This window comes from Limnoglobus sp. (assembly GCF_059499385.1).
In genome coordinates this window covers 56,767-114,277 of the sequence record NZ_JCABYM010000009.1, presented here as the reverse complement: position 1 = coordinate 114,277, position 57,511 = coordinate 56,767, and the positions used below count along the sequence as shown (strand labels likewise).

Sequence of the window (57,511 nt, the reverse complement as noted above, 5' to 3'; positions counted from 1 at the left end):
CGGCTCGAATCGCTTCTCGACCTGGTACTGCCGTGCGAGTTCGTCCGTCGTCTTCCAGTAGCCGGTGGCGAGGCCCGCGAGGTAGGCCGCGCCGAGGGCGGTCGTTTCCGTCACCGTCGGCCGCGCGACCGGGACGCCGAGGAGGTCGGCCTGGAACTGCATGAGCAGGTCGCTCCGCGACGCGCCGCCGTCCACCCGCAACTCGGCCGGCGGCTGGTGCGAGTCGGCCCGCATCGCTTCGAGCAACTCCGCCGACTGGAACGCGATGCTCTCGACGGCCGCCCGCGCGATGTGGCCGCCGGTCGTGCCGCGGGTCAGGCCGACGATGGAGCCGCGGGCATACGGGTCCCAGTGCGGCGCGCCGAGGCCGGTGAACGCGGGCACGAGGTAGACGCCGCCGTTGTCCGGCACGGTCGCGGCGAGCTGGTTCACCTCCTCGGCCGTGCGGATCAGCTTCAGCCCGTCGCGGAGCCACTGCACCACCGCCCCGGCGACGAACACCGCCCCTTCGAGCGCGTAGGAGGTTTTCCCATTGAGTTTCCAGGCGACGGTCGTGAGCAGCCGGTTCCGTGACGTGACCGCCTGTTCACCGGTGTTCTGAAGCATGAAGCAGCCGGTCCCGTAGGTGTTCTTCGTCAACCCCGGCGAGAAGCACATCTGCCCGAACAGCGCGGCCTGCTGGTCGCCCGCGATCCCCGCCAGCGGCACGCCCGCCAGCCCCGGCACGGACGCCTCGCCGTAGACCTCGCTCGACGCGCGTACCTCCGGTAACATCGACCGCGGCACGCGGAACAGCTTCAGCAACTCGTCGTCCCACGCGCCGGCGTGGATGTCGAACAGCATCGTCCGTGAGGCGTTCGTCACGTCCGTGGCGTGCAGCTGGCCGCCGGTCAACTTCCACATGAGCCAACTGTCGATCGTGCCGAACGCGAGCTGCCCGGCTTCTGCCTTCGCCCGCGCGCCGGGGACGTTGTCCAGAATCCAGGCGACCTTGCTGCCGGAGAAGTACGCATCGATCAAGAGGCCGGTCCGCTCTTGGATCCGCTTCTCGTGGCCGCCGTTGCGGAGGTGGTCGCAGAACCCGGCCGTGCGGCGGTCCTGCCAGACGATCGCCGGGCCGACGGGCGTGCCGGTCTGCCGGTCCCAAACGACGGTCGTTTCCCGCTGGTTCGTGATGCCGACGGCAGCGAGGTCGCCCGGCCCGACCCGCGCCCGGCTCATCGCCTCGACGGCGACGCCGACTTGCGCGGACCAGATTTCCTCCGCGTCGTGTTCGACCCAGCCGGACTGCGGGAAGTGCTGGGCGAACTCCTTCTGCGCGACGGCTCGGACGTTGCCGTCGTGGTCGAAGACGATGGCGCGGGCGCTCGTCGTGCCTTCGTCGAGCGCGAGGACGTACTTCATGGCGGACTCCGGGAGAGGGGTAACCCATTTTTATGGAACCCGGAGCGGTAGCGACGGGGTGAGTGACCTCACCCCGTCGCTACCGCTCCGGGTTCTACAACCCGTAGGGCGGGTCAAGGCTTTGCGCCGACCCGCCGCCGCGCCCCCGCCGGCTCGGCGTCTCTTAAATCTGGTCGTGATCCCCCGGCGGGTCGGCGCAAAGCCTTGACCCGCCCTACGAGAAAACAGGTCGAGTCGTATTGACAACGCTTCGGTGCATTGTATTATTGAATTAATACAACAGGTCAACCGGCCCGAGGCGTTCGACCCGATGGAGATTCGGATATCCGCGAACGACGGCGTGCCGATCTACCTCCAGATCGTCAACCAGGTGAAGTACCTCGTGGCGGCCGGGCGGCTGCCGCCGGGGGCGGAGCTGCCGCCGATCCGCACGCTCGCGGAGCGGCTGCTCATCAACCCGAACACCGTCGCGCGGGCGTACCGCGAGCTGGAAGTCGCCGGCGTCGTGGTGAAGCGCGGGACGACCGGGACGTTCGTGTCGGACGCCGGGTCGCCGCTCGCGCGGCGGGAGAAGGTCCGCATCCTGACCGAGCGGATCGACGCGCTGTTGGCCGAGGCGAGCCAGCTCGGGTTCGATTCCGAAGCCCTGTTCGACCTCATTCGCGCGCGGGCCGACCGGCTCGACCCGCCGCAGAAGGAGCCGTGATGACAACTTCGTCGGACGATTCCGAAACGGTCGTCGCCGTGGACCGGCTGAGCCGCCGATTCGGGCAGAAGCAAGCCCTCGACACCGTGTCGTTGGCCGTGCCCCGCGGCTCGGTGTTCGGCCTCGTCGGCGCGAACGGCGCGGGCAAGACGACACTCATCAAGCATTTACTCGGCCTCCTTCGGGCGGAAAGCGGGACCGTCCGCGTGTTCGGCCGCGACCCGGTGGCCGACCCGGTCGGCGTGCTGTCGCGAGTCGGTTACCTGTCCGAGGACACGGACCTGCCGGGGTGGATGACCGTCGGCGAACTGATGAGGTACACGGCGTCGTTCTTCCCCGGCTGGGACGCCGAGTACGCCGAGCGGCTGCGAAAGGACTTCGAGCTGGACCTTCGCGCGAAGGTGAAGCACCTGTCGCGCGGCCAGCGGTCGCGGGCCGGGCTGCTCGCGGCCGTGTCGTACCGGCCGCCGCTGCTCGTCCTCGACGAGCCGTCGAGCGGCCTCGACCCGATCGTGCGGCGGGACATCCTCGGAGCGGTCATCCGCACCGTCGCGGACGACGGGCGGACGGTCCTGTTCTCGTCACACCTGCTGGACGAAGTCGAGCGAGTTTCGGACTCGGTGGCGCTGCTCATCCGCGGCCGGCTGGCGTACAGCGGCCCGCTCGACGACTTGAAGACGAGCCACCAGCGGCTAACGGTGCGGTTCGACGCGGGCGTGGCCCGGCCGCCGGCGCTGGCCGGGGCGCTCGCGTGGGAGGGCGGCGGGCAGGAGTGGACGGCCATCTGCCAGGGCCGGTTCGACGAGCTGCGGACGGCCGCGGAAGCGGTCGGCGGGAAGGTCGTGAACCGCGGCACGCCATCGCTGGATGAAATCTTCGTGGCCCGCGCCGGGGGGGCCGAGCGATGACCGTGCCCGCCCTTGCCATCGGCGAGATGTTGGTCCGCCGTCACCGCCGCGGCCTCGGAATCGTGGCCGCCGGGATGGTGACGTTCGTGCTGGCCACGGCCGCGTCCCCAGAGCTGAGCGCGACCGTCATGGGGTTCGCGTTCGTCCTGTTCGCGCTCGTGGTGTGCTACGTCGTCGCCGTGTTCGGCTTCGGGTTCGACACGGACGTGGCGGCGGCCGGGTCGTGTTACCCGGCGCGGATGCTCAGTCTACCTGTTCGCACGGTCGAACTGGCTGCGTGGCCGGCGGTCTTCGGCGCGGCCGCGCTCGTCGCCTTGTGGCTCACGGCCGCGGGCCTCGTGTTCCGGCCGTGGGGGTTGAAGGCCCCGCTCGGGTGGCCGGCGGCGGTGGCCGCGACGCAGTTCGTATGGCTGCTCGCTCTGCTCTGGTGGCCGTTCTCACTGCCGTGGGCGCGGCTCGGCGTCGCGCTGTTGATCGGCCACTTGCCGGTGAGCGTTACACTCTACGCATTCAACGTCGGGATGCCGCTCGCGGAATTGCTCCTCGCGTTGGGTCTGATCGCCCCCGCCGGGTGCGGGATGATCTACTGCGGCGTCCTGCGAACGCGGCTCGGGCGGTTCCGGCGGTGGGAACCGCTCGCCGCCGGGGGCGGGGAACCGGCGTCGGTCGCCCTCATCGACGCCCGCCCGTTTCGCACGGCGGACGCCGCCCAACGGTGGTTCGAATGGCGGCGGCACGGGTTCGCGTTGCCGCTGTGGATGGCCCTCATGCTGCCGTTGTTCCTGACCCCGTTCTTCCTGGACGACCACTCGCCGCCGAAGCTGCTCCGTAACGTCGCCCTCGTACTCGCCGCGCCGGTGTTCTTCGCGGGAATGGGCGGCACGGCCCCCGGCCGGCACAACCACTGGGTCAAGAACGCCCACGCCCTGTCCTCGTTCGTGGCGACGCGGCCGCTGACGACGGCGGCCCTGGTCGGCGCGATCCTGCGGACGGCGGCCCGCACGACGCTGCTCGCGTGGGCGATCACGGCGGGGTTGCTTTCGGCCGCCGTCTTGCTGTCCGGGGCGGCCGGTCCGCTGGCGGGCGTGGTCGAGCGATGGTTCGCCGCCCGGCCCGCGGTGGATGCCGTCGCGAGCGTTCTCCTCGGCGGGTTCCTGCTGTTGCTGCTGACGTGGAAGCGGCTCGTCGAGAACCTGCTCGTCGGGCTGACCGGCCGCGAGTGGTTGATCGGCGGGGCGATCTTGGTCGGGTTGTTCGTGGCGTTTAGCGGCGTGATGGTCGGCCTGTGGCTGCTCGTCCACCCGGAGTATCACCAGCGGATCGGGGAGTGGTTGCCGTGCGGCATGGCCGTAGTGGTCGGCTTGAAGTTGCTCGCGACGGGCTTCGTCGTCCGCGAGGTCCGGCGGCGGCGACTCGTGACGTACGGAACGGCGAAGAGGTTGGCCGGGCTGTGGTTTCTCGTCGTTGCAACCTTGAGCGCGACGTTGATCTGGCTCGTGCCGGATAGCGTACTGGTCTTCCCGTCGTTAATGATGGCCGCCGTGTTGCTCACGCCGTCGGCCCGCCTCTCGGCGACGCCGTTGGCCCTGGACTGGAACCGCCACCGGTGACGAGAGGTAGGGAGGGTCAAGGCTCTGCGCCGACCCGCCGCGCCCAGCCACCTCTTCACTTCTCCCGTGTGGTTGCGGTCCCCCGGCGGGTCGGCGCAAAGCCTTGACCCGCCCTACAAGAGTAGCCCGGAGATGGCCTCGCCCTGGCTGTACGGCACGGTCCGGCCGATCGGCGTCTGGTTGATCTTCCCGGCGTCGATGCCGAGGGCCGTCAGGATCGTCGCGTGAACGTCGGCCACCTTCACCGGGGTCGTCGGCGGCTTCTTCCCGTCGGGATCGGTCGCGCCGATGACCTGCCCTCCGCGGATACCGCCGCCGGCGAGCGCGACGCTGAACCCGGTCGGCCAGTGGTCGCGGCCGCCGCCGGGGTTCATGACCGGCGTGCGGCCGAACTCCCCGGCCCACAGCACGAGCGTCCGGTCCAACAGCTTCCGCTCCCGGAGGTCACGGATCAAGGCGGCGAATGGCGGGTCCAGGATCGTGAGCTGGCTCTTGACGCCGGCGTGGTTGTTGACGTGCGTGTCCCATCCGGACAGCGTGACCTCGACGCAGCGGACGCCGACCTCGATCAGCCGGCGGGCGGCGAGGCAGCCGCGGCCGAACGGCGTGTCGCCGTACTGCTTTCGCACCGCGGCCGGCTCCTTCGACACGTCGAACGCCTGGAGTTGCTCCGAACTCATCATCTTGCGGGCCGCCGTGATCGTGTCGCGGTGGAGCGTCCCCTCGACCCGCAACTTCCGCCCCTTCGCGAACGCGGACTCGACCACGTCGAGGTTTTGCAGCCGCTTCTCGTCCCGCTCCTTCGGCCGGAACGACGACGTGTCCGGTACGGGGCCGGCCGGATCGTCCATGCGGAAGGCGTCGTACTTCTCGCCGAGGAACCCGCCGCGGGTCGGCCACTCGCCGGGCAGGATGCTGACGTGCCGCGGGATGTCCGTGCCGGCCGCCGGCAGCTCGTGGCAGCAGATCGCCCCGAGCGACGGGTGGACGACCGTCGGGTCCGGGCCGAACCCGGTCTTCAGGTTGTACGTGCCACGCTCGTGGTCCCCCTCCTTGCTGACCATCGACCGGATGACGCTGATCGACTGCATCTCCTCGGCCACGCGCTCGAGGCCGGGGGCGAGTTGCACGCCCTTCACGGCCGTCTCGATCGCGCCGGTCCCGGCGGCGATCGCCGTGTCCGGGTGCGGGTCGAACGTTTCGAGCTGGCTCGGCCCGCCCTGCATCCACAGGACGATGACCGAGTGCGCGGGGCCGTTCTTCGCCTTCTCGGCGCTGCGGGCGAGGGCGTGGCCGACGGGCGCGAGCCACGTCGCCCCGGCCAGCCCGGCGAGGCGGAGGAAGGAGCGGCGGTCGTGGTGGTACGTTAGTGGTTCCATGAGAACTCCGTCGAATTCAAGAGTGCCCAATACAGGTCTTCGAGCCGCTCGGCCCGCGACAGCGATTCGTCCTTCAGCGTCCGTTCAAAGTGCGCCGCCTCGTCTGCCGTCGGCCGGCGGGACAGGACGGCGAGGTACGCGACCTCGACCGCCTTCGGATCGTCGGGGGCCATCCACGCAATCCGTGTCGTGGCGTTCAGCGGACTCGCCTCGATCCGCTCGCGGACGAGCCGCCCGTTCATCATGAGCAGCCGCTGCGGGATCGTGCCGCCGTGGGTGTCGAACTCGTCGGCCCCGCCGTCGCCGTACCGCTGGAGGAACTCGTTCTGCTGGCCGTACCGCATCAGCCGGACGAGGATGTGCGACTCGGCGTCAACGGTCGTGATCGACGCGGCCTGCAGCGCGCTGCCCGAAACTTGCTCGGGCCGCAGCCGGGTCAATGGGAACACGGCCCACGCCTTCTCCTCCGTCTCGCCGACGGCGTGGGCCGCGACGCTGTCGAGCCGGAACGCCTCCGTGTTGGCGATGACGCGGATCAGTCGCCGGAGGTCGTGTCCGTTCTTGGTGAAGTCCTCGGCGAGCAGTTCCATCGCGGGCGGGAAAGTCGGGACACTTTCGAGGTTGTCGATCGGCTCGACGAGCGGGCGGCCGAACAGGAGCGCCCAGGTTCGGTTGACGATCGCCCGCGCGAAGTACGGGTTCTTCGGGTGCGTGACCCAGTGGGCCAACTGCTCCCGTCGTGTGCCACCGTTGCCGACCAGCTCCGGCCCGTACGGAACGCGCGGGGCGACGACTTTCTTCTCCTGCGTCTTGCGGTCCTCGACCTCGTACTCGCCGGGGCCGTCGGACACGCCGGTGAACCCGATGTGCGTCTGGCCGAAGAACGCGGAGAACCCCTCGAAGTCGGCCTGCTTCCACTCGGCGAACGGGTGGTTGTGGCACTGGGCGCAGTCGAGCCGGAAGCCGAGGAACGCCCGCGTCACCCGACCGGCCAGCCGCACCGGGTCGGGCTGGTTGGCCTGGTCGTTCTGTGCCGTCACGCTGACGAAGTTCGTCGCCGGGCGGTCGGTCCAGAGGCCGCGGTCGGAAATCAAGTCGCGGGCGAGGTCGTCGTAAGGGCGGTTGGCCGCGACTTGGTCCGAGAGCCACGCGACGAGCCGGCGGCGGCGGAACAGCACGAACGGGCCGTCCTCGGTGCCCACGTAGGCCCGCGCCAACCGCTCCGCGACGAAGTCGGCGGACCGGCGGTCGGCGAGGACGTGATCGAGCCACCAGTCGAGGCGGGCGTTCGGAGGCAGCGCTTCAAACTGGCGAATCTCTTCGACCGACGGCACGGTCCCCATCAACCCGAGGGCGATGCGGCGGGCGACGATCAGGTCGTCGGCCGGGTTCGCCGGCGTGAGGTTGTCCGCTTTCCAAGATTGTCGGAACGTGGCGTCAACGCGGGCGACGGTGGCGCGGAAGTCGACGTCGTGGTAGGTCGGGTTGTCGTACCGGGTGAGCAGCTTCGGCTTCCGCGGCGGCATCAGATTCGTGACGAGGACGAACACCCCGCCGCCGACGAGGCCGAGGAAGAGGAGGTTGCGAAGGAGCATCGCGGAACCCTGACGCGGTGAATGCGAGTTTCTACCACACGCCCGCCGTTCGGGTTTCGCCGGCCGGTGAAACTCATTTCGACCGGCCGGGTATTTCAGGTATGAATCCGCCGCCGACTCCTGTTGCCGAGCTGCCCGTCGCCCGCCGCGCGATTCCGGTCGCGCGACCGGTGCGGAAGCCACTGCCGCTCCGCGTCGTGTGGGGTACGCTCTCCGCAATTGAGTGGCTGTTCGGCTGCGGGTGCGTCCTGGTCGGCCTCGCGGTCCTGTCGGCCGTGCCGGTCGCGCAGTTCCTGTGCCTCGGCTACCTGTTGGAAGCGGGGGCACGGGTCGCGAAGAGTGGCCGCCTCAGCGACGGCTTCATCGACGTGCGGACCGCCGCGCGGCTGGGCGGGATGGTCTTCGCGTGCTGGCTGTTCCTGATCCCGGTACGGTTCGTCTCCGACCTGGCCTACACGGCCACGCTCGTGGACCCGACGGGTCAGAGCTCCCGCGGTTGGCGGGCGGGGTTGTTCGTGCTGATGGCTATCACGCTGGTTCACCTGATCGCGGCGTGTGCCCGCGGCGGGAAGCTGCGGTACTTCCTCTGGCCGTTCAACTTTGTCTGGCTGATCCGTCGCGTGTGGCGCGGCGGGTACTACGCCGAGGCCCGCGACGCCGTGTGGGACCGCGTCGTGTCCCTGCGGCTGCCGCACTACTTCTGGCTCGGCGTCCGCGGGTTCGTCGCCGCGTTCGCCTGGCTCGCGCTGCCGGTGACGTTGATCGCGATCAGCCGGGCCGGGACGCCCGCGGCCGGGCTGGTCGGCTTCCTCGGTGCGTTCCTCCTGGCAATCGTGCTGCTGTACCTGCCCTTCCTGCAGTTACGGGTCGCGACCGAGAACCGGCTGTCGGCCGCGTGGGAAGTGCGGGCGGTGCGGCGGGCGTATCAGCGAGCGCCGTGGGCGTTCGTCGTCGCGCTGTTCGTCACGCTCTTGTTCGCGCTGCCGCTGTACCTGTTGAAGATCGAGGCCGCGCCGCGGGAGGCCGCGTGGCTGCCGGGGCTGGTGTTCATGCTGTTCATCTTCCCGGCCCGCCTTCTGACCGGGTGGGCGATGGCCCGCGCCGCCCGTCGGGCGACGCCGCGGCACTTCGTCTTCCGCTGGACCGGCCGGCTGCCGATGTTGCCGGTCGCGGCGATGTACGTGCTGATCGTGTTCTTCAGCCAGTACACGAGTTGGAACGGCGTCTGGAGCCTGTACGAGCAGCACGCCTTCCTCGTGCCCGTGCCCTTCCTGGCGTTGTGACGTGGGGGTTGGTCAATCGGCGACCCGTTCCGCCTCTTCCGCCCCGCCGGCGCGGGTCGCCATCGCGAGCAGCACCCGCGGCGTGACGTTGTCGTTGATCCATCGCACGCCACCGTCGGCGAGGCCGAAGTTCGCGCCGCCGACGTGGATGCCGCCGAACTGCCCGCCGACGCCGACCAACTTCTGCTCTTCGATCAGGCCCCGCACGGTGGACGGCCCGCCGCGAATCCAGGGGCCGAGGTGGTGGTTCGTTTCGCCAAAGAGAAGCGTGGTGGTGAGGCCGTCCTTGAACGACGACAGGTCGGTCGGCGTGTCGTACCGGAACGCCCCGGCCCGCGGCGAGTCCGGCGGTAGGGTCGCCGCGTCCGCCCCGATCCCGGCGATGCCGACGAACTGCGTTACGGCCGGGTCGCCCTCCGCGACCGTCGGCGGCGCGGCCGGGCAGAGCAAGATGCGCACGGGGATGCGGCCCGCCTCGGCGTTGCCCGCCGCGTCCCACGGCTTCGAGGGGTCGATCAGTTTCAGTATCGGTTCGGTGTTCTGCCGCTTCTGGTTCAACAGCGGCAGCATCGGGTAGACCCAACTCACCCGCTGGTCCGGGGCGAACGTCGGCGGGCCGACCGTGCCCGGCGGCACGACGGCGATGTCCGGCAGCTTCTGCTTCTTTTCGACGGCCTTGTGATACTCGGCCGCGAACTGGCCGAGTTCCCGGAGGCTGTTGCGTGCGGATTCGCGGTCGGCCTCGGCGCGGGACTTGACGAGCCACGTCACGAGCAACCCGGCGAACACGACGACGAACCCGGCCGCGACGACGAGGCCGACGACCCGGCGGAGCATCACGCCGCCCCCGCCGTGGCCTGCCGGGCCTTGCGGGCGTCGATGAACGACTTCACGCACATCCCGACGAACACGGCACAGATCGCGGCCATCGACAGCCCGCTGATCGCGGACGGCGACGTGAGGTTGAGTTCCTTGCCGGTCGCGACCTGCCGGATGAGCGGGGCGAACCCACCGAGGAACCCGAGGACGCCGAGCATCGCGGCCGCGTGCATGACGTGCTTCCGCAGGCCGTCCTTGAACGCGAGCGCCCCGCAGACGACCAGCAGCACGCCGATGGCGGCCGGGATGAGCGCCGTCGGGCTGACCTTGCCCTCCGCGTTCGGGGTGGCGTTCGTGTACCCGTACACCCCGATCGCGGTGAGCAGCAGTCCGGTGATGATCGTCGGCCAGGCCATCATGAGGGAAACTCCGGGGAAGGTGGCTTCCCCGTTGGTTTACTTCTTCACGGTGAGAAGTTCATCCTTCTTCGGGAAGGTTTCGAGTTCCAGCCCCTTGAAGTGAATTTCCTGCGGAACCTTGTTCGAGTGCAGTTGCAGCCCGATGGGGCCTTCCTTGATCCGCTCCGGCTCCGGGTCTCGCCAGTCCACGACGGCCGTGCCGTTCACCGCGACGCGGACGCGATTCCCCTGGGCGAGAATCTCGATGTCGTTCCAGTCGTGCTGCTTGCCCACCTTCTTCGCCGCCGCGCCGTTCACCGGCAGCCCGTTGCGGCCGAACAGGTCGTACATGCCCCACCCGGACGGGAACATGACGAGGTGGCCCTTGTACGTGTGCTCGGAGCGATCCGCCTTCGGGTCCGTGACCTTGCCGTCGGCCTTCGGGTACACCTCGCCCCAGAAGCTGACCCCGGAGTGCATCTCGGACTCGACCAGCTTCGCCGCGAACGTCAGCCGGAAGTCGGTGTACTTCTTCTTCGTCAGCAGGTACGTGCTGTACTTGAGCGGGCCCGTGTTCTTCGCGACGATCACGCCGTCCTTGACGGACCACAGGTCGGCATAGCCCTCCCAGCCGTTGAGCGTCTTGCCGTCGAACAGCTTCACCGTCTCGCCCTCGCCCGTCTTCGGCGCGACGACGGGGGCTTCCTTCGGCACGCCCTTCTTCGGGGCGGGCTTCTTCTCCTGGGCGACGGTGAGCGAGCCGACGGCCAGGCACAGGACGAACGCGAGGCAGCGCATGGGAGAGGTCTCCGAAATGTGGAACGAGGCGGGACGCGGGAGATGGTACGAATTATTGGCCATCAGTGCTCGCAAAAATGGCAGAACCCGGAGCGGTAGCGACGGGTGTTGGAATTCCCTCCCCCACCCCGTCGCTACCGCTCCGGGTTCTACGAGGCGCTTCACTTCGTCACGAAAAGGTGATACTCTCTTCTTTCCTTCCCTCCCCGAGGTCACGTCATGACTCGCCTGTTGATCGCGCTGTTCCTGTTCCTCCCCGCCGTCGCCCACGCCCAGAAACCGACCCGCGAACAGAAGGTCCGCGACGACAAGAAGAAAGTCGAGGGCGAAGGGTTCTGGATTTACAACGACGTGGCGAAGGGGTTCGCCGAGGCGAAGAAGTCCGGCAAGCCGATGCTCGTGGTGCTGCGGTGCCTCCCGTGCGAGGAGTGCGTGAAGCTGGACGACGACCTCGTCAGCCAGGACCCCGTTATCCGGCCGCTGCTCGACAAGTTCGTGTGCGTCCGGGTCGTCAGCACGAACGGCCTCGACCTGGCGCAGTTCCAGTTCGACACGGACCAGTCGTTCGCGGCGTTCCTGTTGAACGCGGACGGCACGGTGTACGGGCGGTTCGGCACGCGGTCGCACCGGACGAACTGGGTCGGCGACGTGTCCCTCCCCGGCCTCGCGGAGGCGCTCACGGGCGCGCTCGAGCTTCACGCCGGGTATCCGAAGAACAAATCACTGGTCGAGGCGAAGCGGGGCAAGGGGCTGGAATTTCCGGTTCCCGAGAAGTTCCCGGCCCTCCGCGACAAGTACACGGACAAGCTCGACTACGAGGGGAACGTCGTCCGCAGTTGCATCCACTGCCACCAGATCGGCGACGCCCAGCGGGAGTTCTACCGCGCTCAGAAGAAGCCGATTCCGGAGGCGGTGCTGTTCCCGTACCCGCACCCGAAGTCGCTGGGGTTGACTCTCGACCCGAAGGAGCGGGCGACGGTGCAGCTGGTGGAAGCCGGGTCGCTCGCGGAGAAGGCGGGGCTGAAGGCCGGGGACGCGATTCGCACGATGGCCGGGCAGGCGCTGCTGTCGATCGCGGACGTGCAGTGGGTGCTGCACAACGCGAAGCCGGAGGGGGACGAGTTGCCGCTCGAAGTTTCCCGCGGCGGGAAGACCGAGAAGCTGAGGCTGTCGCTGCCCGCCGGGTGGCGGCGGGCCGGGGACATCGCGTGGCGGGCGTCGGCGTGGACGCTCCGGCGGATGGCGACCGGCGGCATCCTGCTCGAGGAGCTGACGGCGGACGAGCGGGCGAAGCTGAAGGTCGGCGACGGCATGGCCCTCCGGGCGAAGCACGTCGGCGAGTACGGCCCACATGCCGCGGCGAAGAACGCCGGGGTCCGCAAGGGCGACATCGTCGTCTCGTGGGACGGCAAGACCGACCTGACGCGCGACACGGACGTGCTACTCCACGGCCTGACGGCGCGGAAGGCGGGGGAGAAGATTCCCGTGGTCGTGCTTCGGGACGGGAAGAAGATGACGTTCCAACTGCCGATGCAGGAGTGATAAGTAAAGATTTGTAGGGCGGGTCAAGGCTTTGCGCCGACCCGCCGGGGTGGTAGGAACCGACGGCGGGTCGGCGCAAAGCCTTGACCCGCCCTACAAGAAGAACAATCCGCGGCATCGGCACGTCGAAGATTCCGAACATTTCCCGTGCGCCGCCCCCGGATCGGGGCATGTATCGGTGTGACCCAGAAGGCGGGACGCATGACCGAACCCGTGCTGACGCCCATCGCCAAGCACCTGCGGCGGCTCGCCACGCCCGCGGCCGAGCCGGACTCGGCCTTGCTCCGCCGCTTCCTCGCGGAGCACGACCAGGCCGCGTTCGCGGAGGTCGTCGCCCGGCACGGGCCGATGGTCCTCGCCGCCTGCCGCCGCATCCTCGGCCACCACCAGGACGCCGAGGACGCGGCCCAGGCGACGTTCCTCGTGCTGGCGAAGAAGGCCGGCGCGGTGACGTGGCAGCCGTCGGTCGCCGGGTGGCTGCACGCGGTCGCGTTCCGGCTCGCGCAGAAGGTGCGGTCGCGGCGGGGCCGCCGCCGGACCGCCGACGGAGTCTCCGACATGTCCGCGCCGCCGGCGAACACCGAGGCCGACTGGGACCGCGTGCAGGCCGTTATCGACGAGGAAATCCGCCGGCTTCCGGCCGAGTATTCCGCCGTCGTGCTGCTCTGCGGCGTCGAGGGCGTCTCGACGGCGACCGCGGCCGAGCGGCTGAACCTCAGCGACGGCGCGGTCCGCGGCCGGCTGTACCGCGGCCGGGAGCTGCTCCGCGAGCGGCTCGCCGCGCGGGGCGTTACGGTGTCGTCCGCCGCCCTGGTCACGTTCCTGGCCCAGACCGGCAGCGCCGCCCCCGCCGTGGCGTGGGACGCGGTCGCGGCCGCCGCGGCCGCCTACGCCGTCGGCCAGCCGGTCGCGGGCGGGCTGTCCGCGGCCGTCCCCGAACTCGCACGAAGGACCCTCACCGCCATGTTCCTGACCCGCACCGCCCCGATGGCCCTGGTCGCGTTCCTCGCGCTCGCCGCGACGACCGGCGCGGTCCTCGTCTCCCGCCAGACGGCCGACGCCGCCCCGCAGCCGCCGAAGGCCGCGCCGGTCGCGAATCTTCAACCGGATGAAAAGAAGGCCGACCCGCAGAAGGAGGAACTCGAAGAGGTCGAGGCGACGGTCAAGAAGGTGGAGGCCGACAAGGGCGTACTCGTCTGCGAGGTCCGCGACGACCAGGGCATGAACGAGTTCCGGTTCACCGCCACGTCGGACGCGAAGTTCCACTTCCACGAGCGGCCGATCGCGCTGGCGGACGCGAAGCCGGGGATGCACGCGAAGATGAAGGTGCTTCGCAAGACCGGCCTCGACATCCAGGAGGCGAGACTCAACTGGCCGCGGTTCCGGGCGGAGGTCAAGGCGGCGGACGCGGCGAAGTCGTCGATCAGCGTCGAGATCGAGGGGCAGGACGATCAGAAGTTCACGATGCCGTTCGACGTGAGCAAGGACGCGAACCTGCTCATCGACGGCATCCCGGCCGGCGTGGACGACCTCGCCGGGGCGAAGGCGGAGCTGCACTGGTCGCTCGACAAGAAGTCGTTCGTCGGCGTGACGGCCGACGGCGGCGCGAACGATTTCGGCGGGTGGGTGAAGGCGGTGGACGCGGCCGGGAACACGATTACCGTCACGACGGAGGTGGAAAGCGACCGCGTGTCGCGGAAGGTGTCGCTCAACCTACCGGTCGCGAACGACGCCCGGATTCGACTGCTCGGGAAGGAGGCGAAGCTATCGGTGCTGAAGGAAGGAATGCCCGTCCGCGTGAAGCTGGCCGCCGACCTACGGACCGTCGCCGGCGTGTGGGCGGACGCCGTGCCGCCGGCGAAGCCGAAAGACAAGGACGACGATTGAAGGGAAGTTGTACCTGGGACCGCGGGCGTCCCGCCCGCCCACCTCCACGCCGCGGGGATCAATCTTACGTGGCTGGGGCCGTAGCGGGCGGGACGCCCGCGGTCCCAGGCGGGACCACCGAGACGGACGACGATTGAGGAAAAAGTCGCGGAACTAATCCGGCCGCCGTTTGTTCCAAAGATGAGATCGGCCGAATCCGGCGGGATCGCGGCCGATTTGTTCTTTCCAAGATGCCCCCTCGTCCGGTATCTTTCAGTTACCCCTCCCCACCCGACTTCCGCCCGACCCTTGAGACCTACCGATGACCGCGACCGCCAACGACGCCGAAATGGTGGAGAAACTCCGCGCCGCGCACCAGAAGCTACGGAGTGAGATCGGCAAGGTCATCATCGGGCAGGAACAGGTCGTCGATCAGCTGCTCATGGCCATCTTCTGCCGGTCGCACGCGCTGCTCATGGGCGTGCCGGGGCTGGCGAAGACGCTCATGGTCAGCACCCTCTCGCAGGCCCTCGACTTGAGCTTCAAGCGGATCCAATTCACCCCGGACCTGATGCCGTCGGACATCACCGGCAGCGAGGTCATCCAGGACGACCCGGTCACCCGGCAGCGGATGTTCAAGTTCCTGCCCGGCCCGCTGTTCGCGAACATCGTGCTGGCCGACGAGATCAACCGCACGCCGCCGAAGACGCAGGCCGCGCTGCTCGAAGCCATGCAGGAACGGAAGGCGACCGTCGGCGGCCAGGACCACCCGATGAAGAACCCGTTCTTCGTCCTCGCGACGCAGAACCCGATCGAGCAAGAGGGCACGTACCCGCTGCCGGAGGCGCAGCTCGACCGATTCCTCTTCCTCATCAAGGTCGATTACCCGACCGACGAGGAGGAAGAACAGATCATGCGGATCGGCACGTCGGACACCGTCACGAAAGTGTCCCCGGTCCTCACCGGCGACGACATCATCGCGCTGCAACAAGTCGTCCGCCGCGTGCCGGTGTCGGACAAGGTGTTCCACTTCGCGAAGCGGATCACGCGGATGAGCCGGCCGGGGACGCCGGAGGCGGCCGACTTCGTGTCGAAGTGGGTGACGTGGGGGGCCGGCCCGCGGGCGAGCATGAACCTCATCCTCGCGGCGAAGGCGAACGCGGTGTTGCGCGGCTCGAACCACGTCTCCGGCGACGACATCGTGGCCGTGGCGATGCCGATCCTCCGCCACCGACTGATCGTGAACTTCGCCGCCCAAAGCGAGGGCGTCACCGTCGATGAGGTCATCCGTCAGTTAATTCGTTCGGCCGCGAAAGCCGTCGCCGCGTGATGTAGGGTGGGTCGAGGCTTTGCGAGGCCCACCGGTGGGACGAACGCCCCTCACGGTGGGCCTCGAAGACTCGACCCACCCTACAAGGACAGAGCGGTCCGAGAATAATTCATGCCTTCCACGTTGCTTCAGCCCGACATTCTTGCCCGTGCCGAGGCCCTCGGCGTGGCGGCTCGGCAGCTCGTCGAGGGGTTGCGCGTCGGCGATCACAAGTCGCCGTACCGCGGGTTCTCCGTCGAGTTCGTGCAGCACCGGGAGTACGTCCCCGGCGACGACATCCGGCACATCGACTGGAAGAGTTACGGGCGGAGCGAGCGGTACACGATCAAGCAGTACGAGCAGGAAACGAACTACGTCGCCCACATGATCGTGGACGGCAGCAACTCCATGCGGTACGGCGACGGCGCGCAGAACAAGCTCGACTACGTGAAACTCTTGGTCGCGTCGCTGAGCTACGTCATCGTGAAACAGCGGGACGCGGTGGCGTTGAGGGTGTTCGACGCGAAGTGGCGGGCGGAGCTGCCGGCGAGCAGCCAGATGGGGCACGTCAACACGATCTGCAAAGCGCTGGAGGAGGCGCAGCCGGCGGACAAGACCGGGACCGGGCCGCTGCTCGAACAGCTCGTCGAGCGGGTCACGCGGCGGGGGATCGTCTGCGTCTTCACGGACGCCTTCGACGACCTGCAACCGCTGTTGAAGGGGCTGCGGTTCCTCCGCTTCCGCGGGCACGAGGTCATCCTCTTCCACGTCCTGCACCGGGACGAGGTGGACTTCCCGCTCGACGGCAACGTGCGGTTCCTCGACCTGGAAGGGCACGAAGAACTGATGGCCCGGCCGCACTTGTTGCGCCCGGCGTACCTGCGGGCCGTCCAGAGTTACTTGAAGGACATCGAAAAGGGGTGCGACACCGGCGGCGTCGAGTACGTGCGGATGGTGACCGACAAGCCGGTCCGCCAGGCGCTCGGCGAGTACCTCGTCCGCCGGCTGCAACGAGGGTAGCGAATGGGCTTTCTGTCCCCGTGGCTGTTGCTCGGCGGTCTGGCGGTGTCCGTGCCGCTGATCCTGCACTTCTTCTACCGCGCCCGCTACCGCAAGCTGCCGTGGGCGGCGATGACGTTCCTCAAGCTCTCCATCGAGCAGACGAGCCGGCGGCTGCGGTTCCAGGAACTCGTCCTACTCGTGATGCGGTGCGCGGCGCTCCTGCTGCTCGCGTTCGCGCTGGCCCGGCCGACGTTCAGCGGCGCGACCGCCGGCGGCCGCGGCGAGAGCGTGGACGCGATCTTCGTGTTCGACACGTCGTACAGCATGACCGCCCGCGACGGCGAGAAGTCCCGGCTCGATCGGGCGAAGGACGCCGCCCTGTCCGTGCTCGACAACCTGCCGGCGAACTCGACGATCCAAATCTTCGGCTGCGCCGACCGCGCGTCGGCCCACGGCCCGATGTCGCCGCGGAACCTCGACCAGGCCCGGCAGATCGTGAGCAACCTCGAACCGACGGCGCTCTCCAGCGACCTGCTGCCGGGGCTGTCGGAAGCCCACGCCGCCCTCGACCGCGGGGCCGGGACGAACAAGGAAGTCTACCTGTTCACCGACATGCAGAAGCTCGGGTGGGACCGGCAGTCGGCGGCGATCCGCGGCAAGTGCGACGAGATTCGGCAGCGGGCGACGATGCTGTTCGTCCGATGCGGCAACCCGGACCGGCCGGTGCGGAACGTCGGCGTCACGGGCATCACGTACCCGGCCGGCATCCCGCACACCGGCACCCGGATGCCGTTCACGGTCATGCTCCGGAACACCGGCAAGGACCCGGTGCGGAACGTCGCCGTCGCGCTCGAGGTGGACGGAAAGCAACTGGAGAAGGAGGGCGAGACGGTCGCCGAGATCGGGCCGGGCCAGAGCTACCCGGTGTCGCTCACGGCGAAGCTCGACGCGGCCGGCCCGCGGGTCGTGACCGCGACCGCCACCGGTGACGACCTGCCCGGCGACAACCGGCTCGACCGCATCGTGCCGGTCCGCGAGACGGTGCGGGTCGTCATCGTGGACGGCACGCCGGACCTCCGCGACCCGAAGGAGGCCGGCAGCCACTACGTCCGCAACGCGCTCCTCCCGGTGTCGGCGGCGGACCAGGACCAGTACTTCGTCCGCGTCACCGTCGTCCCGGCGGACGAAGCGGGGCCGGGGTTGCTCGGCGTTTGCGACGTGTGCTACCTGCTCAACGTCCCGGCGTCGAACGCGGACATTCCCGGTATCGCCGGGCTGTCGAAGGAGTTCGTGGACCGGCTGAAGGAGTTCGTCCGCGGCGGCGGCGGCCTCGTCGTCGGCAGCGGCGACAACGTCGTGCCGGCCCGGTACAACCAGGTCCTCGGCTCGGCCGGGGCGAACTTGTTGCCGTTCGACCTGGCCGACCCCGTGACGGCGACGGAGGAGAAGCCGTTCAAGATCGCCCCGGACACGACCGACACGCCGTCGTTCCTCGACCGGTTCAAGCACGAGCCGTACCGCACCGTGACGGCCGACGCGGACCTGAAGAAGGTCGTCGTGGTCCTGGACACGACGCCGAGCGGCCGGGTGCTGATGCGGCTCGCGGACCAACGGCCGTTCCTCTGCTCGAAGAACATCGGGGAAGGGGAGGTGCTGTTCGTCGCCGGGTCGATGGACGAACGGTGGGGGAACTGGCCGGCGAAGGCCGGTTCGTTCTTGTCGTTCAACCAGGTCGCGCTCGCGCACCTGAGCAGCAAGGCCGCCCGCGGCACGAACCGCACGGCCGGCGAGGCGATCGTCTGGACGCCGTCCGACGCGGCGAAGGGGTACGACCTCGTCCGCCCGGACGGGAAGCGGGCGAAGCTCGGCAAGGCCGCCGGCGAGCCGCCGAGCGTGACCGCGGCCGACACGGCGCTCGCCGGCGTCTACCGGATCGTGCCCGAGGGCGAGGACCGGAAGGACGCGCCGCAGTTTGCGGTTTCTCCCGACCTGCGGGAAACGGACGACCTAACTTCCCTCTCGAACGGCGAGGTCGAAGAATTGCTCGGGTTCAAGCCGGTGTTCCTCGAAGCCGGGACGCCGGAGGGGATCACGACCGAGCGGGCGCGGCGGGAGTGGACGGTCTGGGTTTTGCTGGCCCTGTTCCTGCTCGCGGTCGGCGAGTCGGTCTGGGCGTGGTTCTGCGGCAAGGCGTGGTAACGGATGACACCTGACATGCAACCCCTGTTCGCCGAGCTCGCGTTCCGCGGGTGGTTCCCGTCCTGGCTGGCCGTCGGCATGGGCGTCGCCTCCGTCGCGGCCGTCGTGCTCCTGTACCGCCGCGAGGCCGGCCGCATCCCGGTGCTGCCCCGCGTCGTGATGGCCGGGCTGCGGGCCGCGACGCTCGCCACGATCCTCTTCCTCCTCATGCGGCCGTCGTGGTTGAACGAAACCCGCGGCGACCGGCCGAAGCCGATCGCGGTCCTGGCCGACGAATCGCAGAGCATGACGACCCGCGACCCGCGGATGAACTTCCCGGACCGGTGGCGGACGGCCGTGGCGATGAACCTCGTCCCGCCGGACAAGCCGATGCCGCTGAACCCGTCGGGCGATTCGCTGCCGGACGCCGTGCCGGAGAAGCCGTCCCGCACCGAAGTCGCGAAGGCGGCGCTGACGAACCCGAAGCTCGATTTGCTCAAGAAGCTCGAAGCCGTCGGCCCGCTGCAACCGGCGACGTTCGGCCTTCGCCGGAGCGCGAAGGACGCCCGAGACGCGAAGTGGGTGGAAACCCTCGGCGGGACGGAGCAGCGGACGGCGCTCGTGGACGCGGCGTTCGACCTGCTCCGCCGCGACGAGAACGAGCAACCGGCCGCCATCGTGCTGGTCACCGACGGCCGCGAGAACGCCAGCGACCGCAGCCTCGACGACCTCGCCGCCGAATGCGCCCGGTTGCAGATTCCCGTCCACGTCTACGGCGTCGGCAGCTCGTCCTTCGGCCAGCTCCAAGTCCGCGAGGCGGTCGTGAACGAGACGCTGTTCGTGGACGACACGGTGAGCGTCCCGGTCCGCTACCGGCTGAAGGGGTACAAGGACGGCAAGGTCGATCTGTCGCTCAAGCTCAACGGCCAGGAGGTCGCGCGGAAGACGGTGGACGTGAAGGAAGGCGACGACCTGAAAGAAGTCCTCTCGTTCGTGCCGCTGCAGAAGGACGCGCAGGTCGGCAAGCAAGAGCTGACCACGACCGTCCGCGTGCTGTCCGGGCTGGAGACGGTGACGGACGAGATCACGAAATCGGTCCGCGTCATCGACCGGAAGGTGAAGGTACTCGTCGTCGATTCGCTGCCGCGGTGGGACTTCAAATTCCTCCAGCGGTCGTTGCTCCGCGACCGGCGGGTGGTCGCGTCGTTCATCCTGACGGACGGCGACCCGCGGGCGATGAAGTCCGGCGAGCCGTTCCTGCCGGCGTTCCCGGCGACGCGGCCGGAGTTGTTCGCCTACGACCTGCTCGTCCTCGGCGACGTGCCCGCGTCGTACTTCAGCCCGGACCAACAGGTGATGGTCCGCGAGTTCGTCGCCGAGGGCGGCGGGTTCATCCACATCGCCGGGCGGAACGACGGCACGGCGTCGTTCGTCGGCACGCCGCTGGCCGACGTGCTGCCGGTCGAAATCCAGCCGCAGAAGTTCGCCATCGACGCCGGCCGCGCGCCGGACTCGTACAAGCCGGAACTCTCGCCGTCCGGCGTCCGGTCGCCGGTGCTGTCGCTCGACGACGACCCGGTCGAGAACCTCAAGGTGTGGAAGGACCTGCCGGAGCTGTTCTGGAGCTACCCGGTCACGAAGCTCAAGCCCGCGGCCGAGCCGTTCCTCGTCCACCCGAAGCTCCGCACGACCGACGACAAGCCGATGCCGCTGATGGCGTCGCACTACTACGGCAAGGGGTACGCCGTGTGGGTCGGGTTCGACGAAACGTGGCGGTGGCGGTTCAACGCCGGGGACAAGTTCTTCGCCCGGTTCTGGAGCCAGGGCGTATACGTCGCCGGCGTCCCGCGGACGACCGGCACGAAACTCACGCAACTGTCGCTCGACACGCCCGACCCGCAGCTCGGCAAGACGGGGCAGGTGTACGCCCGCCTCTTCAACCCGGACCTCCGCCCGCTCGCGGCCGAGCGGCTGGAGGCGCGGCTGGAACGGCTCGACGCCGGGCCGGACGACACCGACCGCAGCGTGCCGGTCGAGCTGAAGGCGTTGCCCGGCGTCCCCGGCGAGTACGTGGCGACGATCCCGTTCGCCCGCGTCGGCCGGTTCGCGCTGAAGGTGGACAACGGGTCCGAGCCGGCGGCGCTCGAGTACCGCGTCGCGCTGCCGCCGGACCACGAACTCGCCGTCGGCGGGCTGGCCGAGGAGCAACTGCGGAAGCTGGCCGACGCGACCGGCGGGAAGTTCTACCGCGAGGAAGACCTGCACAAGCTGCCCGGCGACGTGAAGCCCAAGACCGTGCCTTTCACCCGGCGGGACGAGACGCTCCTGTGGAACCGGTGGGCGCTGTTCCTGGTCATCGGCCTGTTTTCCGTCGAATGGGTCGTGCGGAAGTTCAACAGCCTGAGTTGAGACATGGACCAACTGGTGCGTCAACTGAGGGGCTGGCAGCGGCGGGAGCGGGCGTACCGCTTCGCGTGGGGCCTCGCGCGGTGGCTGGCCGTGGTCGGCGGCGGGCTGACGGCCGCGTGCCTGCTCGACTGGACGATCGACCGGTTCCGCGACACCCCGACGTGGCTTCGCATCATCCTTACGTTCGGCCAGCTCGCACTGTACGCGGCCGCGGGCGTGTGGTTCCTGTTCCGCCTCCGCGTGCCGTCGTTGGACGTGCTGGCCGGGAAGGCGGAGGACGCGCACCCGGAGTTCGGCCACCGGCTCGTGACGGCGTTGCAGCTCAACCGGCCGACGGCGAAGACGTTCGGCATGTCGCCGCAGCTCATCGAGGACGTGACCCGTGAGGCGTCCGCCCTCTCCGCCCGGTACGACCTGAAGCGGCTCGCCGAGACGCACCGGCTCAAGCAGGCCGCGTACCTACTCGCGCCGTTCGCGGTCTTCTTCCTACTGATGCTGGCGTTCAACGCGAAGCTCATGTTCGCGTTGCTCGCGCGGCAGGCGCTGTTGCCGGTGGACATCCCGCGGTCCGTGGCGCTCGCGAACACGACGGCCGAACTCTGGCCGAGCGGCGACGCGGTGCGGCTGACGTTCAAGGTGACCGGGAAGTTCACCGAGCAGTCCGTCGGTTCCGTCGCCGTGACGCCGGAGGGCCAGCCGACCGAGCGGTACGAGTTGAAGTTCTCTGAACGCCTCGACGACGGTTCGGCCGTGTTCGCGACGGAGTACCCGCCGTCGTCCGTGCCGTTCACGTTCAAGGCGTGGCTGCACGACGGCCGCACGCGGTCCGTCGCGTCCGTCCGGTTCGAGCCGCGGCCGGTGGTGAAGGAAGTGAGCGCGTGGTTGCAACTGCCGCTGTACGTGGACCCGGACGGGAAGCGGCGGTACGAGCGCAGCCAGCCGCAGGGCGAGGTGACGGCGCTGCCCGGCTGCGGCCTGCGGGTCGAGGCGACGTGTACGAAGCCGATAAAGGCCGCGAAGGTGGTGATGCTCGCCCGGTCCGCGGTCGGGGCCGAGGAACCGGTCGGCCAGCCGCTCGCCATGACGCTCAGCGACGACCGGCTGACCGCGGGCGTCGTCGGCGACATCCCGGCGAGGGCGGTCGCGTACCGGGTGGTCGTGACCGACGACAACGACTTCGCGAACCTGAACCCGCCCCGCCGCGGCATCAGCGTCGGGGCGGACGACCCGCCGCGGGTGAACCTGCTGCCCGAAGTTTTGAAGGACCCCCGCGAGGTCGGCCCGCTCGACGACTTCGAGGTGACCGGGATGCCGCTGGTCCTCGGCGGCCGCGTGCAGATCGGTTTCACGGCCCGTTCGCCGCTCGGCCTGGACCGGGCGTTCATCATGTACCGCGTCAACGACACCGAGGCGTGGACGCCGCTCCCGCTGCGGCCGACCGTCGCCGACCCGGAGAAGCTCGGCAAGTTCCTGCCGGACCTCGGCGTGTTCGAGAACTCCGGCGAGTACGGCCAGGTCGAGTTCTACCGGTTCCCGTCGGCGGACCTCGAAGCCGACCCGCCGGGGCTGGAGGCGGGCGGCCGGTACAACTTCGAGACGGCCGCCCTGAAGAAGGTCGCGAACGGCCGGGAAACGAAACTCGAGGTCGGCGACCGGGTTGAATTCCACGTGGCCGTCCACGACCGCAACCCGGACCCGCGGCGCGTCCCCGGCCGGTCCGAGTCGCGGATCAAGGCCGTGGTCACGCAGGCGATGTGGGAGGACTGGAACCGCCAGCGGCACCAGAGCGCCGAGCGGCTCCGCCAGCTGGAGGAGCGGCAGCGGGGCGTCTTCGGCCGCGACGCCGTGCCGGGCGGGAACAACCCGTTCAAGCGGCCGTGACGAACGCCGACTATTTAGCCGCCGGCTTGCCGGCGGAGTTTGGGGCGTCGCAAAACCCCGCCGGCAAGCCGGCGGCTATATAGGGGCTAGCCCCATGCGGTTCGTTGTTGCCATGACCTAATTTCTTAGTTGCAGGATTCCGGAAAAGGCCCAATACTGGAATGACCCGCCCTGGAGCGCTTGCCATGTCGATCCGCCGTCTCGTGCTGTCCACGCTGCTCGCGGGCTTCGCCCTCCCGGCCGTCGCCGCGACCCCGGAACCGTCCGCGGCCGCCCAGCGGGAGCAGCAGAAGAAGGTCGCCGCCGAGATCGAGCAGACCGCCCGCCGGATCACGACGACGCTCCGGGCCATGCGGTACCAGAAGCTCGACGCCGGGACCGAGCAGAAGATGCTCGACGAGGTCGCCACGTCGCTCAAGGGGTTGAGCCAGGACCAGGTGAAGGCCGTCCTCAAGCACCTCGACAACGCGATGAAGGCCCCGGACGAGACGGCCGCCTCGACGGAGCAGCGCGAGGCGTACCAGAAGCACCGGCAGATCGTCACCACCCTCCGCGGCCTCGTCAACAAGCTCGACATCCTCAAGTCGCTCGACCAAGCCGCCGCCCGCATCGACAAGATGGCGAAGGACCAGCACGGCCTGCACCTGCGGGCCGTCCAGGCGGAGAACTTCAAGCCGGTCGCGTCCCGGCCGGGACGGTTCGTGAAGGACGACCGCGAGGAGCAGGCCGACAGCCAGGGGGACGTTCACAACGAGTTGATTAACGTCATCAAGCAGCTCGCGGAACTCCGGCCGACGCTGACGCCGGAACAGAAGCAGCGGCTCGACGCCGCGGACGTTCACGGCCGCGGGGCGCGGCTCGGCGTGGACATGGCCGGCGCGGCCGGCCAGTTGAACAACGGCCAGTTCACGACCGCCGCCGAGAAGCAGCTGAAGGTGTCGAAGGACTTGCAGTCGATCGCCGCCGCCCTCCGCACGCCGCGGGACAAGATCGCCGCGATGAAGGAGGCCCGAGACAAGGTCGAGAAGATGCTTCAGGCGGAGCTGGCGCTCAAGGCCGAGACGGAAAAGGCGAAGACGCCGGAACAGCGCAAGCGGGAGCCGGACCGGTACGAGCGGAACGCCGCCGACCCGCGGAAGGTCGAGGCCCACCGGCTCGCCGACCAGCAGGCGAAGATCGAGTTCGACACGCGGGAGGTTCGGAAGTCGCTCGAAGACCTCGCGAAGGAGGCCGCCGCGAAGCTGTCCCCGGCCGAGTCCGAGATGAAGCGGGCGCAGGACGAACTCCGCCAGACGGAGAGCGCCGAGAAGGCGATCCCGCCGGAGGAGAACGCGGCCGAGCGGTTGAAGGAGGCCCGCGAGGAACTCGACAAGCAGATCGCGGCCGCCGAGAAAGAGAAGTCGGACGCGCTTGCGGCCACCAAGAAGGCCGCGGAGTTGGTCGAGAAGCTGATTCAAGAACAGAAGAAGGTGAAGGAGGAGACGAAGAATGAGAAGAAGCCGGAGAACTTGAACAAGGTCGCCGAGTCGCAGAAGGAGGTCGCGAAGAAGGCGGACGAGTTGAAGAACCTGCCGCTGCCCGACAAGAAGGAGGCGACCGACGCCCTGAGGAAGGCCGCGGACGAGGCGAACAAGGCGGCCACCGACCTCGCGAACAAGGACAAAAACGCGGCGCAGCCGAAGCAGGACGAGACGCTGAAGGCGCTGGAGGCCGCGAAGAAGGCGCTCGAGGACAAGGCGAAGGAGATCGAGAAGCGCCGGGAGGACCTGGCGAAGCTCGACGACGCGCAGAAGAAGCTCGAAGAGTTGACGAAGCAGGAGAAGAAGCTGGCCGAGGACGCGAAGGCGACGCCGGACGCGGACAAGGCGAAGGCCGACGAACTGGCGAAGAAGCAGGAGCAGCTCACGCCGCCGACGAAGGACTTGGGCCAGCAGGTGAAGGACGCCGCCCCGGACGCGGCGAGGAAGATCGACGAGGCCGCGCAAAAGATGGACGCGGCGAAGCAGGACTTGAACCAGTCCAAGCCGATGCCTGCGGCGAACAACGCGAACGAGTCCGCCAAGAAGCTGCAGGAGGCGCAGGAGGCCCTCCAGAAGAAGGCCGACGAGCTGAAGGCGAAGGAGATCGCGGACCAGGCCGCGCTCCAGCCGAACCAGGTCAGCCCGATGGACGCGGCCCAGCAACTCGCGAAGGCCATCGAGCAGACGAACAAGGCGTCCGAGCAGGCGAAGAAGGCCGCCGAGCAGCTTCAACAGCCGATGAACCAGCAGGCCCAGAACCTGGCCCAACAGCAGAAGCAGATCGCCGAGCAGGCGCAGAAGATGAACCAGCAAGAGGCCGCGAAGAACGCCGACGACGCGGCGAAGGCGCTGGAGCAAGGCGACATCCCGAAGGCGCTCCAAGAGCAGCAGAAGGCTTTGGAGAAGCTGAACGAGGCGGCGAAGGGCGAGCCGATGGCCGGCGAGCCAATGAAGGGCGAAGGGCAACCGATGCCCGGCCAGCCGATGAAGGGCGAGGGCCAACCCATGAAAGGGGAAGGGCAGCCGATGAAGGGCGAAGGCCAGCCGATGGCCGGGCAGCCAATGAACAACGGCCAACTCGCGAAGACGCAGCAGCAGGTAAAGGACGCGACCGAGGCCCTTCAACAGTCGGCTATGGCGAACCAGGCGGCGCAGGCGGCACTCAATCAGGCCCAGGCGACCGCACCGATGGCCGTCCAGCAGCAGTTGAACCAGGCCGCCCAACAGTTGAATCAGGCCGCGCAACAACTCGGCCAGGGTCAGCCGATGAACGCCGGGCAGTCGCAACAACAGGCCGCGCAGCAACTCGGGGAGGCGCTCCAGCAGCTCAATCAGGCCGCGCAGCAGATGGGCCAGCAGGGGGCGCAGCCCGGCCAGCCGATGCAGGCCCAGGGGCAACCCAGCCAGCAGCCCGGCCAACAAGGGCAGCAAGGCCAGCAGGGTCAGCAGCCGGGCCAACAACCCGGCCAGGGGCAACAGCCCGGCCAGCAACCGGGGCAGCAGGGCAAGCAGGGGCAGAACAACCAGGAGAACAACCAGAACCGCGGCGAGGGCGACCGGCAGGGGCCGGGGCAGATGAAGAACGCCCAGTCGAGCGGCGTCGCGAAGGACGGCGACGGCAGCTTCATCAACCTCCAGAAGAAGGAGCGGGACAAGGTCCAGCAGAACGCCGAGGCCGCGTTCCCGGCCGAGTTCCGCGAGAAGCTGAAGCAGTACAACATCAACATCAAGAACGCCGGCAAGCCGCAGGCGAAGACGCCGCCCGCCCCAGCAAAGCCGGAAGAGAAGAAGCCGTAACCGAGGATCGTTCCATGAGACGGTTTCTTCTTTCAACTTTGACCATCACCCTCCTCCTCGCCCCCGCGCGGGCCGAGGAGAAGGTGAAGATCGACGACGCCACGAAGAAGGCGATCGACAAGGCCCTCGTCTGGCTGAAGGACCACCAGGACCGCGACGGCAAGTGGGGCAACACCGCGATCACGTCGTTCGCCCTGCTCGCGTTCATGGCCAACGGGCACGTCCCGAACCAGGGGCTGTACGCCCCGGAGGTCGCGAAGGCCGTCCGCCACCTGCTCGCCGAGGCGAAGGAGGACGGCTACCTCGCCGGCCGCGGCGGCGGCAACATGTACTGCCACGGCATGGCCACCCTCGCCCTCACCCAGGTCTACGGCATGACCGGCGACGAGGAGGTGAAGAAGGTGCTCAAGAAGGCCGTGGACCTGATCGTGAAGTCGCAGAACACCGAGGGCGGGTGGCGGTACGACCCCAGCCCGACCGGGGCGGACATCTCGGTGACGATCATGCAGGTCATGGCCCTCCGCGGGGCGAAGGACAGCGGGCTGCACGTCCCCGACCAGACGATCAAGAACGCGCTGAAGTACATCGACAAGTGCCACGACCGGCGGTCCGGCGGGTACAAGTACATGCCGTACTCGTCCGGGGCCGGGTACGCCCGGACCGCGGCCGGGGTGTGCGTGCTGCAGCTCGGCGGCGAGTACGAGGCCGAGCAGATCGAGGCGGCCGTCAAGTACATGGAGCGGGAGGAGAACGACCGCCAGCACTACTGGTACGGCCACTACTACGCGGCCCACGCATTCCACCAGGTCGGCGGCAAGAAGTGGGAGGACTACTACGCCCGGATGAAGGACACGCTCCTGTCCCGCCAGCGGGCGTCCGGCGAGTGGCTGGAGCGGATGGAGCAGCACAACGGGGCCGCGTACCAGACGGCCATCGCCGTGCTGATCCTCAGCGTCCCGTCGGACTACCTGCCGATTTACCAGCGGTAACTCAGACTTCCGAAGTCCGGCTTCGACTTCGGAAGTCGAGGCGGAACAGGGGGCATCTGCCGACTCTGCGAAACACCTCGCGGGGGATCGACTTCCGAAGTCGAAGCCGGACTTCGGAAGTCGGGTCAATCCGTACTCGCATACGTCTCGTACCCGGCCCGCGTGACCAGCGCGGCCATTATCTTGCTCTCCACCGTCGCCCGCACGAAGCGCACGCTGCCGTCGGCGAACGAGATGTTCGCCCCGCCGATGTGGAACGAATAGATTTCGTGGATGTTCGCACAGTTCACGGCACACGGCCCCCACGGGCCGGACCCGTCGGCCAGCCAGCCGTCGAGGTTAATCGGGTACGTCCCGTTGTACGCCGCCCAACTCGGCACGGAGGTCGCGGAGTCGGAGCGGCGGCCGTTGATGAAAATGTCCGGCCGCCCGGCCACTTCCACGACGAGGAGCGTGTTCGTCGTGCCGTCCGTGATATCCAGGATGCGGCCGCCGGTGTCCACCGGCATCGCGCTCCGCGGGTCGCCGGTCCACGGCGAGAGAAGCCCGGTCGCGATCAGGCCGGGGTCCACGTCGTACACGGCCGTGTAGTCGGCGATGCCGTAGGTGTTGCTCCCCTCGACCTGGTTTCGGCCGGTCGGCGACGCGGGGCAGAGGAAGTTCGGGACGGTCGCGCTCGTCGCCGGCTGGTTGTCGGCGTGGTCCCACGGGCGGTCGAACCGGTAGCGGCGGTAGACGTTCTCCTGCTCCATGAACGCGAGCATCTCCGGGACCCACGACCGCTTGCTGGCCGGGGCGTTGTACATCGTCGCCGGGAACTTCCCGTTCACGTCGTGGCACTGGTGCAGGGCGAGCGTGATCTGCTTTAGGTTGTTCTGGCAACTCCCCCGCGCGGCGGCGTCGCGGACCTTCTGCACGGCCGGGAGTAGTAGACCAATGAGGATGGCGATGATGGCGATGACGACCAGCAGCTCGATCAGGGTGAAGGCCGGGCGGCGCGACATGGCGGGTCCCTCGCGATGTCCCCCTAGCTTACCCGGCCGCGGGACCGGTGGGAACGTACTTTCCGCTACAGCTTCCGCCGCCGGGCCTTGTTCCGCTTCTTCCGCCCCGGCGGCTGCTTCCGCACCCACTTGATGAACGGGGCGAGTTCCGGGCAGGTCCGCAACTCGTCGATGGTCGTGTAGCCGACGGCGAGCGTCCTGTTCGTGAACGTGGCGTGGACCATGCCGTGGCACTGCGAACACAGCAACTCGACGTGCTCCTCCTTGCCGCCGCGGGACTTCGGCAGGAGGTGGTGCTTCGTCAGGCCGTCGCGGTCGAACCCCCGGAGGCACAGCCCGCACGGGATCGGCAGCGGCTCGTTCTCGTCCCACATCGGCGGCGGCCCCTCACGCGGTTGACGTGCGATTATAGACTAACCGTCGGCCCGTTGGTTCGCACCGAGGAAACCTCATGCTGCCGTTGACGCTCACCCTCGCCCTGCTCGCGCCGTCGGCCGACCCCGCCGACTGGGTTGCCGCCGAGGGGCAGTACCTGAAGGACATCAAGCCGGTCACGACCGGGTTCGTCCGGGCCGGGGAGGGGTACTTCTCGCCGGACGGCAAGAAGGTCATCTACCAGGCGGAAGAGAAGGGGACCGGGAATCCGTTCTACCAAATCTTCGTGCAGGACCTGGACACCGGGTCGTTCCGGCGGATCAGCCCCGGCAACGGGCGGACGACGTGCGCCTACTTCCGGCCGGACGGCAAGCGGGTCATCTTCGCGTCCAGCCACGAGGACCCGGAGACGGACAAGCACCAGGCCGCGGAATACCGGCAGCGGGAGGAAGAAGCGAAGGCCGGCAAGCGGCGGCGGTACTCGTGGGACTTCGACCCGCACATGAAGATCTACGAGGCGAACCCGGACGGGTCGGACCTCAAGTGCCTAACGCCGACCGCGAAGGTCTACACGGCCGAGGGCAGCTACTCGGCGGACGGGAAGCGGATCGTCTACAGCTCCGGGTCCGCGGGGAACGTGCAGATTTACGTCATGAACGCGGACGGAACGGGGGCGAAGGCGATCACGACCGCGCTCAACTGCTATAACGGCGGCCCGTTCTTCAGCCCGGACGGGACGAAGGTGATCTTCCGGTCGGACCGCAAGGAGAAGGACCGGCTGCAACTGTACGTCGTCAACGCGGACGGCTCCGGCGAGAAAGCGCTGACGGACAACGACAAATGGGTTTACTGGGCACCGTACTGGTACAAGGACGGCAAGCACATCATCTACACGGCCGCGGACCACGGCGACGAGACGAAGCGGCCGAACTACGACCTGTACTGGATGAACATCGAGACGGGGGCGACCACGCGGATCACGCACGCGCCGGGGCAGGACGTGCTGCCGGTGTTCAGCCCGGACTACGCGAAGGTGATGTGGACGAGCAGCCGCGACGGCCGCTCGCCGACGCAGCTATGGATCGCGGACTTCGTCATGCCGACGAAGTGATAGATAGCCGCCGGCTTGCCGGCGGGGTTTCGCGACGCCCAAAACCCCGCCGGCAAGCCGGCGGCTATATAGCGGTCACTGAATGATCCGCCCGTCGTGCGGCCCGTCGGCTTCCTCCCACTCGCGGCGGACTTCCCGCAGGCCGGTCGCGCACAGCTCGAACTGCTCGCTCAGCCGCTTCAGCACCGGCGCTTCGTCGGAATACCTCTCGCCCTCGAACCGGCTGGCGATCAGGTACGACCGCTTGCCGAACGTCGTGTAGTTCAGGACGGCGTGTTGACCCCAGCCGGTCCGGTCGCGCTCGATCGCCTCCGGGAACAGGCCGGTCCAAAACAGGCTCACGTCGCCGATGTGCCGGAAGTACTCGCGGCGGGTGCGGCCGCCCTCCGGCAGCCCGTCGGCCTCGGTCAGCATCGCGGCGACCTCGGTAATCGGCCGGCCGTGGCCGTCGCGGAGGCGGTAGATGTCGTCCGCGTGGACGAACCGCGTCAGTAGCGAAGAGAGGTAATCGACGAGCGGCGGGTCGGCGAGGCCGAAGCGGGTGAAGAAGGCGTGCTCGGTGAACCCGGCGAACATCCGGCGGAGCGGATGGTCCGGGGCTGGCTCCCACATGGCGGAACCCTCCAGGGACGGAAGATGACGCGAGAGGTTTATGCAATTCTTGGGTCAGGTCGATACGAAATCAACCGCCCACCGTCAAGATCGAAGCGCGGAATCTTTTGCTTGCCGTCATTTTTTCTACGACGGTCCGATCCCGACGGTTCTCGCCATTCCGACGGTTGCGACGGGCCGGCGGATCGGCTATCCTCGCGAAGTCCACCTCCCACCAGTAGGAACCTCCGATGCTACGCCGTGTTGCTCTGGCCGGGGCCGTCGCCGCCGCGTTCGCGGCCGCCGTCTTCCTCTCGAACCCCACGACCGACGGGGCGGACAAGAAGGCCGCCGTCCCGGACATGAAGTTCAACGACGTGAAGGAACTCGCCCCCGGCGTCTTCTTCCGGTACTCGTCGATCAGCGCGACCGACAAGGCGATCCCGTTCGGCGGCTCGAACCACACCTGGGTCGTCTTCAAGGAGTACGTCGTCGTCATCGACGCGAACTTCCCGAAAGAGGCGGCCGACGTGATCGCGGACATCAAGAAGACGACGAAGCTGCCGATCAAGTACGTCCTCGACACGCACCACCACGGCGACCACGCCTACGGCAACAGCGTGTGGGCGAAGGAGGGGGCGCAGATCGTCGCGCACACGAACGCCGCCCGGCTGTTGAAGGTGAACGGCCCGAAGCAGTGGGAAGACCAGGCGAAGGGCCGCAAGGACGTGCGGGAGAGTACGCTCAAGCAGGTGGACATCCCGTTCGACGACACGTACGTGCTGGACGACGGCACGCAGCGGGTCGAGTTCCACCACTTCGGCCACAGCCACACGAGCGGGGACGCCGTCGCGTACCTGCCGAAGCACAAGATTCTCTGCACCGGGGACGCGTGCGTGAACGGGTCGTTCAACTTCATGGGCCACTCCAACTCGGCGTCGTGGGTGAAGTCGCTGGAGAAAATGGAGAAGCTCGACGTGGAGATCGTCTGCCCCGGCCACGGGAAGCCGACGGGGAAGGAACTGCTCGCGACCCAGAAGCGGTACTTCGCGGAGATGCGGGCCGAGGTGCAGAAGGGGATCGACGCGAAGAAGTCGCTCGCGGACATCACGGACGGGCTGGACCTGCCGTGGTACAAGGAGTGGACCGGCGTGGCGGCGAAGGACAACAAGGACAACGTGAAGCACGTCTACGAGGAACTGACCGGCAAGATCGACCACGAGCGGCTGGGCGCGACGCCGGCCCCGGCGGACTACATCGACCGCCGGACGCGGGTTGCGGACCTGCCGACGGTTCTCCGCGAGCGGACGGAGTAGAAACGAAAGCGGCCGGGAGGAGCCTCCCGGCCGCTTCGATTTGAGCGGATCGTCAGTTCGTTTCCTGGACTTCGATCATCACGCACGACACGTTGTCGCGGGAGCCGGAGTCGAGCGCCAACTGGCCGAGCGCTTCCGCACACGCCTGCATGTCGGTCTGCTGCGCGATGAAGCTGGCGAGTTGGTCGTCGTTCACGGCCCCGGTCAGCCCGTCGGTGCAGAGCAGGAACCGGTCGCCGGCCTGGATTTGGACGTTAATCACGTCCGGCCCGTCGCCGACTTCCTTCGATCCGAGGTACTTCCACAGCACGTTCTTGAACCGGTGGTCCTTCGCCTCGGCTTCGGAGATCGTCTTCGCCTCGACGAGGGCGCGGGCCAGGGAGTGATCGACCGTGAGTTGCTGAATCTTCTTGCTGCGGATCATGTAGCACCGGCTGTCGCCGACGCCGGTGATGAACAGCTCGCTGCCCTTCCGCCAGATGGCCATGACGACGGTCGTGCCCATGTTCTTCATGTCTTTGTCGAGCGCGCCCATCGCCATGATTTCTTCGTTCGCCTGGGCGATGGCCCGGCGGGTGACCGACTTCACGCCCTCGCCGTTCAGGTGGGCGGTGAGGTTCTTGCGGAGTTCGCGGGGGATGATCTCGATGGCCCGCTTGCTGGCGATCTCGCCGGCCGCCTGCCCGCCCATGCCGTCGGCCACCACGGACACGATCATGTCCGGGAACTGCTTCACGTCAATCGAGTCTTCGTTGTTCTCGCGGTAGTTGCCCAGCAGGCTGCACTTGCCGATGGAAAGGGTAAACGCCATGTCGTCCTCGCTTCTCAGCAACTGCGGCCGGTCCGGGAATGACGGGTGCGATCGGTCGTGATCCGGCTCGGCCGGGGCTTACGCGCGTTGCGTGATGATAACATCTAGGGATTTCGGCCCCATGTCAAGGTAATGACGCCGTTCGCGGTCCCGGACGAATTCCCTTCAACTTACAACGATAACACACCTTACGCAACTCTCGCGGGCCGTTTCGGGCCAAACGTCGGCGGACGAGATCGACGGCCGGGCGTTGAAATATCGTATCTCGCCTTGTCGGAATAATCGACAAATCCCGCCGCCCGGTTCGGCTTCCCGGATTCGACCGTTACCGATTACCATCGCGGGCGACTTACGCCAGGGGAGCGCCATGAATCGCGTCGTTCTCGTCCACGACTGGCTGACCGGGATGCGCGGCGGCGAGAAGTGCCTCGAGCCGGCTTGCCAGCGGTGGCCGGACGCGACGCTGTTCACGCTGTTCCACCGCCGCGGGTCGGTGTCGCGGGCGATCGAGCGGCTGCGGCCGCGGTCGAGTGCACTCGACCGGCTGCCCGGCGTCCACCGGTACTACCGCTACCTGCTCCCGGCGTTCCCGGCGGCCGCGAACTGGCGGATCCCGGACTGCGACCTCGTGCTGAGCTTCAGCCACTGCGTCGCGAAGGCGGCGGTCCCCCCGCCGGGGGTGCCGCATGTCAGCTACTGCTTCAGCCCGATGCGGTACGCCTGGCACATGCGGGACGCCTACTTCCGAAACGGGCGGTTCGCGAACCTGAAGACGGCCGCGGTCGAACAGTTGCTCGGCCGCCTCCGGGAGTGGGACCGGCGGACCGCCGACCGCGTGACGCACTTCGTCGCGATCAGCCGGACGATCCAGCGGCGCATCCGGGACTGCTACGACCGCGACAGCGTCGTCATCTACCCGCCGGCGGACACCGACTTCTACACGCCGTCGGAGGCGAGGCGGGAAGACTTCTACTTCATCGTCTCGGCGTTCGCGCCGTACAAGCGGTTCGACTTGGCGGTCGAGGCTTGCACCCTACTGGGGAAGAAGCTCGTGGTGATCGGCACGGGGCAGGACGAGAAGAAGCTCCGCCGCCTCGCCGGGCCGACGGTGCGGTTCCTCGGCTGGCAGCCGGAGGAGATCATCCGCGACCACTACCGGCGGGCGAAGGCGGTGCTGTTCCCGGCGGAAGAGGACTTCGGCATCGTGCCGGTCGAGGCGCAGGCGTGCGGCTGCCCGGTCGTCGCGTTCGGCCGCGGCGGGAGCACGGAAACGATTCGTGGCGGCAACGGCGGCGACGCGACCGGCGTGTTCTTCGAGGAGCAAACGGTCGAATCCGTCATCGACGGCATCGAGCGGTTCGAGCGGATCGCTGACCGATTCGACCCGCGGGCGGCGCGCCGGAACGCGCTTCCGTTCAACGCCGGCCGGTACGAGGACGAGTTATTCGGGTACGTCGAGCGGGTAACCCGCGGCGGAATCGAATTGGTGCGAAGGGCGGCGTAGGCCCCGACTTCCGAAGTCCGGCTTCGACTTCGGAAGTCGATCGTCGCGCCGGCCTTCGTCGTGACCGCAGACGCCACTCTTCCGCATCGACTTCCGAAGTCGAAGCCGGACTTCGGAAGTCGGCCGCTCAATTCACCACGTTCCGCAGCGGCTGGCCGAGCAGCGCCCGGCGGCACGCGGCGGAACCCTTCACGCGGATGTCGTTCAGCCCCTCCTCCGAGTAGAACGCCGCGTGCGGGTTCACGATCAGCCGGTCGTGGGCCGGGTGCTTCGGGTCGCGCCACGCGACGAGTAGCGGGTGGTCCGCCGGCGGCGGCTCGTGCGGCAGCACGTCGATGGCCGCGCCGGCGAGCTGACCGGACGCGAGCGCGTCCGGGATGCACGCCAGGTCCACCACGTCCCCGCGGGACGTGTTCACGAGGTACGAACCCTTCGGCATCCGCGCGACCGCCTTCGCGTTGACGATGTGCCGCGTCTCCGGCGTCAGCGGGCAGTGCGGACTAAGGACGAACGCCGATTCCAACAACTCCTCCAGCGTCTCGACCCGCCGGACGCCGATGGCCTTGTCAATGCCGTCCGGCTGGTACGGGTCAAAGAAGATGACGCTCATGCCGAACGCCTTCGCCCGTTCCGCCGCGGCGATCCCGATCCGGCCGAGGCCGAGGATCGCGAACACCCGACCGCGGAGCCGGAGCAGGTGGCCGGCCTGCGTGTACGACCACGGCCCGTCGTTCCGTTGCAGCCGGTTGTTGTAGAGGTTGATGCCGCGGGTCAGCGCGAGCATCATGCCGACGGCCGAGTCCGCGACTTCCTCCGTGCCGTAGTCCGGCACGTTCGCCACGGGAATGCCCCGCTCGCGGGCCAGCTTCCGGTCCACGTTGTCGAACCCGACGCCGCACCGGACGATGAGCTTGCAGTTCGTGAGCCGGCCGACCGTCTTCGCGGTCAGCGCGATGTTGTGGTAGAGCATCACGGCGTCGGCCGACTCGATCTTGCCGGCGAGGTCGTCTTCCGAAGCCGCGTCGTAGGCGATCACGTCGGCGATGTCGCCGAGGGCGGCCTTCTCGGTGGCGAGGTCGTCGTTGATGAAGTCGGCGATCGCGACGCGGAAGCGGGGCATCACTCGGTCCTCGGGAGGGGTGTCGTTTTAGAACGTCGGCCGGCCGTTTCGATACACTACTGGGAAAGTGAAAATGAGGACGTGACCGTATGACTCGCCGGTCCCGCGCCCGCGAAGTGGCGCTGCAATTGTTGTTTCAGAAGGACCAGAACCCGAAGCCCGTCGGCCGGCCCGCCATCGAGCGGTTCGCGAAGGACCGCCTCCGCGACGACCGCGAGGCCGTGTCGTTCTGCCTGACCATCTACGACGAAGTGGTTAACCACCAGGCCGAGATCGACAAGAGCATCGCGGCGACGGCCGACAACTGGCGGATCCACCGGATGCTGCCGGTGGACCGCAACCTGTTGCGGATCGGGACCTACGAGATGCTGCACGCCGCCGAGCCGACGCCGCCGGCGGTGGCCATCGACGAGGTGATCGAGCTGGCCCGCCGGTTCGGGTCGGCCGACTCGCCGGGGTTCGTCAACGGCATCCTCGACAAGATCGTGAAGCGGCACAACGCCGCGAAGCCCGCCGCCGTCGCGCCGGTGGAGTGATGCCCCGCCGCCAGCCGTTCACGGCGCTGTGTCGGCAAGCGGCGGCGCTGGCCCGGCCGGATGTCGTCGATCTACACGTCCACACGTCCGCGAGCGACGGCGACTACACCGCATCTCAGATCGTCGCGTTCGCGGCGCAAGCCCGGCTGAAGGCCGTCGCGATCACCGACCACGACACGACCGCGGGCGTGGCCCTCGCTCGTGCGGCCTGTCGCGAGAACGGGTACGGCATCGAGATCGTGCCCGGCGTCGAGATTACCACCCATCAGGGCAACCGCGACTACCATCTTCTGGCCTACTTCACCGAGGAAGACGCGGCGTTCCAGGGAATGCTCGAACACCTCCAAAGTTGCCGTAGGACGCGATTTCAAACCTACCTCGACCGCCTAGCGGGGCAGGGGAGGGCGATCCCGACCCCGGCGGTCGATGCCGTCCGTGCCCGATCGCCGAGCCTCGGCCGACGACACCTCGCGGACCTATTGATGGCCACTGGGCACGTCCGCAGTCGGCACGACGCATTCCGCCGATTCCTCATCCCGCTCGCTGCCCACGTTCCGAAGTTGCGGGAGGTCGCGATTTCAGAAGTGATCGCCCGCGTTCACGCCGCCGGAGGCGTCACGAGTTTGGCCCACCCGTCGGCGGAGATGACGTTCGATGAACTCGTCCAGCTCCGCGACCTCGGCCTCGATGCCGTGGAGGTCGCGTTCCCGGCGGCGACCTACACGCGGACGCTCGAACTACGGCGGTGGGCCGGCGAACTCGGCCTCGGCAGTTCCGGCGGTAGCGATTGCCACGGCCCCGACAGCCGCGTCGGGAGTCGAACGGTTTCAATCGACGACCTGTCCCGGTTGCGCCGGTCGGCCGGTCTCACGAGATGCACCAGTCGGGCCGACGGAACCCTCTCTGCCAGGGTGCGCGGTTAGCCTTCGCCTACCGCATCTCCCGTCGGGAATCGGGTCGGATAACTCGCGGGAATCGGTTGCGAACGGCCGTTTAGCGGGAAGAATTCCCCGTCCACGGACGGCCGGAGGTCGGCCCCGTCCGCTCGAACCTCGTGCATAGGACGCACCCGATGAAGCGCCTGCTCCTCGCGGCTCTGCTCGCACTTCCCGCACTGCTGATCGACGCCAAGTCCGCCCAGGCTCAGTGCAACGGCCTCGCCGGCGGCAACTGCTACGCCGGTGGGACGATCCCGGCCGTGTTCGCCGGCGGCCCGGCCCACCCGCACTTCCCGCCGTTCGGCTGCGGCGGGTTCTGCATGGGCTTCCTCAGCCGCATCCACTTCCACGGCCCGCTGTACAACTACGGCCCGTACTCCGGCTACTACCCGTTCGAGCCGTACGGCCCCTGGACCGCGAACCTGCAGTACAACGCCCCGCAGGGCCAGTGCGGCAAGCACGGGCTGGGCGGCGGCGGTTGGGGCCAGTACGCCGTCAGCACGCTGAAGAACGTCTTCCACCGCGTCAACCCGTTGGCTAACAAGTGCGGCGGCGGGCTGAGCCTCGGGAAGTGCGGCAAGCACGGGGCCGGGTGCGGCGTCGCCGGTTGTGACGGTTCTGCCGGATGCGCGAGCGGCGGGTGCGCGACCGGACACGTCGCCCTAGCGACGCCGGCTCAAGGCGGAGCGGTCGTTTCCCTCCCGCCGACCACCACGGGCGTGCTCACGGGGCAAACGAAGTAACGCCGGTAAGGTTCGCCGGTCGGGACGAGAAAGCACACGCCTCCGATTCGACCGGCAACTGGCCACCGCGGCGCGGCGCGTTTTCTTCGCCCTCGCTGGCAAAACGGAAATCATCGGGAAGAGTAGTAGGTCAGACCATCTCGGCGCGCTCGCAGGGAGTGCGCCATGTTTCGATGGATCGAAACCGCCGAGAGGACAAACATGAAGAAGCTCATTCTGTCGGTCGGCCTGCTGGCCGCGTTCGCCGGGTCCGCGTCCGCCGCGGGCGGCCCGTTCAGCGCCGTCCCGAACCAACAAGTCCGCCAGGGGTTCTTCGCGAAGCTGCTCGACAAGAAGCCGCTCCCCGCGTTCCAGGCCGCCCCGTGGTACCTGTACTGGCCGTACAACGCCCACTTCATGACCCCGGCCCCGCTGCAAGGGGCGTACTACGCCCCGCCGACGGCCGCCCCGGCCAACCCGTACTTCCCGGCCCCCGGTCGGTAAGCAACGCCCGCGGGCGGGGCCGAAACCCCGCCCGCGCCCCGTTCCGGATTTGCATTTTTCCGCCCCGGTCCCACGATATATTGGAAGAAGTTTCTCGCCCCCTATACGTCGTGGGTCGAACAACATGGCGCAACAACTCGGGGAACTGGTTCCCATCGGCGGCGGCGACGCCATCGTGCTGAACCGCGAGGTCATGACCGTCGGCCGGCGGAAGTCGAACGACATCGCCCTCGACTTCTCGAACGTGTCCGGCCAGCACTGCGAGTTCACCTTCAAGGCCGGCGTCTGGTACGTCCGCGACCTGCGGAGCCAGAACGGCACGAAGGTCAACGGCGAGCGGATTAGCACGAACAAGCTGCTCAAGCCGAACGACCTCGTGAGCATCTCGAAGCACGAGTTCCGGATACAGTACCACCTGACGGCCACGGCCGCGGAGTTCATCGAGAACACCGGCGACCAGGTCGAAGACGTTTTCGCGCAATCGCTCATGGAGAAGGCCGGGCTGGCGAAGCCGCGGGGCCAACGGGACGACGACTGACCGCTTTTCGTGCGCCTCTTGGGGGCCTGGTTTCGCCCGAAACCAGGCCGGCCTCGTTTCCGCCGGTTCGCCGCACTTCGTAAGATGGGAGGAAATCAAGTCCTCGGGTGTCGTCATGCGTCGAACCATGCTGAAGTCGAAGATCCACCGGGCCACGGTCACGGACACGAACGTCGATTACGAGGGCAGCCTGTCGATCGACGCCGACCTGCTCGACGCGGCCGACATCCTGCCGAACGAGCAGATTCACGTCTGGGACGTGACGAACGGCCAGCGGCTGACGACCTACGCCCTCGCCGGGGAGCGGGGCAGCGGCGTCATGCAGGTGAACGGCGGCGGGGCGCACCTCGTCAAGAAGGGCGACCTCGTCATCATCGCCACGTTCACGGAGTTGAAGACGAAGGACGCCAAGAAGTACAAGCCGGTCGTCGTGTTCGTCGACGACCAAAACAAGCCGACCGTGACCGCACCCCCGGTGGATAGCCTCCCGACCCCGGCCGAGACGAACGGGTCGCCGGACTTCCCGGCCCGACAGAAGAAACCCCGGAAGAAGGCGGGGAAACCCGCTCAATAAGGGCGTTCCGACGGTTCGACTGTTGCCGAACCGGACATTTCACTAGAATTTCCACTCAACCCCCGACGGTGCGGGCCGCGCGGCCCGCCGGTGGTCGATTCCTATTTCCCCGTTGGTCGCCAGCTCGGTCCCGCGAACCCGCGGCCGGGCCGCCGTCTCCCTCATCACTATGGTCAATCGTAACTTGATGCGTCAGTACGACGCGCCGATGGAAGCCGAAGAACAACTCGAGAGCGTCTTCGAGAACGAAATCGCGGAGTGGATCAAGCAGTCCGACAAGGACTACGAGGCGAACAAGATCGTCACCGGCAAGGTCGTCGAGATTCGCGGCGAAGATGTCGTCATCGACATCGGTTACAAGTCCGAGGGGCTGATCCGCATCGACGAGTGGCGGGAAGAGGGGACGGACGCGGCCAACTACCCGAAGGTCGGCGACCAGGTCGAAGTCCTCCTGGAAACGGTCGAGGACGAGAACGGCACGATCTCCCTCTCCTACCGCAAGGCGAAGCGGCAGAAGGAGTGGAACGACGTTCTTGCCAAGCATAAGGAAGGCGACGTCGTCTCCGGCAAGGTGCTCAAGAAGATCAAGGGCGGGCTGCTCGTCAACATCGGCGTCAACGTCTTCCTGCCCGCGAGCCAGGTGGACATCCGCCGGCCGCCGGACATCGGCCTGTACATCGACCAGACGATCGAGTGTACGATCCTCAAGATCGACGAGCAGCGGCGGAACATCGTGGTCAGCCGCCGCAAGCTGATCGAGGACCGCCGCACGGTCCAACGCGACAAGCTCATGTCGGAGCTGCAGGAGAAGCAGGTCCGCAAGGGGATCGTCAAGAACATCGCCGAGTTCGGCGCGTTCGTGGACCTCGGCGGCATCGACGGCCTGCTGCACATCACGGACATGGGCTGGCACCGCGTCACCAACCCGCACGACGTGGTGAAGATCGAGCAGGAACTCGAAGTTTACATCCTGCACATCGACAAGGAGCGGCAGAAGATCGCGCTGTCGCTCAAGCACAAGACGCCGTCCCCGTGGCAGGACATCGAGGCCAAGTACCCGGAGAACAGCAAGCACCAAGGCGAAGTCGTTAACATCATGCCCTACGGCGCGTTCGTGAAGCTGGAGCCGGGCATCGAGGGCCTCGTTCACATCAGTGAGATGTCGTGGACGAAGCGGATCAGCCACCCGAACGAGGTCCTGAGCATCGGCGACAAGGTCGAGGTCCAGGTCCTCAAGATCAACCACGACAAGAAGGAAATCTCGCTCGGCATGAAGCAGTGCCAGCAGAACCCGTGGGACGAGGTGGCGAAGAAGTACCCGACCGGGATGCAGGTGTCCGGCGTCGTCCGCAACCTGACGAACTACGGCGCGTTCATCGAGATCGAGGAGGGGATCGACGGCCTCCTGCACGTCAGCGACATGAGCTACGTGCGTAAGGTGTCCAACCCGAGCGAGGTCGTGCAGAAGGGCCAAAAGGTCACCTGCGTCGTCCTCAGCGTGGACCAGGAGCGGAAGCGGGTCGCCCTCGGCCTCAAGCAGATGGGCAAGGACCCGTGGGAGGGGGACATCCCCGACCGGTTCCGCCCCGGCCAGAAGGTCAAGGGGAAGATCACGAAGCTCACGAACTTCGGCGTCTTCGTCGAACTCGAACCGGGCCTCGAAGGGTTGCTGCACATCAGCGAGCTGAGCGAGAACAAGATCGAGTCGCCGGAGGAGGTCGTGAAGGTCGGCGACGAGGTGGACGTGAAGGTCCTCCGCGTCGATACGAAGGACCGGAAGATCGGCCTGAGCATGAAGAACGTGGACGACCCGACCGTGCCGGACGACCTGCCCGAGGAACTCATGGGCGGGGACAACAAGCCGAGCAGCGGCGGGAAGCCGGAAGGCAAGAAGGACCTCCGCGGCGGCACCGGGTCGGCCGGCCCGCTGTTCCAACTGCCGGGCCAGGGTGGCGACGCGGAGGAGTAAGTTTTCCGGTCACGAAAACCTTCGACGACGGGCCGTTCGGCCCGTCGTTTTTCTTTCCCCCTACGCAACTTCACCGCCTTGCCCGAATTGACAAACGGCCGGGCCACAGGCTATACTCTCAGCACGTCATCAATCAATCAGGAGCGGTTCCTCCGCACGGTTCGAGAGAAACAAAGCTCACATCCCCTACCGAGGTGCGTCGAGGAACGTCTTTGCCCGAACGGATCGGGCGATCTTTTCCGAAATCGTCGCGGGGTGGCCCGCGGCCGTGGTGTCATCGGAATGCACACGCCGCCGGAACGCGATCCGAACCGCCCACCCGACGAGCCGCAACCCGGTTCGAGCGGCCGGGCGAACACACCCAACAAGGCGACCACCCTCAACCTGAAGAACAGTTCCCTCGTCCGCCTCACGGCCGTCTCCGCGACGCCCGACCTGTTGGCCGAGGACGGCCCGAACAACACGGACGACTTCCCGACCGTCATCACCGCCAGCCCGAACGAGTTGCAGGTTCCGGCGCTGACGCCCGGTTCGCGGCTCGGCAACTTCGAGCTGATGGAGGCCATCGGCGCGGGCGGCATGGCGACCGTGATCAAGGCTCGCGACGTGGACCTCGGCCGCATCGTCGCGCTGAAGATTCTGCCTCCGGCGACGGCCCGCGATAGCGAGGCGGTCACGCGGTTCAAGCTCGAAGCCCGCGCCGCGGCGAAACTCGACCACGAGAACATCGCGCGGGTTTACTTCTGCGGCGAGGACCGCAACCTCCACTTCATCGCGTTCGAGTTCGTCGAGGGGGAGAACCTCCGCCAGCGGATCGACCGGGCCGGCCGCCTTTCGGCAACGGACGCCATTCACTACCTGCTGCAACTCTCCTCCGGCCTCGCCCACGCCGCCGACCGCGGGGTGATCCATCGGGACATCAAGCCGTCGAACATCCTGATCACGCCGGACGGGAAGGCGAAGATCGTGGACATGGGGCTGGCCCGCCACCTGGACGGGCACAGCGTCAACGGCGGCGTCACGCAGTCCGGGGTCACCCTCGGCACGTTCGACTACATCTCGCCGGAGCAGGCGCTCGACCCGCGGCGGGCGGACATCCGCAGCGACATTTACTCACTGGGCTGCGCCTTTTACCACGCCCTCACCGGTCGACCGCCAGTCCCGGAGGGGACGGCGGCGAAGAAACTGTACGCCCACGAGAACGAAAGCCCGACCGACCCCCGCGACCTGAACCCGGCCGTGCCGGACGGGTTGGCGATGGTGCTAGCGAAGATGATGGCGAAGAAGCCGGACTACCGGTATCAAAGCCCGGCCGACCTCGCGACCGACTTGACGATGTTACTCGGCCCGGACGCGGTCGTGAAGAGCGGCGTCGTCCCGTTCCCACAGCCGTCGTCGCAGTTCGCGGCCCCGCACGCCCCCGTCCCGCCGCGGCTGACGCTCGCCTGGCTGTTCACGTTCGCCGTCCTGGCCGTGGCCGCGATCCTGTACGTGAGCCTCGCCGGGCCGACGCCGAACGCCTCCGTCGCCCCGTGGCAAGAGCCGCCGCCGCAGAAGGGCGATCCGCCTGCGCCGCCGGTCGGGAATGGCAACGCGACCAACCCGGAGGTGCGGACGGGCCGCGTCGCCGACGCCCGCGGACTCGCCGAGAGCCTCGTCAAGCAGGGGGGGAAGGCGCTCGTCCAACTCCGACCCGGCGCGGTCTACGACCTCACGACTTTGAACGACGGCATCCTCGTCACCGGCAAGGAAGTCGTCATCGAACCCGAACCGTTCCCCGCGGACCGGACCGACGGCGTTCGCCCCGTTCTGAGGCTCGCGGCGAGTCCGCCGGCGGAGAAGGGCACGCGGCCGGGCACGATCACGTTCCGGGACGTGGGCCGGGTTACGCTGCGCGGCGTGGAAGTTCAGATCGTGGACCGCCTCGCGCTCGACGAGCAGCCGGACGACGACCCGGTCGGCGTGCTGTTCGAGAACGTCGGCCGGGCCGAGGTCGAGAATTGCCTGATCCGCACGACGCCGGAATCCCGCCGCAACCGGATCGTCGGCCTCGCCGTGGGGTACGACACGGCCCGTCCCACCACGTTCGTCCTGAAGAACTCGCTGGTGGACATCGGGTTGCAGGGCGTCGGCCTCCGGTTACTCGAAGGGACGGACGCGACCGTCTCCGAGGTCGGGTTCGGCCCGCACCAGTCGGCCGTCGTGTGGGTCGGCGACGAGGACGACCCGCCGCCGTCGCCGCCGAAGGAGCCGGCGCTGCGGTTCGCGTCCTGCACGTTCATGTTCGACCGCGGCGGGGCCGCCATCACCGCCGACCCGCGCGCGACCTGCCCGGTGTCCCTCGCGGCGTGCGTGTTCGCCGACACGAGCGTGCCGGACGAGAAGTTTATGATGCCGGGGATGGACATGAAGGGCACGTTGCCCGTCGTGTTGCGGTCCGAGCAAACGCTCGACGCCTTCCACCTGCTGACCGCCGACGGGCAGCCGGCGAACGCCTACTTTCGCGTGACGGCCCCGCCGAGCGACCCGCGGCCGATCCAACTCGCGAACCCGCCGTGGGCCGTCGCCGACCCGCGGCCGCTGCTGACGACGGCGAACCCGTGGTCCGCGTTCGTGCTGAACCTGAACGAGAAGCGGCTGCGGGCGAGCGGCCCGCCGCACGTCCTCGGCCTGCGGATGCACCAGGCGGACGGGTCGAAGCCGATCTACGGCGGCGGATGGCCGCCCGGCCGCCCGGCGCTGCCGGTGACGCCGAAGGCGGGGCAGCGCGTCGTCCACCCGGACGCGACGCCGGAGGACGCCGAGTCGCGGGTCTACCCGACCGTCGCGAAGGCGTTCGAGGACCTGAAACCGGGCGAGACGCTGCTCGTCGCACAGAACGGCCGCGTGCCGGTCTCGCTGCTGGCGGAGAAGACGCTGCGGGCGACGATCGCGCCTTTCGATGGGTTCACTCCGATCTTGGTTGCGTCCGAGGACACGGTCCGTAGGCCGGACGCCAGCCTCTTCCCGCTCGTGGACGGCGAACTCACGTTCTCCGGCGTCCACGTACAACTCGGCGGGCGGGCGGCGGTCGTCACGATGGCCGGCGGCACGACCTGCACCTTCAAGAACTGCACGGTCACGCTGGAGGAGAAGGACGACGACGCGGTTTCCGTCGTCGTGCTGTCGGAGCCGACCCGCGAGATGAAGGTCGGCGCGAGCGACCCGGCGCTGCCGAAGCTGCGGATGGAAAACACGTTCGTCCGCGGCCGCGGCAAGGGCGTGACGGTCAGGTCGCCGCGGCCGTTCGACTGGACGGTTGAGAACTGCGCGTTCGCCCTCGATGGTGCCGTCCTGTCCGCGGACGCTGCCCTCCGGGACGTGTCGATGTCGCGGGCCGCGGTCCGGTGGCGGAACGTGACGGCCGCGACGACCGGCCACCTGATGGAACTCCGCGGCGGGGCCGGCCGCGTCCTCGGCCTCGACGTGACGTGCGAACGGAGCCTGCTCGCGTCTAGCACCCGGCGGCGGAGCCTGTCCGCGATGCTGCTCTTTGCCGACGCGGACGCGACGGCTGAACCCGGCAGTTCGCTCGTCTGGCGCGGCGACAACGCGAACGTCTACGGGAACTTCGACCCGCTCGTCGAGTTGCGGTCCGCATCGACCGGCCGCTCGACGGAGTGGGACGTGGAGAAGTGGCTGCGGTTCACCGGCGAAACCGGGCGGACCGGCCGCGTGCGGTACGCGGCCAGCCTAACGTCGAGTCGCCTCCGGACGGTCAAGCCGGAGGACGTGAAGGCCGAGGTGGAATCCGCCGACCTCACGACGTGGCGGACCACCGACGCCGGCGCGGACGTGACGAAGCTGCCGAAGCCGGTCGAAGAAAAGTAACCGCCTCAGCCCTTCGCCCACGTCGGCGGCGTGACCTGCCCGTTCGCCGCCAGCGCCCGCGCCGACACTTGCAGCACCCGCAGGAACCCCTCGCTGTCCGCGTGGTTGAACTCCCCGATCGCCTCCATCGAGGCGTTCGACTCCGAGTACATCTGGTGCGGCACGCTGCCCGCCGACGCGAACGACACGTTCCCCTTGTACAGCTTCAGAGAAATCGTGCCGTTCAAGAGACGCAGGATCGGCTTGATCGCCTCGCGGGCCATGTGCGTCGCCAGGTCGAACCCGTACCCCTGGTAGATTTGCTTCGCCACGAACGGCGAGAGCGCGTCGTACAGCTCCCGGCTGCGGCGGTCGAGGACGAGTTGCAGCAGGTATTTGAACGCCGTGCCGAGCAACTCCATGCCGGGGGCCTCGTACACGCCGCGGGACTTGATCCCGACGAACCGGTTCTCGACGAGGTGCGTGCAAATCCCGACCGCGTGCCGCCCGCCGATCTCGTTGGCCGTGCGGATCGCCTGGAAGGCGGACACGGCGATGTTGTTGATCGCCACCGGGCGGCCGTGCTCGAACGTGACGATCACCTCCTCGGCCTTGTCCGGGGCTTGCTCCGGCTTCACGCCCATGCCGGGTGTGACGAACCACGGGCCGGTCGTCAGGTGCTCCAACTGCCCGGCCTCGTGCGTCAGACCCAGCAGGTTCGCGTCCGTCGAGTACGGGGCGGACCGGGACGCCTTGATCGGTAGCTTGTGGCTCTCGCAGTAGTCGATCATCTCGGACCGTCCGCGGAACTTGCCGAGAAACGCCTCGTCCCGCCACGGGGCGTAGACGCTCACCGTCGGGTCGAGCATGTTCGTGCAGAGTTGGAACCGGACCTGGTCGTTCCCGCGGCCGGTCGCCCCGTGGCCCAGGACTTTGATGCCCCGCTTATTCATCTCCGGGATGATGCCGGCGACGATGACGTGCCGGCCGATGCCGGTCGTGTTCCAGTAGTCGCCCTCGTACTTGGCCTGGAACTGGATGACCTCGATCCCGGCCTCGGCGATCATCTCGTGCAGCGGGATGGCGACGTAGTCGGCCGCGCCGCTGGCCCGCATCCGCCGCTCGATCTCGGCGAAGTCCGTCTCGTCCGGCTGCGCGATGTCGGCGGTGAACGCGACGACCCGGACGCCGTGTTCGGACAGCCACTTCGTGACGGTGCAAGAGTCCAGCCCCCCGGAGGCGGCGAACGCGACGGTCTGGCCATTCAGGTCTGCGAGAGTGGTCATCGGCCCGATACCTCGGCGGAACGGCAATTCTCAGGGGATAGAATTACGAACGATGCCCCCGTTCCGTCTCGTGATTCCGCGGCCGGTCTTCGAGGAAATGCTCGCGCACGCCCGCGCAGAGCGGCCGCTCGAGTGCTGCGGGTTGCTCGCCGGGTGTGTGGAAGGCGACCGTGGAATCGTCCGTGCCCGGTTCCCGTTGGTGAACGAACTGGCGTCCGCGACCGCGTTCCGCTCCGAGCCGCGGGCCATGTTCGCGGCGATGAAGGCGATGCGGGCGCTCGGGACGGACGTTCTCGCGGTCTACCACTCGCACCCGGCGTCCCCGCCCGTTCCCAGCCGCCGCGACCTGGAACAGAACTACAGCCCCGGTGTCGTGAACGTCATCATCGGCCTCGCGGCCGACCCGCCGGAGGTCCGCGGGTGGTGGCTCCGTGCCGACGGGTTTGACGCCGCGGACTGGGAGGTGCTCGCGTGATTTCCCGTCGCGCCGAATCCCGTGTTCGCCGCGGCAACCGCGTACTATGTCTAAACTGAGAGTGTCCGACCCGGACCCGTTCTTCCGCCGGGGATCGCAGGAGCCGCCGCGATGAATCGCGAGATTTTCGCCAACCACCACAACCGCGACCTCGTCGAAGACGCCTACCGGCAGTGGCTGGCCGACCCGGCGGCCGTGGACGCGACGTGGCAGGCGTTCTTCGCCGGGGCCGAGTTCAACGGCAACATCGGCGGGACCGGCGGGACCGGGACGACCCTCAACGTCGAAACGCGCCTGCAAACCGGGGCCGTCCGGCTCATCACCGCCTATCGCGACCTTGGCCACCTCGCCGCCCACCTCGACCCGCTCAAGCCCGCCCCGGACAAGGAACCCTGGCTCATCTCCCTCGAACGGTTCCACCTCACGCCGGACGACCTCGATTCCGTCGTCGATGCGTCGATGTACTTCGGCATCGACGGGCCGATGAAGCTCCGCGACCTGCTCGACAAACTGCAGGAGACGTACTCCCGCACCGTCGGCGTCGAGTACATGCACATCCAGGACATCACGGCCCGCGGGTGGCTGGCGAAGCGGATGGAGCCGCGGCTCAACCAGCCGCTCCTCGGCACGCGGCAGAAGATTCGCACGCTCATGTCGCTGCACTACGCGGAGTTGTTCGAGAAGTTCCTGCACACGAAGTTCGTCGGCCAGAAGCGGTTCTCGCTCGAAGGCGGCGAGACGCTGCTGCCGATCCTGGAGGCGATGGTCGAGAAGTCCCCGTCGCTCGGCGTGAAGGAAATCGTCGTCGGCATGGCCCACCGCGGCCGGCTGAACGTGCTGGCGAACATCCTTCACAAGCCGTTCGAGGAAATCTTTAACGAGTTCGAGGACCGCTACTACGTGGACGCGGACGGCGGCGACGGAGACGTGAAGTACCACATGGGCTTCTCCGCGGACGTGGGCACGCTCGACGGCAACAAAGTTCACATCAGCCTCGCCCCGAACCCCAGCCACCTGGAGGCGGTGAACCCCGTCGTCGAGGGCCGGGTTCGGGCGAAGCAGCGACTGCACAAGGACGCGGAGCGGACCCGCGGCATCCCGATCCTGATCCACGGCGACGCGGCGTTCGCCGGGCAGGGGCTGGTGGCCGAGACGCTGAACATGGCGAATCTCCCCGGCTACCGCGTCGGGGGCACGGTCCACGTCGTCGTGAACAACCAAATCGGGTTCACGACCAGCCCGCGGGACTCGCGGAGCACCCAGTACTGCACGGACATCGCGAAGTTCGTCCAGGCCCCGATCTTCCACGTCAACGCGGAGGACCCGGAGGCCGCGGTCTACGTCGCGGAGCTGGCGCTCGAATACCGCCAGCAGTTTAAGAGTGACGTGGTCATCGACATGTTCTGCTACCGCAAGTGGGGGCACAACGAGGGCGACGAGCCGTCGTACACTCAGCCGCTGGAGTACCGGCTCATCCGCGCGAAGGAGAGCGCCGCGGCCGTCTACACGAAGCAACTCGTGTCGAACGGCACGCTCCAGCAGGACGAGGCCGACGCCATCGACGCCGAGTTCCGCGACAAGCTCGACAAGGCGCTGACGGAAACCCGGTCGTCGCCGCCCCGGAAGAAGGGGATGCGCGGCTTCTCCGGCGTCTGGACCGGCATGACGAACCGGTTCGTCCACACGCCGTCCGAGACGGCGATCCCCGCGGCCGTCGTGGACCGCATCGCCGACCAGCTCGTGACCGTGCCGGACGGGTTCACCATCCACCCGAAGCTGAAGGACATCCTCGAAAAGCGAAAGACGGAAACGAAGGCCCGCGGGAAGATCGACTGGGGGACGGGCGAGGCGCTCGCGTTCGGGTCGCTCGTCCTCGAAGGCCACCCGGTCCGGCTGAGCGGGCAGGACAGCCGCCGCGGGACGTTCAGCCACCGGTTCTCGTTCCTCTACGACTACGAGAACGGCACGCCGCACTGCCCGCTCGCGCACCTCGACCCGACGCAGGCCCCGTTCGACGCCTACGACAGCAACCTGAGCGAGGCCGCCGTCCTCGGGTTCGAGTACGGGTACTCGCTGGACGACCCGAACTCGCTCGTCATCTGGGAGGCGCAGTTCGGCGACTTCGCGAACGGCGCGCAGGTCATCATCGACCAGTTCATCAGCTCCGGCGAGTCGAAGTGGAACCGCAGCAGCGGCGTCGTGCTGCTGCTGCCGCACGGGTACGAGGGGGCCGGGCCGGAGCACTCGTCGGCCCGGTTCGAGCGGTTCCTGCAACTGTGCGCCGAGGACAACATGCAGGTGTGCAACTTCAGCACGCCGGCGAACTACTTCCACGCCCTGCGGCGGCAGGTGAAGCGGAAGTTCCGCAAGCCGCTCGTCGTGATGACGCCCAAGAGCCTGCTCCGCGTCCCGCTCTCGCCGGTGGAGGACTTCATCGGCGGCCGGTTCCAGGAAGTCATCGACGACACGCTCCCGGCCGACCGCGTCCGCCGGGTGTTGTTCTGCACCGGGAAGGTCTACTACGACCTGATCGCGAAGCAGAAGGAGCGGAACACGGACGAGGTGGCGGTCGTGCGGATCGAGCAACTGTACCCGTGGCCGGAGAAGCAGGTCGAGGCGGTGCTGGCGAAGTACCGGCGGGCCGTCGAGTGGCGGTGGGTGCAGGAGGAGTCGCAGAACATGGGCGCGTGGTTCTTCGTGGAGCCGCGGCTGCGGGCGCTGAACGTGCCGGTCGAGTACATCGGCCGGGACGCGAGCGCCAGCCCGGCGACCGGGTCGCACAAGGTCCACGAGCACGAGCAGAAGGAACTGCTCGAACAAGCATTCACCGCGACCGGGGCCTACGCCGTCACGGCCGGGAAGAACGGCAGCAACGTCGTCGCGCACGGGGTCAAGGTCTAATCGTGGAACCCAGAGCGGTAGCGACGGGGTGTTAGTTACTCACCCCGTCGCTACCGCTCTGGGTTCCACAGAAACACACGGGAACTGTTATGGCCATCGAGATCACGGTCCCCTCGGCGGGCGAGTCGGTGACGGAAGCCCGCATCGCGCGGTGGATGAAGGCGAACGGGCAGGCGGTGAAGGTCGATGAGCCGGTGCTGGAACTCGAAACCGACAAGGCGTCGCTCGAAATCGCGGCCCCGGCCGCCGGCGTGTTGACGATCACCGTCCCGGCGGGGCAGATGGTGAAGATCGGGCAGGTCGTCGGCTCCGTCGATCCCGCCGGAACCCCTGCGACCGCCTCCTCCCCGAAACCAGTCAAAGAAGCCGCGGCAGCACCGAAGCCGGAACCGGCGGGCGTCGTCTCGTCCCCGGCGGCGCGGGCGATGATCGACGAGCAAAACCTCGACCCGAAGAAGATCACCCCCACCGGGCCGGGCGGCCGGATCACGAAGGAAGATGTCGTCAACCATCAGTCCGCACCCGCGAAGCCGGAACCGGCGACGAACGGCACGCCGAAGGCGGAACCGAAACCGGCGAAGCCGGGGTCGCGCGAGACGCGGCAGCCGATGACGATGATCCGTCGCCGGATCGCCGAGCGGCTGCTGGAGAGCCAGAACACGACCGCGACGCTCACCACCTTCAACGAGGTGGACATGTCGGCCGCGATGGACCTGCGGGCGAAGTACAACGAGAAGTTCGAGAAGAAGCACGGCGTCAAACTCGGGTTCATGTCCATCTTCGCGAAAGCGGCCGTCGAGGCCCTGAAGGCGTTCCCGCTCGTCAACGCCCGGATCGACGGCGGCGACGTGGTGATGCAGCACTTCTACGACATGGGCATGGCCGTCAGCACCGAGAAGGGGCTGATGGTCCCCGTCATCCGCGACATCGACCAGCTGGGCTTCGCCGACATCGAAAAGGCGATTGCGAACGTGGCGAAGAAGGCCCGCGACGGCAAGGTCACGCCCGCCGACATGTCCGGCGGCACGTTCACGATCACCAACGGCGGCATCTTCGGCTCCATGCTCAGCACGCCGATCCTGAACCCGCCGCAGGCCGCGATCCTCGGCATGCACAACATCCAGAAGCGGGCCGTCGTGGTGAACGACCAGGTCGTCGCCCGCCCGATGATGTACCTCGCGCTGAGCTACGACCACCGGCTGATCGACGGCCGCGAGGCCGTGCAGTTCCTGGTGCGGATCAAGGAGTGCGTCGAAAGCCCGGAGCGGATGCTGTTCGACATCTAAATCGAAACCGTTTTCACCGCGGAGGGCGCAGAGGACGCAGAGAAAAAACCGAGAGGGTTCAAAAGTAACAATTGAATCTCTTCTGGTCTTCTCTCTGCGTCCTCTGCGCCCTCCGCGGTGAAATGCTTTAACGGAGTGCCCATGTCCGAGAAGTTCGACCTCATCGTCATCGGGGCCGGTCCCGGCGGGTATGTCGCCGCCATCCGCGCCGCCCAACTCGGCAAGAAGGTCGCCGTCGTCGAGCGGCGGCAGAACAAGGCCCTCGGCGGGACGTGCCTGAACGTCGGCTGCATCCCGTCGAAGGCGCTGCTTGATTCCAGCGAGTTGTTCGACGTGACGCAGCACAAGCTCCAGAAGCACGGCGTCAACGTCGGCAGCGTCTCGCTCGACCTCGCGAAGATGATGGCCCGCAAGGACGGCGTCGTGAAGTCGCTGACCGACGGCATCGCGTTCCTCTTCAAGAAGAACAAGATCACGTCTCTTTTCGGGAGTGGCAAACTCGCGGCGAACAAGGGCGTGGAGGTGACGGCCGCCGACGGCACGAAGACGACGTACCAAGCCGACAACGTCCTTCTCGCCACCGGCAGCGAGAGCGTCGAGTTGCCTTTCCTGAAGTACGACGGCAAGGCGGTCGTGAGTTCGACCGAGGCGTTGGCGTTCGACACGGTTCCCGAACACCTGATCGTCGTCGGCGGCGGGTACATCGGCCTCGAACTCGGCAGCGTCTGGAAGCGCCTCGGCTCGAAGGTGACTGTCCTCGAATTCCTGCCCCGTATCCTCCCTGTCTCCGACGGCGAGATCGCGGCGAGCGTGCAGAAAATCCTCACGAAACAAGGGATGGAGTTCCATCTCGAAACGAAGGTCACCGGTGCGAAAGTCGAAGGCAACAAGGTTACGGTGACAGCGGAGCAGGGCGGCAAGCAGGTCTCGTTCACCGGCGACAAGGTGTTGGTTGCGGTTGGTCGGCGGCCGTTCACGGCGAGTCTCGGATTGGACGAAGCCGGCGTCGTCTACGACAAGAAGACCGGCAAAGTCGCGGTGGACAAGCAGTTCCGCACGAACGTGCCGGGCGTGAGCGCCATCGGCGATCTGATCGACGGCCCGATGCTCGCGCACAAGGCGATGGAAGAGGGCGTCGCCTACGCGGAGATCCTCGCCGGGCACAAGCCGCACCTGAACTACGACCTGATCCCGAGCGCCATCTACATCTGGCCGGAGGTCGCGAGCGTCGGCCAGACGGAGGAGCAGGTGAAGGCGGCGGGCGTCGAGTACAAGTCGGCGAAGGTCCCGTTCGCGGCCAGCGGCCGGGCGAAGGCGATGGACGAGCAAGACGGGTACGTGAAGGTGCTGACGGACAAGCGGACGGACCGCATCCTCGGCGTCCACATCCTCGGCCCGCGGGCGTCCGACCTGATCGCGGAGGCGGTGACGGTGATGGAGTACCACGGCAGCGCCGAGGACTTGGCCCGCTGCGTCCACGGCCACCCGACGCTGACGGAAACCGTCGGCGAGGCGGCGCGGGCGGCGTGGCTCGGGGCGGCGATCCACGCCTGACTTCTGAAGTCCGGCTTCGACTTCGGAAGTCGATTCCGCCCAGAGGCGTTGGCGGGGGTCGTTTACGCCCCCTCCTTCCCCCGACTTCCGAAGTCGAAGCCGGACTTCGGAAGTCGGGCCCTCCGTACCGACATTGCACGCCCCGCGAATCTTCGCATGATTGCTCCCCAACCGCGGGGGACCGCCATGCCGATCGAGTACGTCACCGGCGACCTGTTCATAAACCGGTTCCGCGCCGAAGCGTTCGCGCAAGGCTGCAACTGCCAGGGGTCGATGGGGGCGGGCATCGCGGTCGGGTTCCGCGAGCGATACACGGCCATGTACGAGGAATATTGCCGGCGGTGCAAGGCGAAGCCGCGAGAGTTTAACGTCGGCGACGTGTTCTTCTGGCCGGAGGACGGGCGACCGGCCGTCTTCAACCTCGGAACCCAGGAAGACTACTGGCGGAGCCGGGCGACCTACCTCGGCATCGAGCAATGCCTGCTCGCGATGCTGACGTTGGCCGACGCGGACGGCGTGCGGTCCATCGCCATGCCGCGGATCGGGGCGGGGTACGGCGGGCTGTCGTGGAAGAAGGTGCGGGCCGTCATCGACCGCGTGTTCGCCGACTGGCCGGGGACTCTGATCGTCTACAACGAGTACCAGCCGGAAGGGTAAGGAGAACTCAAATCCGTTGGACCATGTCAGCGGCCAGGGCGAAGCTAGCCAGGCCGAGGATGACGCAGAAGATCGCGCACAGGATGCGTCGCCGGGTCAACGTGGTTCCTTCCGTTTCCGGTAGCCGAACGATCAAGAAGATGAAAGCGAACAGAAACGTGATCGGCGGAATGACGAACATCAAGTAGTCGATTAGGTACACGCTGGTGATCCGCCTGACAGGGGATGTTCTTTAGAATACCTAACTTGTGGCCGTGGGGTACCGGTTTAAAGACAAGGTGTGGCGACCTAGCTGATTGCGGATAAAATGAAGGTATGTCTGCGACGCTGCCACTGTTGACCGCCCCGAAACTCCGCCCCGCGATCCTCGACCAGTCGGCCGACGAGCTGAAGGCGTGGCTCGCCGAGCGCGGGCAGCCGCCGATGCGGGCGCGGCAAATCCGTCGCTGGATCCTCCAGGCACGGGCCACGTCGTTCGAGCAGATGTCGGACCTGCCGAAGCAACTGCGGGCGGAACTCGCCGAGTCGTTCCAGGTCTTCGGCTGCAGCATCGAGAAGCACTTCGCCGCGAAGGACGACACGCACAAGCTGGTCGTGAAACTGGCCGACGGGCGGATGATCGAGTGCGTCCTCATCCAGGACGACGGCCGGGCGACGGCGTGCATCAGCACGCAGGTCGGTTGCGGCATGGGCTGCGTCTTCTGTGCGAGCGGCCTCAACGGCGTCGTGCGGAACCTCACTCCGGGCGAGATGGTCGAGCAGCTCGTCTTGCTCCGGAACCTCACGGCCGAGCCGGACGGTCCGCCGCAATATGGGCAGACCGGGCAGCTTCCCACCCGCCTGACGCACATCGTCGTCATGGGCATGGGCGAGCCGCTGGCAAACCTCGACAACCTGCTGAAGGCCCTCGCCGTCGCCGGGGCGAAGGACGGCCTGGACATCGGCCAGCGGCACGTCACGATCTCCACCGTCGGGCTGCCGGCCAAGATTCGGGCGCTCGCGGAGGTCGGCAAGCAGTACCATCTCGCGGTGTCGCTGCACGCCCCGAACGACCCGCTCCGCACGCAGATCGTGCCGACGAACGACAAGACCGGCATCCCGGAAATCCTCGCCGCCAGCGACGACTTCTTCGCAAAGACCGGCCGGCAGGTTACGTTCGAGTACGTCGTCCTCGGCAAGCTCAACGACCAGCCGGTCCACGCGAAGCAACTCGTCGGTCTGCTCCGGGGCCGGAAGGCACACGTGAACCTGATCCCGTGGAACGACGTGGAGGGGTTGCCGTACCGCCGGCCGGCGGACGAGGACTTGAACGCCTTCATCGCCGAACTGCGGCAAAACGGTATTAGTGTGAAGGTGCGGAAGCGGAAGGGGTCCGAGATCGACGCGGCGTGCGGCCAACTCCGGCGGGAGGCCGAGGCCGCCGCGTCCCGCGACGCCGCGGCTTCCGTTTAAGTACACACCCACCCGAACGACTCGCCTCCGCATGACCGGCCAAACCAGCGCGATGATGGCCGTCCGCGACCCGGACATCCGGCTCATGCTCCGCGTCCGCGACGCGGACGACCAGGCCGCGTTCGGCGAACTCGTCGCCCGGTTCCAGCACCGGCTCGTCGGCGTCATGCACCACCTCGTCGGCACGGCCGAGGAGGCGGAAGACCTGGCGCAGGAAGTCTTCCTCCGCGTGTTCCGCACCCGGAAGAAGTACACCCCGAAGGCGAAGTTCAGCACCTGGCTGTTCACCATCGCGAACAACCTGGCCCTCAACGCCCTGCGGGACCGGGCGCGGAAGCGACACCTGCCGCTCGAACTCCGTGACTCCGGGTCGCTGGCCCAACGGCCGAACGTGCCGCTCGCGTCGCACCGGGACGCGCCGCCCACCCAGAACATCCAGCAGCAGGAACTGGCGGGCGTCGTCCGGCAGGCACTCGACGAGCTGAACGAGCGGCAGCGGGTCGCGGTCGTGCTGAACAAGTTCGAGGACATGGGGTACGCGGAGATCGCCGAGGTAATGGGCCTGTCGTCGAAGGCGGTGAAGTCGCTGCTCTGCCGCGCCCGCGAACGCCTCCGCGAAGTGCTTCAGCCGTACATTTACATGGACGGCCCGCCGCCGCCCGCCCCGGCCGAGGACGACTGACCATGGCCGACCCGTCCAAGCCGCCGCCCGACCTCCCGCCCGACGAAACGGACGAGGAGTTGGTCGCGTACCTCGACGGCGAACTGGACCGCGACGAGGCGCGGGCCGTCGAGGCGAAACTGACGCACGACGAGACGGCCCGGCAGAAGGCGGACACGCTGAAGAAGACGTTCGACCTGCTCGACTACCTGCCGAAGCCGGAGCCGTCGCCGACGTTCGCGACGCGGACGCTGACGCAGATCAACCCGGTCCTCGGCAGCGGGGCCGCGATTCCGGTTCCGACGCCGTCCGCGTCCAACGGCACGCTGCCGCCGACGCACACGACCGGGCTGACGCCAACGCTCCCGCCGCCGATGCGGACCGGGTGGAAGGTGTTACTCTGGTCGCTCGGCCTCGCCGCCGTCACTGCGACGGGATACTTCGGCCACCTCCTCGCGAAGCCGCACCTCGAAGCGACCGACCCGGCGAAGCGGACGAGCGAGCAAGTCCGGCTGCTCGAACGGCTGCCGCTCTACCTCGGCGTGGACGATTTCGAGTTCCTGACGCAACTCGACCAACTCGCCCTCTTCCCCGACGAGGACGGTGAGTCGGCGGAGAAGCCGGGCGTGGACACGCTCAGCACGGCCGAACTCGAGCAGCTGGAAAACGTCTTCAAGCAATATCCCGCCGCCCGACAGCAGCAACTCCGCAGGCTCGACGAGCAACTGTCCGCGCAAGACCCGCCGCGGCAAGCCCACCTGATCGGCGTGCTCGAGCGGTACGCGATCTGGCTCGACCGGCTGCCGGACAATTACCGGAAGGAGATTCTCACCGCCCCGGCCGCGGTCGAGCGGTTGGAGGGCGTGAAGACCGTGAAGGCACGGCTGTGGCGGGAGGGCCTGCCGGCCGTCGTTCGCGAGCGGATTCAACAGGCGGACCCGGCCGCCCGCGACCAGCTCGTCGCCGACCGGCGGCAGCAGGACGCGAAGCGGAAGCAACTGTGGGAACTCGCGCGGCACGACTGGTCGAACATCTCCGCGAACCGCCGGCCGTGGCCGTTCGATATCGACGAGTTGACGAAAAAGGTCGAGGAGTACGTCGAGCGGACGCTGAAGCCGCGGCTGAACAACGCGGAGCGGGCAGAACTCGACCTGCTCCGCAAGGACGTGACCGCCGCGCCGGGCCGCCTCGCGTGGCTGATGTACGGCGACACGCTCGCGCGGCTGGCCGAGCTGCACCGCACGCTACCGGAGCCGGCGAACGGCAAGACGATCCGGGCGGTCGGGGACTTGCCGCAGCAGTTCGTGCGGGACTTGGCCAAGAAAGCCGGCACGAACCGCAAGCAGTTGATCGCGCTGCCCGGCTACGGCAGGTGGCCGGACTTCGCGGAGGCGGTCTTGGTCGAGGCGCACGAGGTCAAGGTGCCGATCCCCTTCCCGCTCGGGCCGAACAAGCTCGACGAGTACGCCCCGGCGGTGAGGGCGTTTGTGGAAACGGAATTGAACGAGAAGCTGACATCGAAGGAGCGGGACGAGTTACGGCGGGCCGAGTCCGGTCAGTGGCCGGACCACTCGAAGAAGCTGATGGACTTCGCCCGCAAGTACGACCTGAGCGTGCCGGGCGTGACGCTCCCCGGCCCGCCGAGCAAGTGGGATCAGGTCTACCGCAACCGGCCGGGGAAGAAGTGACGCCGTTTCTAACTCTATATAGCCGCCGGCTTGCCGGCGGGGTTCGGGGCGTCGCAAAACCCGCCGGCAAGCCGGCGGCTAATTAAACGGGGCTTGCAATCTATCTCACCAGGTTCGTCAACGTTCCGATCCCCGTGATGCTGATGCTCACCTCGTCGCCGGGCGAGAGTGTGAATGCGTCCGGCGGCACGATGCCGGTCCCCGTCAGCAGTAGCACGCCGTTCGGGAACTCGTTCTCCTTGCCGAGCCACTCGACCAGGCTCTCCGGGGTGCGGGCCATCATCGACAGGCTCGTACTCCCCTCGAATGCGACCGCGCCGCCCCGGCGGATCACGAGCCTGATCTCCGTGTCCTCCAGCTTCGGCATGTCCGACACCGGCGTGATGACCGGGCCGATCGAGCACGATTTCGCGTAAATCTTCGCCTGCGGCAGGTAGAGCGGGTTCTCCCCCTCGATGTCGCGGGCGCTCACGTCGTTGCCGACGGTGTACCCGACGATCCGCATGTCCGAGGAAACCACGAGCGTCAGTTCCGGCTCGGGCACGCTCCACTTGCTGTCGGCCCGCACGCGGATCGGCTCCGTCGGGTTCACCACCCGCTCCGGCGTCGCCTTCATGAACAGCTCCGGCCGCGGGGCGGAGTAGACCTTGTCGTAGAACTGGGCCGCGCCGACGGACTCCTCCTGGCGGGCAATTT

General features: G+C 67.8%; 45 protein-coding genes (2 of these 45 running past the window's edge). 32 read left to right on the top strand and 13 right to left on the bottom strand.

Translation table 11 applies throughout. From position 1 onward, the window contains the following. A protein-coding gene (gene glpK, locus AC5JJ2_RS01370) for a glycerol kinase GlpK (RefSeq protein WP_495856171.1) crosses the window boundary here: on the bottom strand, positions 1-1,404 show its 5' portion. 84 nt of this gene lie to the left of the window's left edge; the window shows 1,404 of its 1,488 coding nt (coding positions 1-1,404); it begins with the start codon at positions 1,402-1,404; its stop codon lies beyond the left edge, outside the window. A gap of 310 nt (positions 1,405-1,714) precedes the next feature. Between glpK and AC5JJ2_RS01365 the strand changes: the two genes are divergently transcribed. Genes AC5JJ2_RS01365 through AC5JJ2_RS01355 form a run of 3 tightly spaced genes read left to right on the top strand, consistent with a single transcriptional unit; the run spans position 1,715 to position 4,628 of the window. Continuing rightward, positions 1,715-2,110, top strand: a complete 396-nt coding sequence (locus AC5JJ2_RS01365) for a GntR family transcriptional regulator (protein WP_495856170.1) — start codon at positions 1,715-1,717, stop codon at positions 2,108-2,110. Then, entirely contained in the window at positions 2,110-3,018 is a 909-nt protein-coding gene (locus AC5JJ2_RS01360; protein WP_495856169.1) for an ABC transporter ATP-binding protein, read from the top strand. Before AC5JJ2_RS01365 ends, AC5JJ2_RS01360 begins: the two co-directional genes overlap by 1 nt. Further along, positions 3,015-4,628, top strand: coding sequence for a hypothetical protein (locus AC5JJ2_RS01355; protein ID WP_495856168.1), 1,614 nt, complete (start codon positions 3,015-3,017; stop codon positions 4,626-4,628). The genes AC5JJ2_RS01360 and AC5JJ2_RS01355 overlap by 4 nt, the downstream gene beginning before the upstream one ends. Positions 4,629-4,741: 113 nt before the next feature. Here AC5JJ2_RS01355 and AC5JJ2_RS01350 read toward each other — a convergent pair whose 3' ends face one another. Both AC5JJ2_RS01350 and AC5JJ2_RS01345 read right to left on the bottom strand, forming a co-directional pair. After that, positions 4,742-6,007, bottom strand: a complete 1,266-nt coding sequence (locus AC5JJ2_RS01350) for a DUF1501 domain-containing protein (RefSeq protein ID WP_495856167.1) — start codon at positions 6,005-6,007, stop codon at positions 4,742-4,744. Further along, the gene (locus AC5JJ2_RS01345; RefSeq protein ID WP_495856166.1) at positions 5,995-7,602 is read right to left on the bottom strand and encodes a DUF1549 domain-containing protein; all 1,608 of its coding nucleotides are present in this window, start codon (positions 7,600-7,602) and stop codon (positions 5,995-5,997) included. Before AC5JJ2_RS01345 ends, AC5JJ2_RS01350 begins: the two co-directional genes overlap by 13 nt. 101 nt (positions 7,603-7,703) lie before the next feature. On the opposite strand from AC5JJ2_RS01345, the gene AC5JJ2_RS01340 reads away from it, so the two are divergent. Beyond that, positions 7,704-8,885: a hypothetical protein gene (locus AC5JJ2_RS01340; protein ID WP_495856165.1), complete on the top strand. Its 1,182-nt coding sequence runs from the start codon at positions 7,704-7,706 to the stop codon at positions 8,883-8,885. A 12-nt stretch (positions 8,886-8,897) separates the two neighbouring features. On the opposite strand, the gene AC5JJ2_RS01335 is transcribed toward AC5JJ2_RS01340, so the two are convergent. The 3 genes from AC5JJ2_RS01335 to AC5JJ2_RS01325 are packed head-to-tail and all read right to left on the bottom strand — an operon-like array spanning position 8,898 to position 10,900. After that, complete coding sequence (locus tag AC5JJ2_RS01335) at positions 8,898-9,722, bottom strand: DUF1559 family PulG-like putative transporter (RefSeq protein WP_495856164.1); 825 nt, start codon at positions 9,720-9,722, stop codon at positions 8,898-8,900. After that, entirely contained in the window at positions 9,722-10,123 is a 402-nt protein-coding gene (locus AC5JJ2_RS01330) for a hypothetical protein (protein ID WP_495856163.1), read from the bottom strand. The genes AC5JJ2_RS01335 and AC5JJ2_RS01330 overlap by 1 nt, the downstream gene beginning before the upstream one ends. A gap of 36 nt (positions 10,124-10,159) precedes the next feature. Beyond that, positions 10,160-10,900, bottom strand: a complete 741-nt coding sequence (locus tag AC5JJ2_RS01325; protein ID WP_495856162.1) for a 3-keto-disaccharide hydrolase — start codon at positions 10,898-10,900, stop codon at positions 10,160-10,162. A 219-nt stretch (positions 10,901-11,119) separates the two neighbouring features. On the opposite strand from AC5JJ2_RS01325, the gene AC5JJ2_RS01320 reads away from it, so the two are divergent. From AC5JJ2_RS01320 to AC5JJ2_RS01280, 9 genes are all read left to right on the top strand, one after another. Further along, positions 11,120-12,442, top strand: a complete 1,323-nt coding sequence (locus AC5JJ2_RS01320; RefSeq protein ID WP_495856161.1) for a Trx7/PDZ domain-containing (seleno)protein — start codon at positions 11,120-11,122, stop codon at positions 12,440-12,442. Positions 12,443-12,643: 201 nt separating this feature from the next. Next, entirely contained in the window at positions 12,644-14,329 is a 1,686-nt protein-coding gene (locus AC5JJ2_RS01315; protein WP_495856160.1) for an RNA polymerase sigma factor, read from the top strand. Between the two features lie 301 nt (positions 14,330-14,630). After that, positions 14,631-15,638: an AAA family ATPase gene (locus tag AC5JJ2_RS01310; protein ID WP_495856159.1), complete on the top strand. Its 1,008-nt coding sequence runs from the start codon at positions 14,631-14,633 to the stop codon at positions 15,636-15,638. 111 nt (positions 15,639-15,749) lie between these two features. Beyond that, complete coding sequence (locus AC5JJ2_RS01305; protein ID WP_495856158.1) at positions 15,750-16,637, top strand: DUF58 domain-containing protein; 888 nt, start codon at positions 15,750-15,752, stop codon at positions 16,635-16,637. Positions 16,638-16,640: 3 nt separating this feature from the next. Beyond that, on the top strand, positions 16,641-18,818 hold the full coding sequence (locus tag AC5JJ2_RS01300) for a BatA domain-containing protein (protein ID WP_495856157.1): 2,178 nt from the start codon (positions 16,641-16,643) through the stop codon (positions 18,816-18,818). A gap of 15 nt (positions 18,819-18,833) precedes the next feature. Next, positions 18,834-21,206, top strand: a complete 2,373-nt coding sequence (locus tag AC5JJ2_RS01295) for a hypothetical protein (protein ID WP_495856156.1) — start codon at positions 18,834-18,836, stop codon at positions 21,204-21,206. 3 nt (positions 21,207-21,209) lie between these two features. Next, positions 21,210-23,087: a hypothetical protein gene (locus AC5JJ2_RS01290; protein WP_495856155.1), complete on the top strand. Its 1,878-nt coding sequence runs from the start codon at positions 21,210-21,212 to the stop codon at positions 23,085-23,087. A 185-nt stretch (positions 23,088-23,272) separates the two neighbouring features. Continuing rightward, positions 23,273-26,404, top strand: coding sequence for a hypothetical protein (locus tag AC5JJ2_RS01285; protein WP_495856154.1), 3,132 nt, complete (start codon positions 23,273-23,275; stop codon positions 26,402-26,404). 14 nt (positions 26,405-26,418) lie between these two features. Further along, complete coding sequence (locus tag AC5JJ2_RS01280; RefSeq protein ID WP_495856153.1) at positions 26,419-27,393, top strand: prenyltransferase/squalene oxidase repeat-containing protein; 975 nt, start codon at positions 26,419-26,421, stop codon at positions 27,391-27,393. Between the two features lie 125 nt (positions 27,394-27,518). Here AC5JJ2_RS01280 and AC5JJ2_RS01275 read toward each other — a convergent pair whose 3' ends face one another. Beyond that, a complete protein-coding gene (locus AC5JJ2_RS01275; RefSeq protein ID WP_495856152.1) occupies positions 27,519-28,397 on the bottom strand; it encodes a DUF1559 domain-containing protein in 879 nt (292 codons plus the stop codon). Positions 28,398-28,462: 65 nt separating this feature from the next. After that, the gene (locus AC5JJ2_RS01270) at positions 28,463-28,771 is read right to left on the bottom strand and encodes an HNH endonuclease (protein WP_495856151.1); all 309 of its coding nucleotides are present in this window, start codon (positions 28,769-28,771) and stop codon (positions 28,463-28,465) included. A gap of 77 nt (positions 28,772-28,848) precedes the next feature. Between AC5JJ2_RS01270 and AC5JJ2_RS01265 the strand changes: the two genes are divergently transcribed. Continuing rightward, the gene (locus AC5JJ2_RS01265) at positions 28,849-29,883 is read left to right on the top strand and encodes a TolB family protein (RefSeq protein ID WP_495856150.1); all 1,035 of its coding nucleotides are present in this window, start codon (positions 28,849-28,851) and stop codon (positions 29,881-29,883) included. Positions 29,884-29,958: 75 nt separating this feature from the next. Here the strand turns inward: AC5JJ2_RS01265 and AC5JJ2_RS01260 are convergent, their stop codons facing one another. Continuing rightward, a complete protein-coding gene (locus AC5JJ2_RS01260; RefSeq protein WP_495856149.1) occupies positions 29,959-30,495 on the bottom strand; it encodes a hypothetical protein in 537 nt (178 codons plus the stop codon). 230 nt (positions 30,496-30,725) lie between these two features. Between AC5JJ2_RS01260 and AC5JJ2_RS01255 the strand changes: the two genes are divergently transcribed. Then, positions 30,726-31,790, top strand: a complete 1,065-nt coding sequence (locus AC5JJ2_RS01255; RefSeq protein ID WP_495856148.1) for an MBL fold metallo-hydrolase — start codon at positions 30,726-30,728, stop codon at positions 31,788-31,790. A 52-nt stretch (positions 31,791-31,842) separates the two neighbouring features. Here the strand turns inward: AC5JJ2_RS01255 and AC5JJ2_RS01250 are convergent, their stop codons facing one another. Further along, the gene (locus AC5JJ2_RS01250; protein ID WP_495856147.1) at positions 31,843-32,601 is read right to left on the bottom strand and encodes a PP2C family protein-serine/threonine phosphatase; all 759 of its coding nucleotides are present in this window, start codon (positions 32,599-32,601) and stop codon (positions 31,843-31,845) included. 367 nt (positions 32,602-32,968) lie between these two features. On the opposite strand from AC5JJ2_RS01250, the gene AC5JJ2_RS01245 reads away from it, so the two are divergent. Next, positions 32,969-34,105 (top strand): glycosyltransferase, encoded by a 1,137-nt coding sequence (locus AC5JJ2_RS01245; protein ID WP_495856146.1) that lies wholly within the window; start codon positions 32,969-32,971, stop codon positions 34,103-34,105. A 127-nt stretch (positions 34,106-34,232) separates the two neighbouring features. Here the strand turns inward: AC5JJ2_RS01245 and AC5JJ2_RS01240 are convergent, their stop codons facing one another. Continuing rightward, the gene (locus tag AC5JJ2_RS01240; RefSeq protein ID WP_495856145.1) at positions 34,233-35,225 is read right to left on the bottom strand and encodes a C-terminal binding protein; all 993 of its coding nucleotides are present in this window, start codon (positions 35,223-35,225) and stop codon (positions 34,233-34,235) included. A gap of 89 nt (positions 35,226-35,314) precedes the next feature. Here AC5JJ2_RS01240 and nusB point away from each other — a divergent pair, with 89 nt between their 5' ends. From nusB to AC5JJ2_RS01200, 8 genes are all read left to right on the top strand, one after another. After that, positions 35,315-35,761 (top strand): transcription antitermination factor NusB, encoded by a 447-nt coding sequence (nusB, locus tag AC5JJ2_RS01235; RefSeq protein WP_495856144.1) that lies wholly within the window; start codon positions 35,315-35,317, stop codon positions 35,759-35,761. After that, a complete protein-coding gene (locus AC5JJ2_RS01230) occupies positions 35,761-36,684 on the top strand; it encodes a PHP domain-containing protein (RefSeq protein WP_495856143.1) in 924 nt (307 codons plus the stop codon). The genes nusB and AC5JJ2_RS01230 overlap by 1 nt, the downstream gene beginning before the upstream one ends. A 149-nt stretch (positions 36,685-36,833) precedes the next feature. Beyond that, positions 36,834-37,442, top strand: a complete 609-nt coding sequence (locus AC5JJ2_RS01225; RefSeq protein WP_495856142.1) for a hypothetical protein — start codon at positions 36,834-36,836, stop codon at positions 37,440-37,442. A gap of 201 nt (positions 37,443-37,643) precedes the next feature. Then, the gene (locus AC5JJ2_RS01220) at positions 37,644-37,925 is read left to right on the top strand and encodes a hypothetical protein (protein WP_495856141.1); all 282 of its coding nucleotides are present in this window, start codon (positions 37,644-37,646) and stop codon (positions 37,923-37,925) included. 124 nt (positions 37,926-38,049) lie between these two features. After that, positions 38,050-38,463 carry an FHA domain-containing protein gene (locus AC5JJ2_RS01215; RefSeq protein WP_495856140.1) on the top strand — a complete coding sequence of 138 codons (414 nt, stop codon included), beginning with the start codon at positions 38,050-38,052 and terminating at the stop codon, positions 38,461-38,463. A 115-nt stretch (positions 38,464-38,578) separates the two neighbouring features. Further along, positions 38,579-39,037 carry an aspartate 1-decarboxylase gene (panD, locus tag AC5JJ2_RS01210; RefSeq protein ID WP_495856139.1) on the top strand — a complete coding sequence of 153 codons (459 nt, stop codon included), beginning with the start codon at positions 38,579-38,581 and terminating at the stop codon, positions 39,035-39,037. Positions 39,038-39,206: 169 nt separating this feature from the next. Continuing rightward, positions 39,207-41,006: a 30S ribosomal protein S1 gene (locus AC5JJ2_RS01205; protein WP_495856138.1), complete on the top strand. Its 1,800-nt coding sequence runs from the start codon at positions 39,207-39,209 to the stop codon at positions 41,004-41,006. Between the two features lie 282 nt (positions 41,007-41,288). Further along, positions 41,289-44,876 carry a serine/threonine-protein kinase gene (locus tag AC5JJ2_RS01200; RefSeq protein WP_495856137.1) on the top strand — a complete coding sequence of 1,196 codons (3,588 nt, stop codon included), beginning with the start codon at positions 41,289-41,291 and terminating at the stop codon, positions 44,874-44,876. 5 nt (positions 44,877-44,881) lie between these two features. On the opposite strand, the gene argG is transcribed toward AC5JJ2_RS01200, so the two are convergent. Further along, on the bottom strand, positions 44,882-46,141 hold the full coding sequence (gene argG, locus AC5JJ2_RS01195) for an argininosuccinate synthase (RefSeq protein ID WP_495856136.1): 1,260 nt from the start codon (positions 46,139-46,141) through the stop codon (positions 44,882-44,884). Positions 46,142-46,193: 52 nt separating this feature from the next. On the opposite strand from argG, the gene AC5JJ2_RS01190 reads away from it, so the two are divergent. The 8 genes from AC5JJ2_RS01190 (at position 46,194) to AC5JJ2_RS01155 (ending at position 56,815) form a co-directional block, all read left to right on the top strand. Further along, on the top strand, positions 46,194-46,616 hold the full coding sequence (locus AC5JJ2_RS01190; RefSeq protein ID WP_495856135.1) for a M67 family metallopeptidase: 423 nt from the start codon (positions 46,194-46,196) through the stop codon (positions 46,614-46,616). 111 nt (positions 46,617-46,727) lie between these two features. Then, positions 46,728-49,517 (top strand): 2-oxoglutarate dehydrogenase E1 component, encoded by a 2,790-nt coding sequence (locus tag AC5JJ2_RS01185; RefSeq protein WP_495856134.1) that lies wholly within the window; start codon positions 46,728-46,730, stop codon positions 49,515-49,517. 89 nt (positions 49,518-49,606) lie between these two features. After that, positions 49,607-50,803 (top strand): 2-oxoglutarate dehydrogenase complex dihydrolipoyllysine-residue succinyltransferase, encoded by a 1,197-nt coding sequence (gene odhB / locus AC5JJ2_RS01180; protein ID WP_495856133.1) that lies wholly within the window; start codon positions 49,607-49,609, stop codon positions 50,801-50,803. Positions 50,804-50,944: 141 nt separating this feature from the next. Further along, positions 50,945-52,357 carry a dihydrolipoyl dehydrogenase gene (gene lpdA / locus AC5JJ2_RS01175; protein ID WP_495856132.1) on the top strand — a complete coding sequence of 471 codons (1,413 nt, stop codon included), beginning with the start codon at positions 50,945-50,947 and terminating at the stop codon, positions 52,355-52,357. 156 nt (positions 52,358-52,513) lie between these two features. After that, complete coding sequence (locus AC5JJ2_RS01170) at positions 52,514-53,014, top strand: macro domain-containing protein (RefSeq protein WP_495856131.1); 501 nt, start codon at positions 52,514-52,516, stop codon at positions 53,012-53,014. Between the two features lie 315 nt (positions 53,015-53,329). Further along, a complete protein-coding gene (gene rlmN / locus AC5JJ2_RS01165; protein ID WP_495856130.1) occupies positions 53,330-54,466 on the top strand; it encodes a dual-specificity RNA methyltransferase RlmN in 1,137 nt (378 codons plus the stop codon). A 31-nt stretch (positions 54,467-54,497) separates the two neighbouring features. Continuing rightward, positions 54,498-55,148, top strand: coding sequence for an RNA polymerase sigma factor (locus AC5JJ2_RS01160; RefSeq protein ID WP_495856129.1), 651 nt, complete (start codon positions 54,498-54,500; stop codon positions 55,146-55,148). A gap of 2 nt (positions 55,149-55,150) precedes the next feature. Then, a complete protein-coding gene (locus AC5JJ2_RS01155; protein ID WP_495856128.1) occupies positions 55,151-56,815 on the top strand; it encodes an anti-sigma factor family protein in 1,665 nt (554 codons plus the stop codon). Between the two features lie 100 nt (positions 56,816-56,915). Here the strand turns inward: AC5JJ2_RS01155 and AC5JJ2_RS01150 are convergent, their stop codons facing one another. Continuing rightward, positions 56,916-57,511, bottom strand: partial view of a fumarylacetoacetate hydrolase family protein gene (locus tag AC5JJ2_RS01150; RefSeq protein WP_495856127.1) — the 3' portion only. The gene runs 262 nt beyond the window's last position; 596 of the gene's 858 nt are visible here — the last part of the coding sequence; the start codon falls outside the window, past its right edge; the stop codon is at positions 56,916-56,918.

Coding starts and splice junctions, on each gene's coding strand:
- AC5JJ2_RS01190 (WP_495856135.1), top strand. CDS start 46,194: ATGCCCCCGTTCCGTCTCGTGATTCCGCGGCCGGTCTTCGAGGAAATG.
- AC5JJ2_RS01300 (WP_495856157.1), top strand. CDS start 16,641: ATGGGCTTTCTGTCCCCGTGGCTGTTGCTCGGCGGTCTGGCGGTGTCC.
- rlmN (WP_495856130.1), top strand. CDS start 53,330: ATGTCTGCGACGCTGCCACTGTTGACCGCCCCGAAACTCCGCCCCGCG.
- panD (WP_495856139.1), top strand. CDS start 38,579: ATGCGTCGAACCATGCTGAAGTCGAAGATCCACCGGGCCACGGTCACG.
- AC5JJ2_RS01220 (WP_495856141.1), top strand. CDS start 37,644: ATGAAGAAGCTCATTCTGTCGGTCGGCCTGCTGGCCGCGTTCGCCGGG.
- AC5JJ2_RS01345 (WP_495856166.1), bottom strand. CDS start 7,602: ATGCTCCTTCGCAACCTCCTCTTCCTCGGCCTCGTCGGCGGCGGGGTG.
- AC5JJ2_RS01255 (WP_495856148.1), top strand. CDS start 30,726: ATGCTACGCCGTGTTGCTCTGGCCGGGGCCGTCGCCGCCGCGTTCGCG.
- AC5JJ2_RS01360 (WP_495856169.1), top strand. CDS start 2,110: ATGACAACTTCGTCGGACGATTCCGAAACGGTCGTCGCCGTGGACCGG.
- AC5JJ2_RS01240 (WP_495856145.1), bottom strand. CDS start 35,225: ATGCCCCGCTTCCGCGTCGCGATCGCCGACTTCATCAACGACGACCTC.
- AC5JJ2_RS01225 (WP_495856142.1), top strand. CDS start 36,834: ATGAAGCGCCTGCTCCTCGCGGCTCTGCTCGCACTTCCCGCACTGCTG.
- AC5JJ2_RS01215 (WP_495856140.1), top strand. CDS start 38,050: ATGGCGCAACAACTCGGGGAACTGGTTCCCATCGGCGGCGGCGACGCC.
- AC5JJ2_RS01205 (WP_495856138.1), top strand. CDS start 39,207: ATGGTCAATCGTAACTTGATGCGTCAGTACGACGCGCCGATGGAAGCC.
- AC5JJ2_RS01185 (WP_495856134.1), top strand. CDS start 46,728: ATGAATCGCGAGATTTTCGCCAACCACCACAACCGCGACCTCGTCGAA.
- AC5JJ2_RS01350 (WP_495856167.1), bottom strand. CDS start 6,007: ATGGAACCACTAACGTACCACCACGACCGCCGCTCCTTCCTCCGCCTC.
- AC5JJ2_RS01200 (WP_495856137.1), top strand. CDS start 41,289: ATGCACACGCCGCCGGAACGCGATCCGAACCGCCCACCCGACGAGCCG.
- AC5JJ2_RS01270 (WP_495856151.1), bottom strand. CDS start 28,771: ATGTGGGACGAGAACGAGCCGCTGCCGATCCCGTGCGGGCTGTGCCTC.
- AC5JJ2_RS01275 (WP_495856152.1), bottom strand. CDS start 28,397: ATGTCGCGCCGCCCGGCCTTCACCCTGATCGAGCTGCTGGTCGTCATC.
- AC5JJ2_RS01230 (WP_495856143.1), top strand. CDS start 35,761: ATGCCCCGCCGCCAGCCGTTCACGGCGCTGTGTCGGCAAGCGGCGGCG.
- AC5JJ2_RS01325 (WP_495856162.1), bottom strand. CDS start 10,900: ATGCGCTGCCTCGCGTTCGTCCTGTGCCTGGCCGTCGGCTCGCTCACC.
- odhB (WP_495856133.1), top strand. CDS start 49,607: ATGGCCATCGAGATCACGGTCCCCTCGGCGGGCGAGTCGGTGACGGAA.
- AC5JJ2_RS01310 (WP_495856159.1), top strand. CDS start 14,631: ATGACCGCGACCGCCAACGACGCCGAAATGGTGGAGAAACTCCGCGCC.
- AC5JJ2_RS01295 (WP_495856156.1), top strand. CDS start 18,834: ATGCAACCCCTGTTCGCCGAGCTCGCGTTCCGCGGGTGGTTCCCGTCC.
- AC5JJ2_RS01330 (WP_495856163.1), bottom strand. CDS start 10,123: ATGATGGCCTGGCCGACGATCATCACCGGACTGCTGCTCACCGCGATC.
- AC5JJ2_RS01340 (WP_495856165.1), top strand. CDS start 7,704: ATGAATCCGCCGCCGACTCCTGTTGCCGAGCTGCCCGTCGCCCGCCGC.
- argG (WP_495856136.1), bottom strand. CDS start 46,141: ATGACCACTCTCGCAGACCTGAATGGCCAGACCGTCGCGTTCGCCGCC.
- AC5JJ2_RS01285 (WP_495856154.1), top strand. CDS start 23,273: ATGTCGATCCGCCGTCTCGTGCTGTCCACGCTGCTCGCGGGCTTCGCC.
- AC5JJ2_RS01290 (WP_495856155.1), top strand. CDS start 21,210: ATGGACCAACTGGTGCGTCAACTGAGGGGCTGGCAGCGGCGGGAGCGG.
- AC5JJ2_RS01320 (WP_495856161.1), top strand. CDS start 11,120: ATGACTCGCCTGTTGATCGCGCTGTTCCTGTTCCTCCCCGCCGTCGCC.
- AC5JJ2_RS01335 (WP_495856164.1), bottom strand. CDS start 9,722: ATGCTCCGCCGGGTCGTCGGCCTCGTCGTCGCGGCCGGGTTCGTCGTC.
- AC5JJ2_RS01170 (WP_495856131.1), top strand. CDS start 52,514: ATGATTGCTCCCCAACCGCGGGGGACCGCCATGCCGATCGAGTACGTC.
- AC5JJ2_RS01155 (WP_495856128.1), top strand. CDS start 55,151: ATGGCCGACCCGTCCAAGCCGCCGCCCGACCTCCCGCCCGACGAAACG.
- AC5JJ2_RS01260 (WP_495856149.1), bottom strand. CDS start 30,495: ATGTGGGAGCCAGCCCCGGACCATCCGCTCCGCCGGATGTTCGCCGGG.
- AC5JJ2_RS01365 (WP_495856170.1), top strand. CDS start 1,715: ATGGAGATTCGGATATCCGCGAACGACGGCGTGCCGATCTACCTCCAG.
- AC5JJ2_RS01305 (WP_495856158.1), top strand. CDS start 15,750: ATGCCTTCCACGTTGCTTCAGCCCGACATTCTTGCCCGTGCCGAGGCC.
- nusB (WP_495856144.1), top strand. CDS start 35,315: ATGACTCGCCGGTCCCGCGCCCGCGAAGTGGCGCTGCAATTGTTGTTT.
- AC5JJ2_RS01245 (WP_495856146.1), top strand. CDS start 32,969: ATGAATCGCGTCGTTCTCGTCCACGACTGGCTGACCGGGATGCGCGGC.
- AC5JJ2_RS01355 (WP_495856168.1), top strand. CDS start 3,015: ATGACCGTGCCCGCCCTTGCCATCGGCGAGATGTTGGTCCGCCGTCAC.
- lpdA (WP_495856132.1), top strand. CDS start 50,945: ATGTCCGAGAAGTTCGACCTCATCGTCATCGGGGCCGGTCCCGGCGGG.
- AC5JJ2_RS01315 (WP_495856160.1), top strand. CDS start 12,644: ATGACCGAACCCGTGCTGACGCCCATCGCCAAGCACCTGCGGCGGCTC.
- AC5JJ2_RS01250 (WP_495856147.1), bottom strand. CDS start 32,601: ATGGCGTTTACCCTTTCCATCGGCAAGTGCAGCCTGCTGGGCAACTAC.
- AC5JJ2_RS01265 (WP_495856150.1), top strand. CDS start 28,849: ATGCTGCCGTTGACGCTCACCCTCGCCCTGCTCGCGCCGTCGGCCGAC.
- AC5JJ2_RS01160 (WP_495856129.1), top strand. CDS start 54,498: ATGACCGGCCAAACCAGCGCGATGATGGCCGTCCGCGACCCGGACATC.
- AC5JJ2_RS01280 (WP_495856153.1), top strand. CDS start 26,419: ATGAGACGGTTTCTTCTTTCAACTTTGACCATCACCCTCCTCCTCGCC.